We start from the raw sequence: 54,792 nt of genomic DNA, 5'->3' as shown, positions 1-54,792 counted from the left end.
GAACGATCAGGGCGGCAAAGGCGCTCATTGCAGCTCCAGCCTGTGGGTCGGGGCGACGGGCAGCTGAAGATGCGTGGCGACGAGGATCGCCCCGCCGGAGGCGAGATGCTCCGCCATCATCCGCCCCAGGATAGCCTCGCCGTCCTTGTCGAGGCCGGAGGTCGGCTCGTCGAGCAGCCAGATCGGTCGCGGCGACAAGATAAGGCGCGCCAGCCCCGCCCGCCTTCGCTGGCCGGTGGAAAGCGCCCGCGCCGCCAGATGCATGGCATGGCCGAGCCCCACCTCCTCCAGCGCCTCGTGCATGGCATCGTCATCGGCCGCACCCCCGTAAAGCCGCGACCACAGGCGCAGGTTCTCCTTCACGGTGAAGACGTTCCTAAGCCCGTCGCCATAGGCGAGAAGATGCATCGCCGTCTCGCGCTCACCGTCGGTGTCAAGATCGACACGCCCCTCGCTCGGCGAAAGCAAGCCGGCGACGACGCGCAAAAGGCTCGACTTGCCCGCGCCGTTCGGCCCGACCACGGCGAGCATCTCACCGCCTGCGAGCGAAAAGCTGAGGCCGTGGAAAATCGGCCGCCCGCCGCGCTCGCAGGCGAGATCGTCGGCGGCCAGACGTACCGGCGGGAAGGCATCTTCTAGGGGCAAGTGCTCGCCTCTGGCGTCTTTGTCGTGCGTGCCGCGCGGGCGGCTGGCTTCCGCTTACAGAATATTCTATATGCCCGGCAACCGGCGGCGGCAGGCGCTCCTCTCCGCCGGCCTCCAGACATGCCACGCCGGAACCGCGTCGTATGAGCCGCATTGGCCGTCCATGGCCCGCGCTCTGCCGGCGGTGATAGAGGGAGCCATTACGTGACCAAATCCTTAGACAGCTTCAAGGCCCGCAAAGACATTAAGGTGGATGGGCGCAGCTACGCCTATTTCTCCCTGCCGGAGGCAGAAAAGAACGGCCTTGAGGGCATTTCCCGCCTGCCTTTCTCGCTGAAGGTACTCCTGGAGAACCTCTTGCGCCACGAGGACGGACGCTCCGTCACCGCCGACGACATCAAGGCGGTCGCCGAATGGCTGGCGAAGCGCCGCTCCACGCGCGAGATCGCCTACCGGCCGGCGCGCGTCTTGATGCAGGACTTCACCGGCGTTCCCGCCGTCGTCGATCTTGCCGCCATGCGCGACGCCACGACGCAGCTCGGCGGCGACCCCAAGGTCATCAATCCGCTCGTGCCGGTCGATCTCGTCATCGACCATTCCGTCATGGTCGATTTTTTCGGCACGCCCGATTCCTTCGAGAAGAACGTGGAGATGGAATACCAGCGCAACGGCGAGCGCTACACCTTCCTGCGCTGGGGCCAGGAAGCCTTCCAGAACTTCCGCGTCGTGCCGCCGGGGACCGGCATCTGCCATCAGGTCAACCTGGAATATCTCGCCCAGACGGTCTGGACGCGCGAGGAGGCCGAGGACGGCGCAACCGTCACCTACGCCTTCCCCGACACGCTGGTGGGGACCGACAGCCACACCACCATGGTCAACGGCCTCTCCGTTCTGGGCTGGGGCGTCGGCGGCATTGAGGCTGAGGCGGCCATGCTCGGCCAACCGATCTCCATGCTCATCCCGGAAGTCATCGGCTTCGGCCTGACCGGTCGCCTGCCGGAGGGCACCACGGCGACCGACCTCGTGCTCACCGTCACGCAGATGCTCCGCCAGAAGGGCGTCGTCGGCAAGTTCGTGGAGTTCTTCGGCGAGGGCCTTTCCGGCCTCTCCCTGGAGGATCAGGCGACGATCGCCAACATGGCGCCGGAATACGGCGCCACCTGCGGCTTCTTCCCCATCGACAACGACACGCTGAAATATCTTCGCGCCACCGGCCGCGATCCGCACCGCGTCAAGCTGGTGGAGGAATACGCCAAGGCGCAGGGCATGTTCCGCTTCGACGACACGCCCGACCCGCTTTTCACCGACACTTTGAGCCTCGACCTTTCCACCGTCGTGCCTTCGCTCGCCGGACCGAAGCGGCCGCAGGACCGAGTGGCGCTCACCGACGCCTCGCGCGCCTTCGAGGAAGCGCTGCACGACTTGCAAGGCGGCGCCAGGAATTCCAGCGAAGTCCCGACAAGCCTCGGCGAGTCGCGCTATGTCGACGAGGGCGCGGAAGGCATCATGGATCCGGTGCCGAGCTACCCGGTCAATGGTCACGATTTCCATTTGAGCGACGGCGATATCGTCATCGCCGCCATCACCTCGTGCACCAACACCTCCAATCCGAGCGTCCTCATCGCCGCCGGCCTCGTCGCCAAGAAGGCACGCGAGAAGGGGCTTTCCGTGCCGCCCTGGGTGAAGACCTCGCTCGCCCCCGGCTCGCAGGTGGTGACCGACTATCTGGATAAATCCGGCCTGCAGGACGATCTTGACGCCCTCGGCTTCGATCTCGTCGGCTATGGCTGCACCACCTGCATCGGCAATTCCGGCCCGCTGCCGGAGGCAATCTCCGCGACCATCTCGGAGAACGATCTCGTGGCCTGCTCGGTGCTTTCCGGCAACCGCAACTTCGAAGGCCGCGTCAACCCGGATGTGCGCGCGAACTATCTCGCCTCGCCGCCGCTCGTCGTCGCCTATGCGATCGCCGGCTCCATGCGCAAGGACATCGCCAAGGATCCGCTCGGCAAGGACAAGGACGGCAATCCGGTCTACCTGAAGGACATCTGGCCGAGCACCAAGGAAGTCGCAGATATCGTCCGCGAGGTTATCTCCGAGGAGATGTTCCGCACCCGCTACGGCGACGTCTTCAAGGGCGACGAGCATTGGCGTCAGATCAAGGTGGAGGGCGGCATGACTTACGAATGGCCGCCCACCTCAACCTATGTGCAGAACCCGCCCTTCTTTGAGGGTATGGACCGGGCGCCGAAGCCGGTGGAGGATATTAGGGAGGCGCGCATCCTCGGCCTCTTCCTCGATTCCATCACCACCGACCACATCTCGCCTGCCGGCGCCATCAAGCGTGACAGCCCCGCCGGCGAGTACCTCGTCTCGCACCAGGTGCGCCCGCTCGACTTCAACTCCTACGGCTCGCGCCGCGGCAATCATGAGGTGATGATGCGCGGCACCTTCGCCAATATACGCATCAAGAACCAGATGCTGGACGGCGTGGAGGGCGGCGTCACCCGCCATTATCCCTCCGGCGAGGAACTGGCGATGTACGATGCCGCCATGCGCTACGAGGAAGAGGGCGTGCCGCTCGTCGTCTTCGCCGGCAAGGAATATGGCACCGGCTCCTCGCGCGACTGGGCGGCCAAGGGCACGCGGCTTCTCGGTGTCAGGGCCGTCATCGCCGAGAGCTTTGAGCGCATTCACCGCTCCAACCTCATCGGCATGGGCGTTCTGCCGCTCGTCTTCAAGGATGGGACGAACTGGAAGAGCCTTGGCATGACCGGCGAGGAGAAGGTTTCTATCGCCGGGCTGAAGGACATTCGTCCGCAGGGCGAGGTGACGGCGAAGATCGCCTTCGCCGACGGCCGCACCGAAGAGGTGCCGCTCGACGTGCGCATCGATACGGAGGATGAGCTGGACTATTACCGCCACGGCGGCATCCTGCATTACGTCCTGCGCAACCTCGTGGGCGAGAAGCAGGCGGCCTGACGGGCGAATAAAGGCCTCCGACGCATCGGCGCCGGAGGCCGAATTCACCCCGGCTCACAAGGGTGTCACTTCACCCGCTTGTGAGTCGCGCCTTGAAGCGGGAAGACGATACTGCGCATCGCCATGCAACGACCCTTCTTGCGCTTCGCGCTCCCGCACGCCGCCAAGCTCCGCTTCGCCTTTCTGCCCGGCCTCGGCCTTCTCCTGGCGCTCGGCCTTGCCCCGGCCGCCTTGGCGGGCGAGGCCAAGGCGCCCAAGGCGGTCGTGGAGCTTTTCACCAGCCAGGGCTGCTCTTCCTGCCCGGAGGCGGATGCATTCCTCGCCGACCTTTCCAACCGCGAGGAGGTCATCGCCCTCTCCCTGCCGGTCGACTACTGGGATTATCTCGGCTGGAAGGACACGCTGGCGCGCCCGGAGAATTCGGAGCGCGAGCGCGCCTATGCCGCCGCCCGCGGCGACGGCAAGGTCTATACGCCGCAAATGGTCGTCAATGGCGGTGCCGCCTTCGTCGGCTCCGACCGGCAGGCGGTCGCAAAAGCCATCGCCGCGACCAAGCTGCCGGTGCCGATCCAAATTCGCAAATCGGGCGGGAAGCTGGAGATCGAAATCGGCGCCGGCGCCGCGCCGGAAGGCCGTTCGGTCGCCGTGCGCTTCGTCACCTTCCGCCAGAAGGCCACCGTGCCGATCCGCGGCGGCGAGAATAACGGCCGCACCGTCACCTATCGCAATGTGGTGAAGACGAGCCAGCCCATCGGCCTTTGGGACGGCGACCCGCTCACCCTTCTGCTTCCGGCCGACCAGATCATGGCCGGCGAGGACATCGGCTGCGCCGTGCTCCTCCAGGTTGAGGAGGAAAAGGGCCCAGGCGCCATCCTCGGCGCCGCCACCGTCGTGGCAAGCGCGGCGGGCTGAAGCTCAGCCGTCCGCTGTCTCGCCTTTTCGCGCCCGCTCGATCAGCTCCTTCACCTTCGGCAGGATGCCGTCCACGATCACCTCCACGCCCTCGGCCGTCGGATGGATGCCATCCGGTTGGTTGAGCGAGGCCTCGGTGGCGACGCCGTCCAGGAAGAAGGGATAGAGCAGCGCTCCGGTCGTCTCGGCGAGATCGGGATAGATGGCATTGAACTCCGCCTCGTATTGCGGGCCGAGGTTCGGCGGGGCGAGCATGCCGGCCAAAAGCACCGCCTGACCGCGGGCCTGCAGCTTTTCCACGATCTGCGTCAGCGCCCGGCGCGTCACCTCAGGATCGACGCCGCGCAGGGCGTCGTTGGCGCCAAGTTCCACAATCACCGCGTCGGCATCCTCCGGCACCGACCATTCCAGCCGCGAAAGGCCGCCGGAGGCGGTATCGCCGGAGACCCCGGCATCGATGACTTCCGCCGCGATCCCCTCCTCGCCGAGCCGCGCCTGAAGCCGGTCGACGAAGCTCTCACCGGGGGCAAGGCCGTATCCGGCCGTCAGACTGTCGCCAAGGGCGACGATCCTTACCTTCTCGCTGGCGGCGGCAGAAGCCGCCATGCCGGCGAAGGCGGCGATCACGAGGCCGAGCGCGAATGCCGGCAAAGCTTTGAATGTCGTCATGGCTGCACCATATCCGCGGCTGGACTGGACGGGGCGGATATAGGGCTTGGACCAATTGCGTGAACCGGCGATCTTCATCGACAAGGCTGAGCTGACGCTCGGCAGCGGACGCTCGCGCGTGCATGTGCTGCGCGGCGCGAGCCTTTCCATCCCGGCCGGAGAGGTGGTCGGGCTCGTCGGGCCTTCCGGTTCGGGAAAATCGACGCTGCTCATGGTCGTCGCCGGGCTGGAGCGCGTCGACACCGGCCGCGTCGTCATCGCCGGCCGCGACTATGCCGGCATGAACGAGGACGCGCTTGCCGCCTTCCGCGGCAGCGAGATCGGCTTCGTCTTTCAGGCCTTCCATCTCATGCAGACCATGACGGCGCTGGAGAATGTCGCCGTGCCGCTGGAGCTCTCTGGAGAGACGGACGCCTTCTCCCGCGCCGAGGCCATGCTCGCCCGCGTCGGTCTCGGCCAGCGCCTGACGCATTACCCGGCAGCGCTTTCCGGCGGCGAGCAGCAGCGCGTCGCCATCGCCCGCGCCCTGGTGACGCGGCCGGCGATCCTGATCGCCGACGAACCGACCGGCAATCTGGACGGCGACACCGGCCGAGAGATCGCCGATCTCTTGTTTGAGACCTCGCGCGAGCATGGGGCGACGCTGCTTCTCGTCACCCATGACCGCGAGCTTGCCGCCCGTTGCGACCGCACCGTGCGCATCTCCGCCGGTCATATCGAGCCGGAGGCCGCAGCGCCGCGGCAGCCTTTGCGCGCCGTCGCCGAAACCTCCGCATGAGCGCCTTGCCGACGCCCTTGCGCTTTGCCCTGCGCGAATTGCGCGGCGGCCTTTCCGGATTTTATGTCTTCCTCGCCTGCATCGCCCTCGGCGTCGCGGCGATCGCCGGCGTCAACTCCGTCTCGCGCGCCCTGACCGAAGGTATCGCCGCGGAGGGTCGCACCATTCTGGGCGGCGACCTCAGCTTCTCCCTCATCCACCGCGAAGCGAGCGCAGAGGAGCGCGCCTTCCTCACCAAGATGGCCGGCGGCGAGCCCTCGCTGGTCGCCAATATGCGGGCGATGGCCCGGCTGCCGGACGGCGCCGACCAAGCGCTGGTGGAACTGAAATCCGTCGGGCCGGACTATCCGGCGCTCGGCGAGTTCCGCCTTCGCGGCGGCGGGGCGCTCTCCGAGGCGCTCGCCGCCGAGAACGACATCGGCGGCGCCGTCGCGGCGCCGGAGCTGATGGACCGCCTCGGCCTTACCCCGGGGGAGCGCATCACCCTCGGCGGCACCGAGGTGGAAATCCGCGACGTCATCGCCTACGAGCCGGACCGGCTTTCCGATGGCATCGGCTTCGGCCCGCGGCTTCTGGTTTCGCGTGAAACCCTCCGTGAAACCGGTCTCGTACGCCCCGGCAGCCTCGTCACTTACGAGTACCGCCTCGTCCTGCCGGAGGCTTCCGACGAACAACTGCGCCAAATCCGCGAAGCGGCCGAGACGCGTTTTCCCGATTCCGGCTGGCGCATCCGTGCTCGCGACAACGCTTCGCCGCGTCTGTCGGAGAATATCCGCCGCTTCGCCCAGTTCCTGACGCTCGTCGGTCTCACCGCCCTCGTCGTCGGTGGCGTCGGCGTCGCCAATGCCGTGGCGAGCTTCGTCGACTTGAAGCGGCCGGCGATTGCTACCTTGAAATGCCTGGGCGCCTCGCGGCGCTTCGTCTTCGCCACCTATCTTCTGCAGATCCTCATCCTGGCCGGCTTCGGCATCCTCGTCGGTCTCATGATCGGCGCCGCGCTGCCCTTCGCGGCCATTGCCGGGCTGAAGAACATCCTGCCGGTCGCCGCCGCGCCGACCTTCTATCCACGCGAATTGCTGCTCGCCGCCCTTTACGGCCTTCTTGTTGCGCTTGCCTTCTCGCTCTGGCCGCTCGGACGGGCACGCGATCTGCCGGCTGCGAGCCTTTTCGCCGACCGCGCCGCGCATTTCAGCGCCGGCCCGTCCTGGTCGATCCGCCTCGCCCAGCTTGCGCTGCTTGTCGCTCTCGGGGCCATTGCCGTTCTGCTTGCCGTCGACCGGGAAGTGGCGCTCTATTTCATTCTCGGCGTCGTCGCCGCCTTTCTCGTCTTGCGCCTCATCGCCGTCGCCATCATCGCCGCCGCCCGCAATGCCGGCACCATCCGCTCGACCTCACTGCGCCTTGCCATCCGCAACATCCAGCGTCCCGGCGCGCTGACGGCAAGCGTCGTCCTCTCCCTCGGGCTTGGCCTGACGCTGCTCGTCACGCTCGCCCTCATCGACACCAACCTTCGCACCCAGCTCACCGGCCGCGTCGCCGAGAAGGCGCCCGATTTCTTCTTCGTCGACATTCAGGGCAGCGAGCGCGAGGCCTTCCTCACGCTTCTCCGCGACACGGCACCGGAAGGCCGCATCCAGACCGAGCCGATGCTGCGAGGACGTATCGTGGGGCTGAACGAGGTGCCGGCCGGCGAGGTCGAGGCGGAGGAGAGCGCGCGCTGGGTCCTGCGCGGCGACCGCGGCATCACCTATTCTGAGACAATGCCGCGCAACTCTGAGATCGAGGAGGGGGAATGGTGGCAGGCAGGCTACGAGGGCGAGCCGCTTGTCTCCTTCGACGGCGAGCTTGGCCGCGGTCTCGGTCTTGATCTCGGCGACACGGTGACGGTCAACGTCCTTGGCCGCAACGTCACGGCGCGGGTCGCCAATTTCCGCTCCGTGGAGTGGGAATCGCTCGCCATCAACTTCGTCATGGTGTTTTCGCCGAACACATTTTCGCGAGCGCCGCACACGCATCTGGCCACCCTCGCCTTGCCGGAGGGGAGCGAGGAGGCGCTTTCCGGCACCGTGCTCGGAGCCGTGACCGAGGCCTTTCCGGGGGTCACCTCCGTGCGGGTGAAGGATGCCATCGAGGCGGTCAACGCCATCGTCCGCCAGCTGGCGCTCGCCGTACGGGTAGCCGCCTCCCTGGCGCTTATCGTATCCATGCTGGTGCTCGCCGGAGCGCTCGCCGCCGGCCATCGCCAACGCCGCCAGGATGCCGTGATTTTGAAGGCGCTTGGCGCCACGCGCCGGCGTTTACTGGGCGCTTTCGCGCTCGAATATGGCCTTCTCGGGCTCGCCACCGGCATCTTCGCGCTGCTTGCCGGCGCCGGCGCCGCCTTCTTCGTCGTCTCCGGCCTGATGGAGCTCGACTTCACCTTGTTCCCCTGGATCGCCGCCGCGGCGGCAGCCGTGGCGCTCCTCGTCACCGTCGGTCTCGGCCTTGCAGGCACCTGGCGTATCCTTTCAGTGCGCCCGGCGCCATTCCTGCGCAATCTCTAGGACCTTTCATCGCCGGACGAGCTTGCACAATCTTAACGTTTCCCACGCCATCAGCCCTTGTGGGGCGAGGGAAGCATTGCCATATTCGCGCCGACGCTCCATCTGTGAGTGAAGCGGAATACCCCAAGAGGAGGAATTCTTCGATGGCTGAATACGACCGGCAGTATCAGACTGTCGATCGCACGAGCACCGTATCCCGTGCCGGGATCGATGAGGGTCTGCGCGCCTTCATGCTCGGCATCTACAACAACATGGCTCTCGGCCTTGCCATTACCGGTGTGGCGGCCTTTTCGACCTTCTACTTCGCGGTTGACCAGACGGCCGGCGGCGCGGCGCTGACGCCGTTCGGCCAGGCGATCTATGCGAGCCCGCTGAAGTGGCTCGTCATGTTCGCCCCGCTTCTGTTCGTCTTCGGCTTCTCCGCCGGCATCAACCGCATGCGGCCGGCCACTGCGCGCGTGGTCTTCTTCGCCTTCGCCGCGGTGATGGGCCTTTCCCTGTCGACGATCTTCCTGGTCTTCACCGGCCAGAGCATCGTGCAGACCTTCTTTATCACGGCGGCCGCCTTCGGCGGGCTCAGCCTGTGGGGCTACACCACGAAGAAGGATCTCTCGGGCTGGGGCTCGTTCCTGATGATGGGCCTCATCGGCATCATCATCGCCATGATCGTCAACATCTTCCTGGCCTCTTCGGCGCTGCAATTCGCCGTTTCGGTCCTCGGTGTGCTGCTCTTCGCGGGCCTGACCGCCTACGACACGCAGCGGCTGAAGAACACCTACGACTATGTGGCCGGGGATACCGTGGCCGCGGGCCGCGCCTCCATCATGGGCGCCCTGCAGCTCTATCTCGACTTCATCAACCTCTTCATGTTCCTCCTGCAGTTCCTCGGCAACCGAGAGTAAGGTTCCGGGCGTAGGGAGAAGAAGAGGTACCCTCGGAAACGGCGCCTTCGGGCGCCGTTTTTCTTTGCCGCACCTCTGCCCGGATTTGAGGCATCCACGCCTATCGACCGGTGGACGCCCCTGCGCTATCGAAGCCGTGATGCACGGGGCAGACCACATCCTTGTCCGCGCGGCGCGCGAGAGCGACATCGACGCCATCACGGCCATCTATGCCGACGCGGTGCTGACCGGCGCGGCGAGCTACGAGCTTGAGCCGCCGGACGGAGCGGAGATGCTGGCGCGGCTGCGCGCCGTCACCGCCGGCGGCCACCCCTATTTGGTGGCCGAGAAGGATGGGCGCATCCTCGGCTACGCCTATGCCGGCCCGTTCCGGGCGCGGCCTGCCTATCGCTATTTGGTGGAGGACGCCGTCTATATCGACCGCACCGCCCATCGCCGGGGCGTCGGCCGCCTTCTCCTCGCCGCCCTCATTGAGGAGGCCGAACGCCGCGGCTTCCGGCAGATGCTGGCTGTCATCGGCGACGGTGCCAACCATGCCGCCTCCATCGGCCTGCATGAAGCGCTCGGCTTTTCCCATGCCGGCAACATCAAGGGCTCCGGCTTTAAGTTCGGCCGCTGGCTCGATACCGTCCTGATGCAGAAGGCGCTCGGAAAGGGCGACACGACGAGCCCCGACAGGGAGCCTGGTGCGCCGCTCTGACCCGGCGCCGCCTTAGCCCGCCACCAATCGCAGCTTCGGCTTGTCGAGGATGCGCAGCACCTGCGCAATGTCGTGACCGCGCTTGAGGATGGTGCCGCCCGGCGCCACCACCCGGTAGGCGCCTTGCTTGCGCGCCAGCGCCGGTACTTTCTCCACCCTGTAGAGCGGCATCTCGCTGGTGCGGCGGAAGATGGAGAAGATCGCCCTGTCGGCGAGATGATCGATGGCATAATCGCGCCATTCGCCCTCGGCGACGCGCTTGCCGTAAATGCGGAGGATGGCGTCAAGCTCCGTCCGATGGAAGGCGACGGCGCCTTTGAAAGAGCTTGCGCGCGCTGCGGTCTGTCCCCGCAGCGCGGCCCTAGACCAGTCTTCTGTCTCGCTCAAAGCGAACCTCCTGCGCGGCATGCCATTTAAGCGGCAAGTCAAGCTGCAAGGCAAGGAGAGAGTGGCAAAGCGTGCGCCCGCACCCGGCTGTCGAGGGCTGGTCTTCATGCCTCACGGGAGCGATGGATGGGCGAGACAGAAATCATATTGTCGCCGGATTTCAGCCTTTGGCGCGCCATCCTCCTTCGTATGATCAGTATTGCCTCATATTCCGACAAGGCGGGGAAGGAATGCCCCCAGCCTCGTTCCTCGCCACGTCGGCATTGTTCCGCGTATGGTTCAATCCCCCAGAGGTACACCTTGAAAGGCCGGTACGTCCGGCCTTTTTTCTGCGCCCCCTTCTTTCCGACGTGTCTGTGCCCTTACAATGGGTTCGCGCTTCGCTGGCCGGTGATTCGCGCATCGGCGCCATCCGCAGGGCCTGGCGGCGACGACAGAGGAGACCCGTCATGCCTCGTCTCTTCACCGCTCTGGAGCTTCCCGCCGACATCGCTTTCTCCCTTTCGCTCCTGCGTGGCGGCCTGCCGGGCGCGCGCTGGATCGATCCAGAGAACTACCATATGACGCTGCGCTTCATCGGCGATGTCGACCACAACATCGCCCATGAAGTTGCCGGCACCCTGGCCAGGGTGAGCCGCCCCTCCTTCAAGCTGGCGCTCGCCGGGCTCGGCTCCTTCGGTTCCAGGAAGCCGCATTCCCTGTGGGCCGGCGTCGCGCCCTCGCAGGAACTGAAGGAACTGCAGGCGGATCTGGAGCGCCGTCTCCAACGCCTCGGCCTTGAGCCCGACCGGCGCAAATTCACCCCCCATGTCACGCTCGCCCGGCTGAAGACGGCAAGTCAGGCGGAGGTGGCCGCCTATCTGACGCTGCGCGGCGATTTTCGCACTCCGCCGTTCAAGGTCGGCCGCTTCGTGTTGCTTTCCTCACGCGCCTCCAAGGGCGGAGGACCTTATATCGTCGAAGAGGCCTACCCTCTCGCGGCCTGAACCGGCTCAATCGCGCATCGGGTCGCGCCGACGAGGCGCGCGCCCGTCGATGAGGCCGAGATCGCGCTTTCTGCCCTCGTTCGTCTCGTCCAGATCAAGCTGCGCCGGAGCGGTGCCCGGCTGGACCGGCCAAGGCCATTTGAGCCATTGAATTATTCTATGGACGAACGGCGATGGCCGCCCGCCGATGCGCAGGTCGAGGGTCATAAGAACGCTTCAATTAGAGACATGACTGCCCCAATCTGCGCTTGAAGCCGCTGGCGATCCAACGAATAATCTGGATCGTAACATAAGGTGTCTTAATGGCTTCAGCGCTTCCGCCGCTTTCCACGATCCGCGTCTTCGAGGCGGCCGCCCGGCACCTCAACTTCACCGCGGCGGGGGAGGAACTCGCCATGACCCAGGCCGCCGTGAGCTATCAGATCCGGCTTCTGGAGGAATGGGCCGAAACACGGCTTTTCACCCGACAGGCACGCGGCGTGGAACTGACGGAGGCGGGCGCCCGCTTGGCGCCCTTCACCGCCCGCGCGCTCGCAGAGCTGCGCGAGGGCTTTGCGACCCTCAAGGAAAGCCAGGAGGAGATCCTCTCGATTAGCGCCGTCGCCACCTTCGCCACGACCTGGCTGGTGCCACGCCTCGGTTTCTTCCAGCTTGCGCATCCTCAGATCGCCGTCCGGCTTGAGACGACTAACCGTGCCGTCGATTTTCCGCGCGAGGCGATCGATCTCGGCATCCGCGCCGGGCACGGCAACTGGCCGGGGCTTGCCCAGCACAAGCTGCGCGACATGGTCTTTGCGCCGATGCTGAGCCCTTCCCTCGCCGCAAGGCTCGGGCCGGACCCCTCCCCTGCCGACCTTCTGAAGCTGCCCCTTATCGAACCGGTCGACCCCTGGTGGCAGGATTGGTTCGCCGCCGCGGGCATCGATGCCGGCGACCTTGCCGAAAAGCCCGGCCTGCAGCTTCTCACCCAGTATCTGGCGGCTCGCGCGGCCATGGCGGGTCAGGGCGTCGCCATCCTGGAGCCGGCCTTCTTCGCCGAGGAGATCGCATCCGGGCGCCTCGTCCAGCCCTTCGCGCTCACCGCCTCCTCCGGATGGAGCTACTTCCTGGTCTATCCGCAAACGCCCCCGCCACCGCGCAAGGTGAGGCTTTTTGAGGCCTGGCTGAAGGAACGGCTTTCCGAAGAGGCCAAAACCGCCCGCCTCAACGCTGCCGCCCCAGCCATTCCTGGCGGGTGATCTCCCAAACCTCGGTCGCCAGCCGCCCGCTCACATAGTCGCGCTCCACGATCCCAACGAAGCGCATGCCCTGGCGCACGGAAATACGCCGCGAGCCCTCATTGCCGACCGCCTTGAAGACGCGCATGACGGGGCGCCCCAGCACCTTGAACCAATAATCGGTCGCCGCGTCCGCCGCTTCCCGCATCAGGCCCTTTCCCTGCCATTGCGGCGCCAGCCAAAAGCCGCGCTGATCCTCCTCGCTATCCTTCAGCCCGATGACGCCGATGATCTCCCCGGGCCGATCCTTGAGCCGCAGCGTCCACAGCCATTCGCGCCCCTGCGCCATCGCCGGCAGGGCCGCATCGCGGATATAGGTGAGCGCCCCATCCTCAGGATACGGCCAGGGCACCACCGCGTTGAGGTAGCGCACCACTTCCCAGCGCGGAAAAAGCCGCTGGATCTGCGGCGCATCGTCGAGCGAGAGCGGCCGCAGGACGAGCCGCCGCGTCTGAAGCTCCGGCACCTTCGCCATCTCGCCTCACCCTGAGCCTAGCCCGGACGCGTCGTCAGAATGCGCAGGGCGAAGGCGCCGAAGATGGTGGCGCAGGCGTAATCGACCCCGCGCGAGATCATCGGGGAGCGCCTCAGCGCCGCGGAGAATTGCGAGGCGGCGAGGATCATCGCCCCGCAGGAGGGAATGGCAAGCGCGATGAAGTAAAAGCCGAGAAAGGCGAGCTTGCCGCCGGCATGCGGGTCGGAGGCGGAGACGAATTGCGGCAGGAAGGTCACGAAGAAGAGCACGATCTTCGGGTTGAGAAGGTTGATGCCGAGCCCCGCCGCCCAGCTCCTCCACAGCGATTGCCGGCCCCGAAGGCTCGTCTCCAGCGTCAGCGCCGAGCCGTGGCGGAGCGCCTGATAGGCGAGGAAGAGAAGATAGAGGGCGCCCGCCGCCTTGACGAGGAAGAAGCCCTGCGGCGAGGCCGCGAGCAGGGCCGAGAGGCCGAAGGCGGCGAGCATCGTATGCACGACAATGCCGGAAAGGGCGCCGAACATGGCGGCGAGCCCGGCCGCCCTGCCCTGGGTGAGGGCGCGCGAGAGAAACAGCGTCATGTCCGGGCCGGGCGTGACGATGAGGACGGCCGCCGCCAGCGTGAAGGCGGCCAGCACGCCGAGCGATGGTATGAAGTCCATGGGCATCCTCCGATCCTGCCTTATGCCGCTTTCACTGAAGCGCGACCACCCGGAACGTGTTCAGGCTCTTCAGCCCAGGAGAGCGCTTCCTTCACAAGAGACAGGGCGCAACCACAGCAACGCGCCCACACCGCCCACGAGGTGCCGAAAGCCTCAATCAGCGCTCAAAATCCGCGAAGGTTCCCTCGGTGCCGCCCGTCGTGTCGGTCCTCGGGCCAGAAGGCTGCATGTTGCCGTTTTGCACGCTGCCGGGGCGCGTGGTCTTGACCTGAGGCGGGCACGGCGCGCCCTGGCAGGAAGACGTGCCGGAGGCTTCCTGCGCCGCAATGTTCGGCTTTTCATCGTCGGCCCGGGCGCCTGCGGCACAAACCATCGCCAACGGCACGGCAAGAGCGAGCGGAACGACAAGCGGCGCTGCGCGGAAGGTTGCTGCGTTGCTATTGCTCATGGGGTCTCCTCCCGAAATCTGAGGGTTGTCCATCGCCAATCGGCTCTCACCCGAAGCTGGCATCGCCAGCGAAGAACTTGAACGCGTCATCGCGGAGCCGGAAGCGCAAAGTGGGCAGGTGCGTCAGGTGCGGGCTTGTGCCTCATGTCTCGCTTAAGATCGACGGCGCCCCCCGTCCAACGAGCTGGCAGTCTCAGATGAGCCCCGATGCCGGTTAAGCAACACCGCTTGACCAGGCAAGGCCGTCTGGCGCATTTCGCCGCATGCAATTCGGACGCTCCGCCATCCGTCTGCCTCGGCAGCTATCGAGCTTCGCCCGCTGGACGAAGCGCAGGCCCATGCTCGCCGCCCTCGCCGCGCTCTTTGCCGCCACGCTTCTTTTTGCTCTCTTCCCCGCGCTCGACCTTGCCGCCTCGCGCGCCTTCTGGACGGGCGACAGCTTTACCGGGACGAGCTCCGGCTTCGCTCTCTTCGTTCGCGATTTCGCGCGCGGCGTGGAGATCCTGGTGGCGCTCGTCGTCGGCCTGCCCCTGCTTCTCAAGTTCGTCTGGCCCGAGAGCCGGCTTCTCATCGCCCCGCGCGTGCCGCTCTATCTCTATCTCGTCTTCGCCATCGGCCCCGGCCTCATCGTCAACGGCATCCTGAAAGAGCATTCGGGAAGGCCGCGGCCGCGTCATCTGACCGAATTCGGCGGCGAGGATATCTTCGCCCGCGTCGGCGATTTCGCCGGCTCCTGCCTTTCCAACTGCTCCTTCGTCTCCGGCGAGGCCGCCTCTGCCTTCTGGCTGGTGGCGCTCGTCTTCCTCGTGCCGAAGGCGATGAAGGCGCCGGTACTCCTTGCCACGCTCGCCCTCGCCGCCGCCGCGTCCTGGAGCCGGGTCGCCATGGGCGGGCATTTCCTCAGCGACGTCCTCATCGCCTGGCTGATCACGCTTCTTGTCATGCTGCTTCTGAAGGAGCCCATCCTGAGGCGCTTCCAGCCCGGTCTCGACGAAAGGCTGGAGGCGGGCATCGCCCGCCTCGGGCGCTCGGCACGGTCGCTTGCGGCTCGCCTGCGGGCCCGGTGGGCGAAGCGCCGCCACGCTTGAGAAAGCGACCGCTCCAGCGGCTTTTTCCACGCCTTGCGCGCCGCTCGCCCCTGCCTATAGTGCGCGCCCGACACGCAACCCTCTTCCCGAGCTTTTCATGTCCGACGTCAAGAAAGTGGTGCTTGCCTATTCCGGCGGCCTCGACACCTCCATCATCCTCAAATGGCTGAAGGTCACCTATGGCTGCGAGGTGGTCACCTTCACCGCCGATCTCGGCCAGGGCGAGGAGCTGGAGCCGGCCCGAAAGAAGGCCGAGATGCTCGGCATCAAGGAAATCTACGTGGAGGATCTGCGCGAGGAATTCGTGCGCGACTTCGTCTTCCCGATGTTCCGCATGAACGCGCTCTATGAAGGCGTCTATCTTCTCGGCACCTCCATCGCCCGTCCGCTCATCGCCAAGCGACTGGTGGAGATCGCCCATGAGACCGGTGCCGACGCGATTGCGCACGGTGCGACCGGCAAGGGCAACGACCAGGTGCGCTTCGAGCTGACGGCCTATGCGCTCGATCCCGACATCAAGGTGATCGCGCCCTGGCGGGAATGGGAGTTCGCCTCGCGCACCGACCTCATCGACTTCGCCGAGAAGAACCAGATCCCGGTGCCGAAGGACAAGCGCGGCGAGGCGCCCTTCTCCGTCGACGCCAACCTCCTGCACTCCTCCTCGGAGGGCAAGGTGCTGGAGGACCCGAACGAGGAGCCGCCCGCCTATGTCTTCCAGCGCTCCGTCTCGCCCGAAGAGGCGCCGGACGAGGCGACCATCATCGAGATCGGCTTCGACAAGGGCGATCCGGTTTCGCTCGACGGCAAGGCACTGAAGCCGCACGAGCTTCTCGCCGCCCTCAACGATTTCGGCCGCGACAACGGCATCGGCCGCGTGGATCTGGTGGAGAACCGCTTCGTCGGCATGAAGAGCCGCGGCATCTACGAGACGCCGGGCGGCACCATCCTTCTTGCCGCCCATCGGGCGATGGAATCGCTCACCCTCGACCGCGGCGCCGCGCATTTGAAGGACGAGCTGATGCCGCGCTATGCCGAGCTCGTCTATAACGGCTTCTGGTATGCGCCCGAACGCGAGATGATCCAGGCGCTCGCCGATAAGAGCCAGGAGAAGGTAGCCGGCACGGTGCGCCTCAAACTCTACAAGGGCAACGTCATCGTCGTCGGCCGCGCCAGCGCCCATTCGCTCTACGACGACAGGCTGGTGACGTTCGAGGACGATCGCGGCGCCTACGACCAGCGCGACGCCGAGGGTTTCATCCGCCTCAACGCCCTGCGCCTCAGGACGCTGGCCATGCGCGACCGCGTGAAAGGCTAAGAAAGGGTAGCGCGCCCTGCCCGCGCGGCGGTGCGCCCCTTTGCATCTGGCGCGCCGCGCGCCATCTAGACGCCATGTCCTGGTCCTTCCCCATCGGCCGCCTTTTCGGCTCCGAGATCCGCATCCACGTCACCTTCTTCCTGCTCTTGGCGTGGATCGGCATCGCCCATTACCAGATGGGCGGCACCGCCGCGGCCATCGACGGCATTCTCTTCATCCTGGCGATCTTCGCCTGCGTCGTGGCGCATGAGTTCGGCCACGCGCTCGTCGCCCGCCGCTACGGCATCAAGACGCCCGACATCACCCTGTTGCCGATCGGCGGCCTCGCCCGGCTGGAGCGCATGCCGGAAAAGCCGGGCGAGGAGATTCTCGTCGCCCTCGCCGGCCCGGCGGTCAACATCGTCTTCGCCTTCATCCTCATCGTCTTCCTGGGCGCCGCCGTCGATCCGCAGGCGCTGGCGGAGCTGGAGGATCCGAGCGTCAGCTTCCTCGCCCGCCTTGCCGCGGTGAACCTCTTCATCGCCATCTTCAACCTCATCCCGGCCTTCCCGATGGATGGCGGGCGGGTGCTGCGCGCCATCCTCGCCACGCGCATGAACCGGGTGAAGGCGACGGAGACGGCGGCGCGCATCGGCCAGGCGCTCGCCTTCGGCTTCGGCTTCCTCGGCCTCTTCGGCAATCCGATCCTGCTCTTCATCGCCATCTTCATCTATCTCGCCGCCACCGCCGAGGCGCAGTCGGTCGGCATCCAGGACGTGGCCCGCGGCGTGCGGGTGCGCGATGCGATGATCACGCAATTTGAGGCGCTGTCGCCGAACGCCTCCATCGGCGAGGCCGCCGATCTGCTTTTGAAGACGACGCAGCACGAATTTCCCGTCGTCGATGGCGGTGGGCGCCTGCGCGGCGTCCTCACCCGCAAGGCGCTGATCGAGGCGCTCGGCAAGGAGGGGCGCGAAGCACCGGTGGTGGAGGCGATGGCCCGCAACATTCCGGCCGTGCCCTCGCATGCCTGGCTGAGCGATGCCCTGAAGCGCCTGCAGGACGGCTCCGTCCCCGCCGTCGGCGTCAACGAAGGCGGCGTGACCGTCGCCGGCATGACCGAGGGCGGCCGCTTCGTCGGCTATGTCACGGCGGAGAATATCGGCGAGTTGATGATGATCCGCTCCGCCACCGGCGAGCCCGCGGCCGCTCCGGCGGGCGGGCGCGGCCCTCTCTTGCCACAATAGCGGCGGCGCGCCGCCGGGCTTAGCGGCTGACGCGCAGGTTCGACAGGGAATCGCCGATTTCGCGGAAAGCTTCCGAAAGATCCGCCGAGGACGGCGAATCGAAGAAGAAGTCGTTCTGCGAGGCGCAGCGGCGCATCATCGCCTTGGTGGAATTGCCCGGATTGCCGAAGGCGATGGTGTAGACGATGATGCCGACATTCTTCATCGACGTGCAGACCTCCTCCAGCCGGTCGTCCATCTCGCCTTCCGCCGCATTGCCGTTCGTCGTGCCGAGCCGCCCCTCCGGCAAGGTTCCGTAAGCCGTGTAAGTCCAGACATCGTCTGCCATCCGACCGGGCATCGTGTTGTCGCCGTCGGTCATGATGATGGCGGCCTTGTCCATGAGGTCGTTGTTGTAGTCGAGGGGAAGATTGTTGGTGTCCATCTCGCCGCCCCACAGGCCGCGCCAGTTCGGCGACAGCATGCGCCACCCCCAAACCGCTCCCATGGGAATGTGGGTATACCAGTCACTCTCAACCTTCATGGCGTCGATCGCATTGCTGATCGCCGACTTGCTCGCAGTCAGCGGCGTGACCGCCTGAAGACAGCTCTTGTTGGGCCCGAAAGTGTCGGAGAAGGGCGTGTTGTAGGTCCGCTCCTCACCATCCTCGACCCAGACGTTCTCGTAGCGCCAGCACCTCCCCCAGAAATACAAGGTGCATTGCCGCTCGTAGTGGCCGGTCGCTTCCGTGCTGGCCCAGTTATTGTAAGATTGATCGCTGTACCCGGATGAAAGATCATCTGGATCGCGCCAGTAAAAAGGTGAAAAACTCTCTGTCGAGGGCGGATCATCCGTGACATCGCGACCACTCAATGTCCGCGCTTCCACGCATCCGTTCCATTCATAACCTTCCGATTGTGCATAATCGATCGCACTCTGGTCGGTCACATCGACATTGAGCCAGCTCTTTTTGCCCGAACCGATATTCACGGTCTGGGCGAACGGAACGAGCCCCATATAGAGATGGTCGGGACTGTCATCGCCGAAGAGGATATCGACCAGCTCGTTGGCCGCGCTCTTCAGCGCCGTCAGCTTATAGCCGCGCATCGAGCCGGTATTGTCCAGCACCATCACCACCTCCAGACCGCCGGTCTCGCGCGTGATCTCGGAGGTGGCGCGCACGTCGAGCGTATCGATGCCGAAGAGCTGCATGAAGGTGGTCGGCATTTGCGCGACCGCCGAGACGTTGATCGTCGTCTCGGAGGCATTCACCGTCGCGGTGACGCTCGTGACCTGCGAGCTGGCGTATCCGGTCGGGAAATTCGCCCTTACATAAGTGTCGACATCGTCCTGCACGGAGGAGGAATTGAGCTTGGCGCCGGCGGCGAGACCGCCCGCATCGGCCGCGTTCAAGAGCTTGGCGTGGACGAGCTGCGCCCGCCCGATATCGATGGCCAGCCCCACCGTGCCGATGAGCGCCACGGAGGCAAGGCCGATGAGCGGCAACAGGGCGCCATCCTCCGAACGGAGGTAGCGCCGGACCAGTCGTTTCAAGGCAAAGTTCCACATCTCAGCACCCCGCCGCAGAGGTGAGCTGCCCTAGCCGGGGCCGGAACAGCGCGTATTTGTACAAGTCGCGATTACCCATGAAAAAGCCTGAGATCACAGGGTCGTAGCGGTAGAAGACCTCCGCCACGATCACCATGTCGCCCTCATCGAGGCTCAACCCGCCCGGCAGGCTCGCCACCTCGTTCACCTGACCGATCTGGCTATCCTCCGCGAGCGTTCCCCCGCCCTCGCATTGCCAGTCGACGGTGGCGTTCGCCTCGCCCTCGTCGCGGCCGACCGCACTCAGGACGACAAGGCCGTTATCGTCGAAGGACATCGGCCGCATCAGCTCGCCGGTCGCGCGGAAGATCTGGTTGGCGATGCCGGCGGTGATCATCTCGTTGCGCGAGACGACGTCGGCGACGGTGAAGGCCATCTTCTCCACCTTCTGTTGCGCCAAGAGGAAGTGGCTCATCTGGAAGCCGCCGAGCCCGAGCAAGAGCAGCATCGGCGTCACCAGGGCGAATTCCACCGCCGCGATGCCGCTCTCCTGCCGGCGCAGCGACCGCCAGCGCCCTGCAAGCCGATGGAGGATGGTGGTGGCGTTCGTTCCCATCGTCAGCCTCAGAATGGCTCGTTCTGCACGATCGCGCGGGCGCTCAGCGTGATCGTCCCGTTCTCGGCGAAGATCGAGCCGATCACCGGCGTGAAGAACGTCCAGGGATAGGTGACGGTGTAGACGACGATCTCCCTGGAGGCGCCATATCCGGCGACGCCCTTGTCGGCGTCCCACTGGCCGTTGCCGTTGATGTCGGTGTAATTCTCGCCATCGTCGCGCACGCCGTTGCCGTTGGCATCGACAAAGGGCTCCGGATCGCCGATATCGTCGAAGTTTTGATACGCCTTGCTTGAGATGTTGAGCTTGGCCGGGTCGAGGAGAACGCTGGCCTTCTGGCGCAGCATATCCTTCACCGTCTCGTCGCGGGTGCTTTCGTCTTCCACGAACCCGGTGCGGCCGAGCCTCGTGGCGACGTAGGTGGAATGCTCCAGGACGCTCTCGGCGGCATAGAGCATGCCCATCTCCACCGCCCCCATCATCATCATGATGAAAGCCGGCCCGACCACGGCCATTTCCAGAGCCGTCGCCCCGCTCTCGTCGCGGCGGAGCCTTCGCAGCCTTATGCGCAGCCCACTATGCATGTTCATGTCCGACGCCTTGTTTGAGCGGCATCCTGGGACGGAAAACGCAGAAATTGCTTAAAATGGCAGGCTTCCGTAGTGAAAGCTGCGGGCAGGCTGAACGGAGGGTAAAGCCAATCGCTAAAATTGAGGGCAAGCCGTCGCGCCAGGCCCTCGCGTGCGCCGCTTGGCGACAGATCGCACTGTTGTCGAGCCACGGAATGGAGTAAGGCACACTCCCAACGAACGGCTCCCATGACCTCTGATCTTCGCAACATCGCCATCATCGCGCATGTCGATCATGGCAAGACGACCCTCATCGACGTGCTCCTGAAGGCCACCGGCGCCTTCCGCGAGGGCGCCCGCATCGCCGAGCGCGTGATGGATTCCAACGCGCTGGAGCGCGAGCGCGGCATCACCATCCTCGCCAAGGTGACCTCGCTCCTGTGGCAGGATGCGCGCATCAACATCGTCGACACGCCCGGCCATGCCGATTTCGGCGGCGAGGTGGAACGCATCCTCAACATGGTGGATGGCGCGCTCCTGCTCGTCGACGCTTCCGAAGGCCCGATGCCGCAGACGAAATTCGTCCTCACCAAGGCGCTTGCCGTCGGCCTGAAGCCCATCGTCGTCATCAACAAGGTCGACAAGACCGATGCGCGTCCCGACGAGGTGCTGAACGAGGTCTTCGATCTCTTCGCCGCGCTCGGCGCCTCCGACGAGCAGCTCGACTTTCCCGTTCTCTACGGCTCGGCCAAGCAAGGCTGGATGGCCGATACCCCCGACGGACGCCACAAAGGCATAGACGCGCTTCTCGATCTCGTCCTGACGCATGTGCCGGCGCCGGTGGTGGAGGAGGCTCCGTTCCGCATGCTGGCGACGACCTTGGAGGCCGACCCTTTTCTCGGCCGGCTTCTGACCGGGCGCATCCGCTCCGGCAGCGTCAAGGCAGGTCAGAGCCTGCGCGCCCTCAGCCGCGAGGGCGAACCGGTGGAGACCTTCCGCGTCTCCAAGGTGCTCGCCTTCCGCGGCCTGGAGCGTCAGCCCATCGAGGCGGGCGAGGCGGGCGATATCGTCGCCCTTGCCGGCATGAGCGAGGCGACCGTCGCCGACACGCTTGCCGATCCGTCGCTCGCCGAACCGATCTTCGCCCAGCCGATCGACCCGCCGACGCTGGCCATGTCCTTCCGCATCAACGACGGCCCGCTCGCCGGCCGCGAGGGCGACAAGGTGCAAAGCCGCGTCATCCGCGAGCGCCTGCTGCGCGAGGCGGAAGGCAATGTGGCGCTGAAGGTGAGCGAGGCGGCCGAGAAGGACGCCTTTGAGGTGGCCGGCCGCGGCGAACTGCAGCTCGCCATCCTCATCGAGACGATGCGCCGTGAGGGCTTCGAACTCACCATCGGCAAGCCGCGCGTGGTCACGCAAGTGGGCGAGACCGGCGAGACGCTGGAGCCGGTGGAGGAGGTGACCATCGATGTCGACGACGAGCATTCCGGCGTCGTCATCGAGAAGCTGTCGACGCGCCGGGGCGAGATGGCGGAGATGCGCCCCTCCGGTGGCGGGCGCACGCGCCTCGTCTTCCACGTGCCGACGCGCGGCCTCATCGGCTATCTCTCCGAGCTCCTCTCCGATACGCGCGGCACCGCGATCATGAACCGGGTCTTCCACGGCTTCATGCCCTGGCGCGGCGAGATTCCGACGCGCCATACCGGTGTCCTCATTTCCAACGGCACCGGCGCCGCCGTGCCCTACGCGCTGTTCAACCTGCAGGAGCGCGGCGCCATGATGGTGGGCCCGGGCGATGCGGTCTATCCGGGCATGATCGTCGGCGAGCACAGCCGCGGCAACGACCTTGAGGTCAACGTCCTGAAGGGCAAGCAGCTTTCCAACGTGCGCGCCGCCGGCAAGGACGACAACGTGCTCCTCACCCCGCCCATGCGGCTTTCCCTGGAACAGGCGCTCTCCTATATCGCCGACGACGAGCTGGTGGAGGTGACGCCGCGCTCCATCCGCCTGCGCAAGGCGATCCTCGACCCGCATGAACGCAAGCGCGCCGAGAGGGCCAAAAAAGATGCAGCCTGAGACGCTGTAAGCGATTGCCCGGCGGGGCTGAACCGTCATAGGCTCGCCCTTATGGGCGCCCTCGTCATCGACATTCGCTACGCTCTGCATTCCGACGCCGCCGCCATCGCGGAGGTGCATGAGCGCTCGTGGAGCGAGGCCTATGCCGGCATTCTGCCGGCGGTGGCGCTGCGCCAGATGATCGCCCGCCACGGCCCTGCGCATTGGGTGGAGGTGATCGGCCGGCGGCGCAACGTCCTCGTCCTGGAAATCGGCGGCCTCATCGTCGGCTATTCCACGTTCGGCCTGGCGCGCCAGCGCTCGCATGCCCGCACGGCCGAGATCTACGAGCTCTATCTTCTGCCCGAATACCAAGGGATCGGCGGCGGCCGGCTACTCTTTGAGGAGACCTGCCGCACCTTGAAGGAGCGCGGCTTCACGCGCCTTCTCGTCCGCGCCCTGACAGAGAACGCCCGGGCGCTGGAATTCTACGAGCGCCGCGGCGGGCGTGTGCGCTCCATGGCGCAGACGCTCTTCGGCGATCGGCGCATGCCCGTGGCGGTCTTCTCCTTCCGGCTCTGAAGACCAGAGAGCTGAAAGCCTCAGCCGAGCTTCGTCAGTTTCTCCGTCAGCTCCTTCGGCTCGCCCGCCACAAGCACCGTCTTCAGGCGCGATGTCTGCCCGCTTTCCACGCTGACGGCGCTCTTCGCAAGGCCGAGGGCCTTCGCCAGGAGTGCTTCCAGCGCCTTGTTGGCGGCGCCCTTTTCCGGCACCGCACGCACCCGCGCTTTCAGGACGACGCGGCCGTCGGCGAGCGCTTCGGCCCCTTCCAACGTGTCCTTCGCCGCCTTCGGCGTCAGCCGCACGCTGACCAGCATTCCCTGCGGCGTGGCGCGCCAGAAGCCGGCTTGGCTCAAATGACCACGGGATAGAGGTAGTAGACGATGATCCGCTGCAACAGGAAGATCGCCAGGATGGCGATGATCGGCGAGATATCGAGCCCGCCGAAGGCCGGTATGAAGCGCCGGATGGGCCGCAGCACCGGCTCCGTCAGCTGGTAGAGCGCCCGCCCGATGACTTCCACCACCTGGTTGCGCGGATTGATGACGTTGAAAGCGTAGAGCCAGGAAAAGATGGCGCTGGCGATGATCACCCAAGTATAGAGATTGAGGACCAGAAGGACGACGTCGAGAATGGCGCGCATGGGATCCTGGGCTGGCTTGAGTTCAACGCCGCCCATGTAGCCGTCGTCTCGCCGCCCTGCAAGGCGCCATCGGCCGCGCATGCGCTTTGCGTCTTCGCGCACGCCTGGTCTTGCCACGCCGACAAAAGCTTCCAAATGCCGCTATGACGAGCTCATTCGACCTTCTCGGCGCCCGTGCAGGAAAAGCCCCTTCAAGACAATCAGGTGCTCACCACGCTCTTGGAGCGCGCCGGCCGGCGCGACCGGGTGGCCTTCGAGGCGCTTTACCGGACCGTGGCGGGGAAACTCTTTGCCGTTCAGCTTCGTATCTTGGACGATAGGAGCCTGGCGGAGGAGACGCTGCAGGAAGCGTTCCTGAAAATCTGGGAACGGGCCTCGAGCTATGAGCGCAGCGCCGGCGCGCCGCTTGCGTGGATGATCGCCATCGCCCGCAACACCGCCATCGACCGTCTGCGCTCCAAGGAGGAGCGGCTTGGCAAAAAGAGCATCACGGAGACGAAGACGGGCGAGGACATCCTGCAATTCCTGGCCGACGGTGCCCGCGGTGCCGACCCTCTGGAAGCGAAGGCCTTGCGGCATTGCCTCGACGGGCTGGAGACGCAGGCCCGCGAGACGGTGGTGCTCGCCTATTGCTATGGCTTCTCGCGCGAGGAACTGGCGCAGCGCTATGCTCGCCCCATCGGCACGATCAAGACCTGGCTGCACCGCAGTCTGAAGACGCTGTTTCAATGCCTGGAAGGCGGATGATGGACGAAGCGACGCGCATGGCGGCGGCGGAATATGTCCTCGGCACCCTGCCGGCCGAGGAGCGGGAGCACTTTGCCGAGCGCATGGTCCGCGAGCCGAACCTCGCCGCCGCCGTCGCCGCCATGGAAACGCGCCTCGCCCCGCTCGCCGCCTCGCTGCCGGAGGAGGCACCGCCACCGGAACTGTGGCGCAAGCTCGCCGCCAGCCTCGACGAAGGGGGCGCCTCCGCCATTCCCGCCGCGCCGGCCTCGCCGTCCTCTGGCAAAGGCCCCGCCGGCGGGGCGCAAGGTGCCGAAATCGTCTCTCTGCGCCGGCGGCTCGCCATCTGGCGAGGCTCCGCGCTCGCCACCGGCGCGCTTGCCGCAGGTCTGGCCCTCGCCGTCATCCTGAGGCCCGATTTCTTCGTCCCGCCCCCCACACAAGGCGAGGAGACCGACCGCTATGTCGCCGTGGTCGATGCGGAGGGCCGCCAGCCAGCCATGGTGGTGACGGTCGACACCGCAGCCGGCACGGTGAGCGTGCGATCACTGTCGGCACAGGTGCCGGACGATCACAGCCTGGAGCTCTGGTATGTCGGCGGCGGCGGCGCACCGCGCTCTATCGGCGTTCTGGAAGAGAGGGAAGAGGCCAAGACGCTGCGCGTCGGCGCCTCCGAGCTTGCCACCATCGCCGATGCGGCGATCGCGGTCAGCGTGGAGCCGCCGGGCGGCTCGCCGACCGGCACCGCCACCGGTCCCGTCATCTATCAGGGCAAGCTCGTGCCCGAACCGAGATAGGCGAACACCGGGCAAAAAGAGAGGCGGTCCGGGGGGCTTGGACCGCCTCTCGATCGCCGGACGGCAGCGTGCCGTCCGGACGAACCTCGTTCGACCGTTTAGCCGGCCGGCAGAAGCACCATGTCGATGACGTGCACCACGCCGTTCGACTGCATGACGTCAGCCTGCGTGACGGTAGCGCCGTTGCCGCTCTCGTCGATGATCACGAGCTTGTCGCCATCCATCTTCAAGGTCAGGGTATCGCCCGAAACCGTGGTGACATTGTGCTCGCCACCATCGTCCTTGACCATCTTGATGGCGGCATCCGACGTCGCCTTGGCGGCGACCACATGATAGGTGAGGATCTGCTGCAGCTTCTCCTTGTTCTCCGGCTTCAGCAGCGTCTCCACCGTGCCTTCCGGCAGCTTCTCGAAGGCGGCGTTGGTGGGCGCGAAGACGGTGAAGGGCCCCTCGCCGCTCAGCGTCTCGGCAAGGCCGGCGGCCTTCACCGCGGCGACGAGCGTGCTCAGGCTGTCGGCGGCCGCCGCATTCTCCACGATCGTCTTGTCGGGATACATCGTCGCCCCGCCGACCTTGCTCGGCGACATCGCCACGGCTGGCGCCGCGACAAGGGCGAGGAAAGCCACACCGGCAAGAGCAAAGCGCATCGTTCTCGTCTTGGACATGTCTGAAAACTCCCTTGGATTGGGCCGGGCAACTCTCCTGAAGGCCGGCCATGACCGCCCTTACGGAGCAAAGCTTGGAAAGGTTTCAGACTGGGCGATGCAATTTTTCCGGGGGCCGAGTTCCCGGGGCCGAGTTCCCGGGGGCCGCCGTTCCAGGCGGCCGCGTTCCAGGCGGCTGTCCCAAGGCCCGATCCTTCCGCACCGGTTTTCAGGCCGCGGTTTTCAGGCCCCAGTTTTCAGGCCCCAGTCTTCAGGCCCCAGTCTTCAGGCCCCAGTCTTCAGGCCCCAGTCTTCAGGCCCCAGTCTTCAGGCCCCAGTCTTCAGGCAACGAGCTGGCAGAGGCGGCGCACCTCGCGTGCCCCGGCCTCGCCGGCCGTCAGCCCCACCTCGCTGGCGATCCGGTCGACATCGCGCTGCACGTCGCAGCGGCGCCGCAAGGCCCGCACCAGCGCCTGCGCCGCCATGCGGCGCGCCGGATCGCCGGGGCCGTAGATTTCGCGCATCAACAGGACGAGTCTGGCGTCATCGCTCATGGCTGGTCTCCTTCGCCGCGCCAACGCCAATTAGCTCAAACTTGTTTCAACTTGTCGGCAAATCTTGGTTTCCATGCTTAGCGCGAGGTTAAACCCGCCGGGGACGGGTATCGCCTTGCCGCCTGGTGGGCCTTTCAGGCGAGCCAGCGCTTGCGGCGCTTGTAATGCTTGACCTCGCGGAAGCTCTTGCGTCCCTCGCCGCCGATGCCGAGGTAGAATTCCTTGACGTCCTCGTTCTCGCGCAGCGCCTTCGCCTCGCCGTCGAGGACGATACGCCCCGATTCCAGAATATAGCCGTAGGTGGCGTATTTCAGCGCCACATTGGTGTTCTGCTCCGCCAGCAGGAAAGCCACCTCTTCGTTGGTGTTGAGCTCCTTGACGATCTCGAAGATCTCTTCGACCAGCTGCGGGGCGAGCCCCATGGATGGTTCGTCGAGCAGGATCATCTTCGGGCGCGCCATCATCGCCCGGCCGATCGCCGTCATCTGCTGCTCGCCGCCCGACGTATATCCGGCCTGGCTGCCGCGCCGCTCCTTCAGCCTCGGGAAATAGCTATAGACGAGCTCAAGGTCGCGGCGGATGGCGGCCCAGCCGTCCTTGCGCGTATAGGCGCCGGTGAGAAGGTTCTCCTCCACCGTCAGGTGGCCGAAGCAGTGCCGTCCCTCCATCACCTGGATGCAGCCGCGGTTGACGAGGGCGTTCGGCGTCAGCTTTTCCACCCGCTCGCCGCGGAACTCGATGGCACCCTTGGTCACCTCGCCGCGCTCGGCCCTGAGGAGATTGGAGATCGCCTTCAGCGTCGTCGTCTTGCCGGCGCCGTTGGCGCCGAGCAGCGCGACGATCCCGCGCTGCGGCACGGTCAGCGACACGCCCTTCAGGACCAGGATGACGTGGTCGTAGATGACCTCCACATTGGTGACCCTGAGGATCGGGTCTGAGACCTTCTCGGCGAGAGCGTCGCCGGCCGAGCTTTCCAGTGCAACCATCGCGGTCTTTCCTTGACGCCGCGGCAGGCTGCAACGTCCCGTCAGCCCGCCAAAGTCTCAAAATTGCGCACACGTCCCGCGGCCACCGGCCACGCGGGGGGTGGCCGGCGTGTTGCCGACCACCGCAAGCACGGCGCCTCAGCTACCGGAGGCGCATTCCACCTGCCGCTCCGGCCAGGGGGCGTTGCTCTTGACGTATTCCTCCGCCGCCGCCTCCAAGAGCGGGGAGACGACATCGGTCATCGGCGAGAACCAGTCGGAGGCCGGCACCCATGTCTGGCCGTCCCATTCCTGGACATAGACCTCGTGATGGCCCGAATGGTCCTCGCAGCTCACCTTGACCGGGCGCATGAAGCCTTCCAGCCCCATCTCCTTGATCCGCTCTTCGGTGATGTCGAGGTTCTCCAGCCCGGCGCGCATGTCCTCGGCGTTGATGACGTCCTTGCCGGTCATCTCCTGGGCGGTGCGGATCGCCTCGGCGATGAGCACGGAGTTGTAGACGCCGCGATTGTAGAGGTTTTCGCCGAACTTATCGCCTTCAACCTGGCTCTTGCCGGCATCGACGACATGCTCCTTGATGTCGGCGAGCGCCGGATAGTCGGCGCCGGTGCCGTGGAAGTTCAAGGTGCGGTAGCCATTGGCCTGGGCGCCGCCGGCCCTGGCATCGTCGTCGCCGCCCGACCACCAGACGCCGTAGAACTTGTCCATCGGATAGCGGATCTTGGTGGCTTCCTTCACCGCCGTCGGGTTCATCGCGCCCCAGCCCCACATGATCATGTAGTCCGGGTTGTCGCGGCGCACGTTCAGCCATTGCGAGGACTGGTTCTGCATCTCCTTGCCGGGCACCGGATACTGGGTGACCTCAAAGCCGTAATTCTCCGCGAGCTGCTCCAGAAGCGGGATAGGCTCGCGGCCGTAGCCGGCGTCGAGGAAGATGTAGCCGATCTTCTTGCCCTGAAGGTTGTCAAGGCCGCCCTCGCGCTCGCCGATATCCTTGATGATGGCCGAAAGCCCGTCCCAGTAGGTCGCCGGCGGGTTGAACACCCACGGGAAGGTGTCGCCCTCGGCGGCGGCGGAGAGCCCATAGGCCATGGAAAGGATCGGCACCTTGTCGACCGAGGCCTTGGGGATGAGCTGCAGGGTGATGCCGGTCGAATAGGGATTGTAGACCAGCGCGCCGTTGCCCTTGGTGCCTTCGTAGCATTCGACGCCCTTCTGGGTGTCGTAGCCGGTCTCGCATTCCTCGATGGTCAGCTTGACGCCGCCGATGCCCCCGTCGCGCTCGTTCAGCATGGTGAGATAGTCGGACATGCCGTTGGCGATGGGGATGCCGGAGCCGGCGAAGGGGCCGGTGCGGTAGGTCAAAAGCGGGATATAGAGCGATTCCTGCGCGAAGGCTTCGGCCGCCATCCCTGTCATGGCGACAAAAGCCGCGCCCAAGGCGAGCTTTTTCAACATCATCGTTTCCCTCCCAGTTCGGGTCTTTGCCCGCGTTCTCCTGGACCTTTCTCCCATTGTTCGGGCCCGGTCCGTGGCCCGATGGTAGCTTGCCCCACGTTGCGGTCAAACGAGGATTGCAAGATCTTTCCCTCCTCTACCCGTAGGGGAAGGGCCAGACGCGCAGCTTCTCCTTGCCGATCTGCCACAGCCGGGCGAGGCCGTGCGGCTCGGCGATGAGGAAGAAGATGATCAGCGCGCCGGTGATCATGAAGGTGAGGTGCTGCACCGTCTCAGCCCCGATATCGATGCCGAGCCCGGGCAGGGTGAAGCGCAACAGCACCGGCAGGATCCACAGGAAGGCGGCGCCGAAATAGGAGCCCATCAGCGAGCCGAGCCCGCCCAGGATCGCCATGAACAGGATCTGGAAGGAGAGCGAGATGGAGAAGGCCGAGGGCTCCGCCGCGCCCAGCCAGAAGAACACCATCATCGCCCCGGCGACGCCGCAGATATAGGAGGAGACGGCGAAGGCGGAGAGCTTGGCGTAAAGCGGGCGAATGCCGATGAGCTCGGCGGCGATATCCATATCGCGGATCATCATCCAGGAGCGGCCGATATGGCCGCGGATGACGTTCTTCATCAGGAACGTGATGGCGAGGGTGACGCACAGCACGATGAAGTAGCGCGTCAGCGGGTCCGCCGCCGGGCCGCAGGCGATGACGCCGAAGGCCTCGCGCTGCGGCACCTCGATGGCGCCGGAGGCGTTGTAATTGTAGAGCCAGGGAATGCGGATGAAGCACCATTCCAGGAAGAACTGCGCCGCCAGCGTCGTCACCGCGAGATAGAGCCCCTTGATCCTGAGCGAGGGCAGGCCGAAGACGATGCCGATCCCGGCGGAAAAGACGCCCGACACGACGACCAGGAGGATGATGTTCGCTTCGGGGAAGAAGGTGGTCAGCTTGTAGGCCGCATAGGCTCCCACCCCCATGAAGGCGCCGGTGCCGAGCGAAAGCTGGCCGGCATAGCCCGTCAGGATATTCAGCCCGATCGTCGCGCAGGCGAAGATGAGGAACGGGATCATGATGGAGGCGAGGAAGAAATCGTTGGCGAAGACGGGCACGACGATGAAGGCGACGAGCAGCGTCAGGACAAGGCCCACCCGGTCCTCGCGCAGCGGAAACACGGCCTGGTCGGCCGCATAGGACGTCTTGAACTGGCCGGCTTCCCTGTACAGCATTAGGCGTCCTTCTCGACATTGGCTTCCGGCGGGAACCAGGCGGTGGCCGCCTCGGCGAAATGGCGGCGCTGCGGGCCGACGACGCAGAAGCGGTGCCCGGTCGGCGCCTCCATGACGACCCATTCCTTGATCGCGGCGACCTTCCTGGCGCCGAGGGCCTCCAGCCTGGCGACTTCGGCGCCCTCGTCGTCGGTCTCCATATCCAGATGCACGCGGCTGTCGTGATCCACCGCCTGCAGGATGATCTTCGGCTCATCGCCCGGCACGGCGAGGCCGACATAGTTCGGGTCGTCCTCGTCGTAGATCGCCTCGTAGCCGAAGGCGGCCGACCAGAAGCGCGCCGCCTCGCCAAGGTCGTCGGTGCGGCAGTCGATGACGAGCGCCCCGAGCCGGCTTTTGTGCATGGCAACGCTCATCTCACACCCGCTCGATGATCCGCTCGCCGAAGAGGCCCTGCGGTCTGAAGAGGAGGAAGATGAGGGCGATCACATAGGCGAGCCAGCTCTCGATGCCGCCGCCGACCAGCGGGCCCCAATAGATTTCGCCGAGCTTTTCGCCGATGCCGATGATGAGCCCGCCGACGATGGCGCCGGGAATAGAGGTGAAGCCGCCGAGGATGAGGACGGGCAGGGCCTTCAAGGCGACGATTTCCAGCGCAAAGGAGACGTCGGAACGCGCCCCCCACATGATGCCGGTGGCGAGCGCCACGATGCCGGCGGCGAACCAGACGATCGCCCAGATCTGGTTGAGCGAAATGCCCACCGACAGCGCCGCCTGATGGTCGTCGGCGACGGCGCGGAGCGCCCTGCCGATGCGCGTCTTGTTGAAGAAGATGCCGAGCACCGTCACCATGACGACGGCGATGACGGCGGCGGCGATGTCGATATGCTGCAGGATGATGAGGCCCGGCCCGCCCTCGCGCCCGAGCCCCGGCGGCTCCAGGACGGTGGAGCCGGTCGGCAGGCCGAGCTCTTCCGTCACCATCACCTTCGGCTCGCCGCCGAAGATGAACTCGCCGAAGCCGATGAGGAAATAGGTGAGCCCGATCGTCGACATGAGGAGGATGATCTCGGGCTGGTTGACGAGATGGCGCATGACGAGGCCTTCGACGGCGAGCGCCAGGACCCCCATGATGGCGATGGCGAGGATCAGCGCCAGCCAGGCCGGCACGCCGGCCTCGTAGAGGCCGACCAGCGACAGCGCGGCGAAGACGACCATGATGCCTTGGGCGAAGTTGAAGACGCCGGAGGCCTTGAAGATGAGCACGAAGCCGAGCGCGATGAGGGCGTAGAGGATGCCGGCGACGGAGCCCTCCCACAGAACCTGCAGGAAGAAATCCGGCTGCGCGCCCATCTGCACGAAGGGATCGACGAAGACAGTGTAAAGCGCGTTCATCGATGCCACTCCACCTCGCGCTTTGCGCCCGCGCCTTGGTCACGGGGCCGCGATCTGAGATCCGCCGGCGCGCCCTGCGCCCCACACTCCCCCTGAGGCGCCCCGCGAGAGTATCGTTCGCGCCGTAGGCGCGGGGTGGGGTGTGCTGAATCTGCCGCTTTTTCGGAAGGGGCCCGAAGCCTAGGGCGCCTCCCCCCCTCCCGCCGTCCCTCGCTGTCGCTCGAGCCGGCGACCTCCCCCCTCAAGGGGGAGGAGGGAGCGTGTGGGAAGCGCGTTACACGATCTCGCCGCCCCAACAGAGCCGGCTCGGCGTTCGTCGCACCGTGCAGAGCCGCATAGATGGTGTCGAGAACAGAGCCTATCTCGCGCAGGATATCGCCGTTCCAGAAGCGCAGAACGCGATAGCCTTCGCCTTCAAGGAAGTGGTCGCGACGCTGATCAGAAGGCCTGTGCGGGTTCCGGCCATGCTGCTCACCATCCACCTCGACGACGAGGCGTGCGCCGAGGCAAGCGAAGTCGGCGATGCAGGGACCGATCGGCACCTGCCTGCGAAAATGTGTGCCCGGCGTTTCAATATCCTTCAGGCGCGCCCACAGCTTCGCTTCGGCCGGTGTCATCTCCGCTCGCAACCGGCGGGCCCGCGCGCGCTTCAAGACGCTGAGACTCCCTTTATTGCTCATGAGCTCACCGCAATCTGCCACCCTCCCCTGGAGGGGGAGGGTCGGCCCGCAGGGCCGGGGTGGGGTGGAGCCAAGAGTGCCGAAGAGGAGGCCGTCACCCCCTCCCGCCGTCCCTCGCTGTCGCTCGAGCCGGCGACCTCCCCCCTCAAGGGGGAGGAGGGTGCCAAACGAAGAGCTGCGACACGCACGCCCATCAATGCGCCACTCCCAGATAGGCGTCGATGACCTTCTGGTTGCCGCGCACCTCCTCGGGCGTGCCGTCGGCGATCTTGGAGCCGTAATCGAGGACGACGACGCGGTCCGAAAGGTCCATGACGACGCCCATATCGTGCTCGATGAGGGCGATGGTGGTGCCGAACTGGTCGGAGACGTCGAGGATGAAGCGGCTCATATCCTCCTTCTCCTCCAGGTTCATGCCGGCCATCGGCTCGTCGAGGAGAAGAAGCTCCGGCTCCATGGCGAGCGCCCTGCCGAGCTCCACCCGCTTCTGCAGCCCGTAGGGCAATTTGCCGACCGGCGTCTTGCGGATGTGCTGGATCTCCAGGAAGTCGATGATCTCCTCCACGCGGCGGCGATGGGCGATCTCCTCGCGCTGCGCCGGCCCGACCCAAAGAAGCTGCCAGAAGAAATTGCGGTGCATCTTCAGGGAGCGGCCCGACATGATGTTGTCGAGCGTCGACATGCCCTTGAACAGGGCGACGTTCTGGAAGGTGCGGGCAATCCCCTGGCTCGCCGCCTCGTGCGGGCGCATCTTGCGCCGCGTGGCGCCCTTGAAGGTGATGGTGCCTTCCTGCGGATGATAGAAGCCGTTGATGACGTTGAGCATCGATGTCTTGCCGGCGCCATTGGGGCCGATGATGGCGCGGATCTCGCCCTTTCTGATGTCGAAGGAGACATGCGAAATCGCCTTCACCCCGCCGAAGGAGAGCGACACGTCGTCGACGGCGAGCAGCACCTCGCCGTTCTGGCGCGCCGCTTCCTTGCGCGGCGCCGAGCCCGGCCCGCCATTTTGCGGATCAACGCGCATCGCTCGCCCCAGAGGCAAACAAAGGCCGCAGAAGCCCTTCAGCGCTCCGCGAGCGCCAGGCACCCCGCCCTCCCCTCGAGGGGGAGGGTCGCGCCGGAGGCGCGCGGTGGGGTGAAGCCAAGAGCGCCGTAGCGGAGGCTGTCACCCCCTGCCACCGCACTCGCTTCGCTCGGCGGTGACCTCCCCCCTCGAGGGGGAGGTGGGAGCGTGCTGCAGCCCTGTTGAATGAAGGCTGGTCCCGAACCTGGTTCAGGAACGAAGCGTCGGCTCCGATGCAAAGCTTCAAGCCCACCCTCACTCCGCGGCCTCCGCCAGCTTCGGCTCCGCGCCCTTGGCCGGCGCGTGGACCTTCATGTCGATGATCTTCACATCCGCCGCGATCATGCCCTTGCGCCCGTCCTCGAAGGTCACCTCGGTGCGCGCATGCACCTCGCTCGAACCGTCGTAGAGCGCCTCGATAAGCTCGCCGTAGCGTTCCGCGATGAAGGAGCGGCGGACCTTCTGGGTGCGGGTCAACTCGCCGTCGTCGGCGTCGAGCTCCTTGTGCAGGATGAGGAAGCGATGGATCTGCGCCCCGGCCATCATCGGCTCGCCGGCAAGATCGCGGTTCACCTGGTCGACATGCCCGGTGATCGCCTCGATCACCTGCGGATGCTGCGACAGCTCCTGGTAGCTGGCATAGGAGATGTTGTTGCGCTCCGCCCAGCTGCCGACGGCCGTGAGATCGATATTGATGAAGCAGGCGACCATGTCGCGCTGGTCGCCGAAGGCCACGGCCTCCTTGATGTTGGGATAGAATTTGAGCTTGTTCTCCACGTATTTGGGCGGGAACAGCGCACCGTCGGTCAGCTTGCCGACATCCTTGGCGCGATCGATGATCTTCAGGTGCCCGCTCTTGTCGAAGAAGCCGGCATCGCCGGTATGCACCCAGCCGTCCTCGGTCTTGGTCGCCCGCGTCGCCTCCTCCTGCCTGTAATAGCCGAGAAAGACGCCCGGCGAGCGGTAGAGCACCTCGCCGCTCTCGGCGATCTTGATCTCCACATCGGGCGCCGGCGTGCCGACCGTGTCGGCATGGATCTCCCCGTCCGGCTGCATGGTGATGTAGACGGAGGCTTCCGTCTGGCCGTAGAGCTGCTTCAGGTTGATGCCGAGCGCCCGGTAGAAGCGGAAGATTTCCGGCCCGATGGCCTCGCCGGCCGTGTAGCCGACCTTAAGGCGCGAGAAGCCGAGCCGGTTCTTCACCGGCCCGTAGACGAGGAAGTCGCCGAGCCGGTAGAGGAGCCGGTCCGTCAAGGACACCTTCTCGCCGTTGAGGAGCTTCTCGCCGACGCGGCGGGCGAGCCCCAGGAAGGCGTGGAAGGTCTTGTATTTCGCCCGCCCGGCATCCTCCATACGCACCATGATCATGGTGAGAAGGTTCTCAAACACGCGCGGCGGGGCGAAGAAATAGGTGGGGCCGAGCTCGCGCCGGTCCTGGATCACCGTTTCCGGGCTTTCCGGGCAGGCGACGCAGTAGCCGGCGCAATAGGACTGGGCATAGGAGAAGATGTGATCGCCCACCCAGGCCATGGGCAGATAGGCGACGACCTCCTCGCTTTCATCCAGATGATCGAAGCGGTTGCCGTTCTGGGCGGAGATGACGAGGTTGTCGAAGGAGAGCATCACCCCCTTCGGGCGGCCGGTGGTGCCGGAGGTATAGAGAAGGATGGCAAGGTCAGAGCCCTTGCCCTCCGCGATCAGGGCCTCCCACTCGCCCTTGGCCTCAGGCGAGGCGGCAAGGCGCTCGCGTCCCTTCTCGCGGACCCATTCGAAGGCATGCAGATGCTCCGGGTCGTAATCCCTCAGCCCGCGCGGATCGTCGTAGACGATGGTCGTGAGGCTCGGCACCTCGGAGGCGACGGAAAGAAGCTTGTCGACCTGCTCCTGGTCCTCCACCACCGCCGCCGCCACCTCCGCATGGGCGAGCACATAGGCCATCTCCTCGGCGACGGAATCGGCATAGAGCGGCACCGGCACGGCGCCGAGCGCCTGGGCGGCGCACATCGACCAGTAAAGCCTCGGCCGATTCTGGCCTATAATGGCTATCTTGTCTCCACGCTTCAGGCCGAGACCGGCAAGACCGATGGAAAAGGCGCGGATTTCGTCAAGGACATCCTTCCAGCTCCAGGTCTGCCAGATGCCCAAATCCTTCTCGCGCATCGCCGGCCGCTCGCCGCGCATGTCGGCATTGCGCAACAATAGTTTGGGAAAAGTATCGTGACGGGCGATCGCCGCGGCAACGCCATCCGCCATCAAGCTATTTCCTCACCCTCGGACGGCGCTTGTTGTCGCGCTCGTTCCTTTCAACTTGCCGGCACTGTAGCCGTGGCAGACGGCAAATCAAGCACCTAGCGCATATCTCGGCCTCCTCCTTTGGTGCTATAGGAGCCGGGCTCGGGCGCCGCGCCCACAAACGCGGCTTTCGCCGGCAAGCGGAAGACGCCAAAGCGGCGAGCCCGGAAGAGCCCGCCGCCTTGCTTGTGCTTCAAGGCCGTCCGCGCCCGTCCGGGCCTCAGCGGCCGGCGGCAAGACGCCGCGGCATGGCCGCAAGTGCCCTGTCGGCCTGCGGCAGGCCGGAGCCGAAACGCTCGTCGCGTCCAGGCTCGCCGAGATCGACGGCCGCGCTCGCCAGCGCCGCCACCGCTTCCTCCCCGCTCATCTGCGGCTGGCGCTCCAGCATCAGGGCGATGAGCCCGCTGACATGGGCGGCGGCGAGCGAGGTGCCGCTGGCCACCTGGTAGGAGGCCTCTGGCGCCGGGGCGAGGATGTCGACGCCGGGCGCGGCAAGCGCGATATGCGCGCCGGCATTGGCTTGCCTGAAGGCGCTGTCGTCGGCGCCGGTCGCCGTCACCGCGATGACGCCCTCATAGGCGGCCGGGTAGAGCGGCGGCGAGGCGGCGCCCGCATTGCCGGCGGCCGCGACCAGGATCATCTTCCTGGCGAGCGCCGCCTTCACCATGTCGGCAAGCAGCGGGTCGGCGGGCCCGGCGAAGCTCATATTGACGAGCCGCGCGCCCGTCTCGTGGGCGAAATCGAGGCCGCGGGCGATATCGAAGCTGGAGCCCCTCGTCCTGCCGGCCTCGTCTTCCCGGAAGGCCGCGACGGCGACGATCTGGCTGTCGGGCGCCGCGCCGCGCAGCGTTCCGCGCGCCGCGATGACGCCGGCGATGCCGGTGCCGTGCGCATCGGCCGTGTCGCCTTCCGCCTCAAGCGCGCTGAAGCTTTCCACGATGGCGCCGTTGAGCTCCGGATGGGCCGCGTCGACGGGCGAATCGATGACCGCCACGCGCACCTGTCGGCCGCGCGCCAGGCCATGCGCCTCATCCAGACGCAGCTTGTGCAGCGCATATTGCATGGCCGACATATCGTCCTTCGGGCGCGCCGCGGGCAGCGCCTGAAGCTGCATCTCCTGCAGGCTGTAGAGATAGTTCGGCTGAACGAAGGCGACCCTTGGGTCGACCTCCAGGGCCGCGATCGCCTGGCGCACCGAGCGGCCGCCGAGAATGCGGTAGCGATAGACGCTGGTCGCGGCCAAATCGAATTCCCGGCGGTCGATTTCCTCCAGCCGCACCCAGCCGGCGATATCGCGGATCGCGCCCTCGCCGGTGCCGGCGCGGTAGCGCACCACCACCTCGTCCTCCATGAAGCGGTTCTCGCCGACCGGCGGGATGCCGGAGACGCGGCTCGGCCCGCGCACGGGCTGGCGCGGCGCCGCGCGCTGCGGCCTCGCCTGCGGCTGGGCGCGCGCCTTGCGCACCGCCGGCTTGTGCCGCGCGGCCGGGGCGATGTGCACCGGCCTTGGCCGGCTCACGCGCTCCGGCCGATAGACCCGCACGGGAGGCGGAGCCGTGTGGAGGACGGGGGGAGGCGGACGAAAGACGACCGGCGGCGGCATGAAGCCGAAGCCGATGCCGATGCCGGCACCGCCGAAGCCTCTGGAGCCCCCGGAGCCCCCGGAGCCTTGCCCGCGCGGAACATGCGTCGGCTTGGCGCCGAAGGCGATGTTCTCTTGGGCGCTGGCGGGCGAGCCGGGCAGCGCCAAGCCGGCAAGCAAAAGGCTGGCCGCAAGGCCGAAAGCGGATGTGAAGCGCATCGTTTCCTCCCGAAAAGACGAGGCGTCGGCGCGGCACCTTTCCGCGCCTTGCGCAATCTTCCAGCTTGCGCCGCCCGCATCTGTGCGATGGCGCACAGGTCGAGGCTCGGCGCCGGCGTCAGTTCGCCGGCAGGACGGTGCGCACCAGCCGGCTCTCCGCCTTCAGGAGGTCAAGGATCTCCTCCGCGCTCTCGCCCTCGCCCGCTTCCACCTCGACCCGGTAAAGGCCGCCGGCGAGCGGGCCTTCCACGATGCGCGCGCCGCGTTCGGCGAGAAAGGCGGAGACCTCGGCCATGGAGGCCCGCGGCTGGAAGGCGAGAAGGAAGGCCGGCCCCGCCGCTCCTGCCGGGCCCTCGCCGGAGGCGGTCTCGTAGATGGCGCCCTCCTCGCCCGCCATCTGGGTGCTGATGACCACCGCCTGGCCGATGACGACGGCAACGAGGAAGATCGCGGCGAAGGCGACCTGACCGGGCGACAGCGACTGGAAGAAGCCGCCGAAGCGAGCGATCCATCCCGGCGCGGCACCGCCGGCGCTTTTTTGCGCGGCAAGCCGCTCCTCGGCCTCAAGCCGCGCCATGAAGCGCTCCGCCGCGCCCGGCGAGGGCAGCGGCAGGGCCTCGCCGGCGGCAAGGGCGGCGAGGCGGTCCTCCTCGATGAGGGCGAGCTGGCGGGCAAGGTCGGCGTCGGTCTCCAACAGCCGGGCGATCTTCCTCGCCTCGCCCTCGTCGAGACGCGCGGCGGCGTACCAGGGCAGCAGCGCCTCCGCCTCCTCGCGGTCCATCGCCTTGTCGTCGCTCGTCATGGCCAACCTCGATCGATCCCGGCCTCGGCCATCAGCTCCGAAAGCCGCTTGCGGGCGTGAAACATGCGCGTCTTGACGGTGTTGTCGGGGATGCCGAGAAGCGCGGCGATCTCCTTGATGGAGAGCTCCTGGTAGTAGACGAGATCGACGATCTCGCGATGCACCTCGGAGAGCCTGCCGATGCAGGCCGTAAGCTGCCCGGCCTTGCTTGCCTTCTGGGCGCTGAGCTCGGGCGTGTCGGCGCTGTCCGCCACCGAGGCGATCTCCTCCTCCTCGGCGCTGTCCTCGCGCCGCTTGCGCCGCGCCGCCAGCGCCTTGAAGCGGGCAATGCCGAGGATCCAGGTGGTGACGCGCGAACGGAACTGGAAACGATCCGCCTGGCGCCAGATATCGAGAAAGGTGTCACTGGTGATGTCCTCCGCAAGGGCCTCATCGCGCACCATCTGGAAGACGAAGCGGAACACCCTCACCTGATGGCGCGCAAACAGCGTCTGCATGGCGGCCCGCTCGCCATCTGCGATCTTGCGGAGAAGATCCTCGTCGCTATCGCCCTCACGGGCGCGTTCGGAGGCAAGCGGGCTCATGAGGCTTGGTGTCCCGACCGGCCGGAAAGGTTCATCGCGCCCTCCAAAATCCGGCAGCCAAGATCAGGTGGAGGCCGAGGCGACAAATTGCGCGTCGATGGGCACGCCGAGCCCGTCGACCAGCCGGTTGGTCTCGTTGGCCATCCCGACGACGGCAAGAAGCTCGCCGAACATCTCCTCGCTCATGCCGGCCTTCCTCGCCGCCGCGCCATGGCTCGCCGTGCAATAGGCGCAGCCATTGGTGATGGAGACGGCAAGGTAGAGCATCTCCTTCACCATCGGATCGAGCGCGCCCGGCGCCATCACTTGCTTGAGGCTTTCCCAGGTGCGGGAAAGCAGCGCCGGATGGTTCGCCAGCGCCTTCCAGAAATTGTTGACGTCGGGAACGCCCCGCACCCGCTTGATGTCGTCGAAGACGGCGCGCACCTGCGCGCTCGCCTCGCCGTATTCGATGAGCCTTGCCGGCATCGCCGCCTCCCGCTTTTTGCGGCAAGTGTAGCGGAATTCGGCGCGGCGGGTGAGGCGGTCCGGCCTTTAAAGCGTGTCATGCCTTGCTGGATGCGTTCTGCCGCGGGGATTTTGCGGCAAGGCCCTTGGGGGATCGGCGCCCTTGGAGGACCGGCGCCCTTGGGAATCGGCGCCCTTGGAGATTGGCGAGGCCGTAGCGGGGCTACGGGCGAGCCGAGCGCCGAAGGATCGGGCGCAAGAGCCCCCGGCCTTTCAGGTCTTGTTTCGGCGGGCGCTCGCCGCGTCGAGCCGCTCGCCCGATGCCCCGCATCGCGCTGCGCGTCTCTCCTGTCGCGCGCCTCCCCGAAACCAAAACAGGACCGCTTCCAGCAAGGTATGACGCGCTCTAGCGCTGCGACACCCGCCAGTCGGCGGAGATCACCGGCTCAAGATTCGCGCGCGGCAGCGGCGTCTTGCCGAGGATGTGGTCGGCCGCCTTCTCGCCGACCATGATGGAGGGGGCGTTGAGATTGCCGTTGGTGATCTGCGGGAAGATGGCCGAATCGACCACCCTGAGGCCCTCCACCCCGATCACCCGGCATTCGGGATCGACGACGGCCTGTTGGTCGGCCGCCTCGCCCATGCGGCAGGTGCCGCAGGGATGATAGGCGCTCTCCACCTCGCGGCGCACGAATTCGTCGAGTGCCTCATCGCTCTCCGCCCCCTCGCCCGGCGCGAGCTCCGGCCCGGCAAAAGGCTGGAAGGCGGGCTGGCGGAAGATCTCGCGAACCAGCCGGATGGCGGCGCGGAAATCGGCCCAATCCTTGTCGTGGCTCATATAGTTGAAGCGGATTATCGGTGCCGCCGCCGGATCGCGCGAGGCAAGGCTGACAGACCCCCGCGAGGGCGAGCGCATCGGCCCGATATGGATCTGGTAGCCGTGCCCCTTGGCCGCGGCCCTGCCGTCGTAGCGCACCGCCGCCGGCAGGAAATGCATCTGCAGGTCGGGATATTCCACCCCCGGCGCGGAGCGGATGAAGGCGCAGGCCTCGAAATGGTTGGAGGCGCCGAGCCCGGCGCGCGTCAGGAGCCATCTGAGGCCGATCCGGCCTTTGCCGAGGAGCGACAAATGCGCGTTGAGCGAGACCGGCTGCGTGCATTCCTGCTGCACATAGACTTCCAGATGGTCCTGCAGGTTGGCGCCGACGCCCGGCCGGTCGGCGAGCACCTCAATGCCGGCCTCTTTCAGATGCGCCGCCGGGCCGATGCCGGAGAGCATCAACAGCTTCGGCGAGTTGATGGCCGAGGCCGACAGGATCACCTCGCGGCGCGCCCGCAGCGTCTGGCGCCTTCCCGCCCGCACCACCTTCACCCCGACGGCGCGCCTTCCCTCAAAGACGATTTCCTCCACCAGGGTGCGATCCATCAGCCTCAGGTTGGCCCGCTTCAGGGCCGGGCGCAGATAGGCGTTCGCCGCCGACCAGCGTCGCCCGCCCCAGACGGTCATCTCCATCGCCCCGAAGCCTTCCTGGGCGGCGCCGTTGTAATCTTCCGTCAGCCGATAGCCGGCCTGCGCCCCGGCCCTGACGAAGGCGCCGTAGAGCGGGTTTTTCATCGCCCCGCGGGTGACATGCACCGGGCCCTCGCGCCCGCGCCAGGGCGCCTCGCCGACATGGCTCGTCTCCAGGCGCTTGAAATAGGGAAGCACGTCGGCAAAGCCCCAGCCCCGCGCCCCCATCGCCTCCCAGGCATCGAAATCGCGCCCATGGCCGCGCACGAAGACCATGCCGTTGATGGAGGAGGAGCCGCCGATGACCTTGCCGCGCGGGCAGGCGAGCCGGCGCCCGCCGAGATGGGGCTCCGGCTCGGTGCGGTAGCCCCAATCGTAGCGGGCGGTGTTCATGGGGATGGAAAGGGCCGCCGGCATCTGGATGAAGGGCGAGGCGTCGCTGCCGCCGAACTCCACCACCAGCACGTCGTTTCTGCCATCCTCCGACAGCCGCGCGGCGAGGGCGCAGCCGGCCGAGCCGGCGCCGACGATAATGAAGTCCGCCTCCGCCATCCTCAGGCCTCCGGCCGCCCGTCGCCGGCGAGCGCCGCTTCCACCGCCCGCTCCACCAGGGCGACGGCGCCGGCCGGATCCGGCTCGCCGGGCGCCAGGGAGCGGCGGATCCACAGCCCGTCGATGAGCGCGGCAATCGTCTCGGCAAGAAGCATCGCCCGTTCCCGCTCGCCCGTCAGCTCCTGCAGGGCGTGGACGAGGTTGCTTTCAAGGCGCCTCGTATAGACGCGCAAGAGGCGGCGCGCCTCCGGCTGCGTCTCCGCCGCGGCGTAGAAGGCGAGCCAGGCGGAGATCACCGCGGGACGGAACTGGCCGGGGGCGAAATTGCCGGCGACGATGGCGCCGACGCGCTGACGCGGCGTTGCCGCCCGCCTCAGCCGCGCCTCCACCTCCTCGCCGAGCTCGGCCAGAAGATGGCGCATGGTGGCCAGAAGCAGCTTGTCCTTGCCGCCGAAATAGTGATGCGCCAACCCCGCCGAGACGCCGGCGCGGCGGGCTATCGCGCCCATGGTGACATGCGCCATGCCGTCCTGGTGGATGGCGTCGATGGCCGCGTCGATCAGCGCCTTGCGGCGTACCGGCTCCATTCCGATGCGGGGCATCTTCCTCCTCCGGCGATGCTGCCTGCCCCTTGCGCGCTTGCCGCAAGCCTTCGGCCTGCCCGGCGAGCTTTCGGCTTTTCCGTAAGGCCGCCCTGCGGCGCGGCGGGGCACGCCTTTCTCCTGCGGGTTTTTGATTGAACAGTCAATCAAGATAACATTGCCATCGCCCGGCAATGATGGTTCGATGCGCGCGGCAAACGATCCAAGAAAGACAGGACGGGAGACCTCTTCATGACGCCTATCAAACGCCACCTTCTGGCCGCTGTCGGCGGCGGCTTCCTGGCGCTCTCGCTCGCCGGCGCAGCGCAGGCGCAGGGCGAGCCGGAGAGCTGCAAGGAGGTGCGCTTCTCCGATGTCGGCTGGACCGACATCACCGCCACCACGGCGCTCGCCTCCGTGGTCTTGGAAGGCCTCGGCTACGAGCCGGAGGTGAAGGTTCTGTCGGTGCCCGTCACCTATGCATCCTTGAAGAACAACGACATCGACGTCTTTCTCGGCAATTGGATGCCGACCATGGAGGGCGACATCGCGCCCTATCGCGCCGACGGCACGGTGGAAACCATCGAGCCGGCCAATCTGGAAGGCGCCAAATACACCCTAGCCGTGCCGGCCTATACCTACGAGGCGGGGCTGAAGGATTTCGCCGACATCGCCGCGTTCCAGGAGGAGCTGGACGGCAAGATCTACGGCATCGAGCCGGGCAATGACGGCAACCGGCTGATCCTCGACATGATCGAGAACGACGCCTTCGGCCTGTCCGGCTTTGAGCTGGTGGAATCCTCCGAGCAGGGCATGCTCGCCCAGGTGCGCCGGGCCGTGGACCGCGAGGAGCCGATCGTCTTCCTCGGCTGGGAGCCGCATCCCATGAACGCCAATTTCGAGCTTGAGTACCTTGCCGGCGGCGATGACGTCTTCGGCCCGAATTACGGCGGCGCCACGGTCTTCACCAATGTGCGCAAGGGCTATCTGGAGGAATGTCCGAACGTCGGCCAGCTCCTGAAGAACCTGCGCTTCACCCTGGCCATGGAGAACGAGATCATGGGCGCCATCCTCAACGACAACGAGGAGGCGCGGGCCGCCGCCAAGGAATGGCTCGCCGCCCATCCCGATACGCTCGATGCCTGGCTGGAGGGCGTGACGACGCTCTCCGGCGAGGAGGGTCTTGCCGCGGTGAAGGCGCATTTGGAGGAATAGCCGCCTCCTGCCGCGCCCGTCCGCGCCGGCACCGGAAACGTTCGCGGACGGGCTTGGCTCCGATCGGTCAGCTCGCAACCAGTGCGCCTCTCGCTCGTTGACGCGGGAAAGGTGACGACGAGGTCGTCGCCACCTTAAGCCGCATGTGAGCATGAGCGAGATCGACAGCCCATCCCCCGACAAATCCGCGCTCGCCGCGCTGATGAAGGAAAACCGCGCGCTTCGCGCACGCCTTGCCGAGCTTGAGGCCGGCCAGGAGGCACCCGCCGGCAAGGGAGCGGCGGCGGCGAGCCTGCTTCGCCGGGAGGAGCAGCAGCGCGTCGTCGCCGAGCTCGGCAACACGGCTTTGGCCGGAACGGCGCTGAGCCAGCTCTTCGCCACCGCCGCCCGGCAGACCGCCCAGGCACTCGGCTGCGATTACTGCAAGGTTCTGCAGCTTCAGCCGGATGGCGAGGGCCTTGTTCTCGTCGCCGGCGAGGGATGGAACGAACGGCTGATCGGCCGCGCCTATGTGGAGAGCGGCGAGAGCTCGCAGGCCGGCTTCACGCTGATGAGCGGCTCCGCCGTCGTCATCCACGACCTTGCCACGGAGACGCGCTTCCGCGCCTCGCCCCTCTTTGCCGAGCACGACGTGAAAAGCGGCGTCAGCGTCCTCATCGGCGAGCCGGAAAGGCCCTGGGGCGTTCTCGGCGTGCATGCCTGTCAGAGCGATCGCTTCAGCGAGGATGATATCGGCTTCGTTCAGGCGGTCGCCAACATCCTCGCCGTCGCCATCGAGCGCCAGGGGAGCGAACGGCGCCTGGAGGAGCAGGAGGAGCGCTACCGCCTGTCGCTGCGCGCCGTCACCGGTCTCGTCTATGAGCAGGACATGGAAAGCGGCGAGGTCCACACCAACGAAGGCTTCGCGGGCCTGGTCGGCATGCCCGAGCCGGCCGGCACCGACCGGGTGGAATGGTGGACCTCGCTCATCCATCCCGACGACCTTCCCGGATTGCTCGCCATACGCCAAGAGCTGAAGCACGGCCTGCGCGAGAGTTTCGGGGTCACCTATCGCGTGCGTCACGCGCAGGGGCGCTGGATCGATATTTGGGACCGCGCCTATCTGACTTTCGGGCCCGACGGCGAGCCGCAGCGGCTGTTCGGCTTCGCCTCCGATATCAGCGAGGTGGTGAGCGTGCAGCGCCGCCAGGCGCAGCTCCTCGCCGAGCTCGACCATCGCGTCAAGAACATGCTGGCGAATTTGAGCGCCATCGCCGCACAGAGCCGTTCCGGCACCCATACGATCCAATCCTACATCCGCACGCTGCGCGGGCGCATCGACACCATGGCCCAGATCCACGACCTTCTCAGCCGTTCCGGCTGGGCGGGCGCCGGTCTTCGCGCGCTGGTCGCGCGCATCGTGGAGCCCTATGCCTCGCAGGACCCCGGCAAGCTGCACATCGAAGGGCCGGAGACGATGCTGGAGCCGCGGCTTGCCCAGAGCATCGGCCTTGTCCTGCACGAACTGGCCAGCAACGCCGCCCGCCACGGCGCCCTGGCGAGCGAGCAAGGTCGCCTGCATATCTCCTGGCAGCCGCCGTCGAACGGGGAGGCGCTTCGATTTCTCTGGCGCGAAAGCGGCGCCAAGCCCGCCGAGCGCCAGCCGGACGGCTTCGGCATGTTCGTCATCCGCTCCATGCTGAAGGCGGAATTGAAAGGCGAGCCGGAGCTGGAGTTCCTCGCCGATGGCTTTAGCTGCAGCTTTCCTCTCACCCTCGCCGAGCCGCAGATGGCGCGCCCGCAGGAGACACAGCGCGAGACGGCGCTCGCCGAAGCGCCGCCCGGCCCCGTCGACGCCGCGCCGGGCGTGCTGATCGTGGAGGATTCGCCGCTGCTTTCCTCCATCATGCAGGAGGCGGTGGAGGCGGCCGGCTGGCCCGTCGTCGGCATCGCCGGCGAGGTCGCCGAGGCGCGGCGGATGGTGGCGGAGGAGAATTTCGGCGTCGCGCTTCTCGACCTCAATCTCGGCGACGAGATCGCCGGCGATGTCGCCCGCGATCTGAAGGAAAGGGGCATCCCCTACCTGATCGCCAGCGCCCACGCCCCGTCGGACGTCCTGGAGCCCGACCTTGCCGATGCGCCCTTTTTGCCCAAACCCATCGATCAGCGGGCGCTGGTGGAGCTTCTGCGCCTGATCGCGCCGCCCAACTGAGCCCGATCAGGCCGCCGCGACCATCCCGGCCAGCTTGCGCACGGCCGCCTCCACGGCGTCGCGCTCGAAAGGCTTGGCGACGATCAACGATTCGCGCTCGCCCTGACTGCTTAGAACCTCGGAAGGGAAGGCGGTCAGGAAGGCGACCCGCGGCGCGTGGAAGCGGCGGATGGTGTTAACGGCGCTGAGCCCGCTGCCCTGCGACAGGCGGACATCGGCGAGAATGAGGCCCGGCCGCGTTTCCGCCGCCTTGAAGACGGCCTCCTTCTCGCTGTGGGCCGTGCCGACGACACGGATGCCGAGACCGGAGACGATCACCGAGATGTCCTCGGCAAGAAGCGGCTCGTCCTCGATGATCAGCGCCGACATCTTCGGCTCGCGCAGAACCCGGTAGCCGTCGGCGATGCGCGCGCGCACTTCCCTCTCGGAAAGATCGAGAACCTGCGCCACCTCCGCCAGTGAGAAATCGCAGACCTCGCTGAGGATCAGCGCCTGCCGCTGCGGCAAGGGCAGGCGCAGCAGGCTGCCATGCAGCGCTTCCTCATCGAGCGAGCGACCGTTGCTCAGCCATTGCGGCACCGATTTGCCGGCGCGATCGGCGTGAAAGCTGCGGAACAACCCTAGAAGGGCGTCCGGACCGTCCTGAAGGCGATCCAGATCGACGCGCCGAAGGCATTCCTCCACCGCGGCATCGCCCTGCGCGAGAGAGCCGTAGAGGCAGAAGGCGTAGCGGCGCAGCCGGGCGACCGCCAGCTTCACGTTCGAAGAGATGCCTGCCATTTTGGTCCTCCCGGCCTTCTTGGGGCGCCCACGGCGCAGGACGCTCATTTGTGTAAATTCTGCGGGAATCCACGGTCCGCCAAGTCGCGGTGCAGGGTAGCACGCACCCGACAGGACATCAGCCGCATGCGCGAACTTTGCGCATAGCCAACTAACGACCTTCGACGTTCAACCTATGCTGCGAATGTGCCACAAAGATGATGCAGGTCCGCGCGAGGGCGTGAACGAACCGTGACGGGGAGATGCTGGAGAGGGAACCGACCGCCGATACGCGACGCGAAATCGAGGCGCTGATCCCGCATCTGCGCCGCTTCGCGCGATACCTGGTCCAGGACGCCGAATGGGCCGACGACCTTGTGCAGGAATGTCTGGTGCGGGCCGTTGCCTCGCTGGATCGGTTTCAACCGGGCACCAATTTGAAAGCCTGGCTCTTCACCATCCTGCGCAACATCTACAAGAACGATCTGCGCAAGAGCGCCAATCGCCGCCGCGTGGAGGCCGACCTTACCCACGAGCCGCTCACCCATAGCGAGCCGGGCCAGGAATCGGCAGTGGAGCTCGGCGAGGTGGGCGAGGCCTTCGGCCTGCTTTCTGCGGAGCATCGCGAGATTCTGCTTCTGACGGCGGTGGAGGGCGTGCCCTACGAGGAGGCGGCACGGCTGCTCGACGTCCCGATCGGCACGGTGCGCTCGCGGGTATCGCGCGCTCGCGCCCGGCTCCTGCAGCTGATGCAACCGCATGCTCAGAAAGAGGCGGGCGACACGCCCTAGGGCCGGCGTCCCGGCGCCGGAACGGGCGGTCGGCCCAGCAGGCTGCTAAGTCGCGGGATCGTCCCCGTCCTCGTCGCCGTCCTCGCGCCCGACCGGATCGGGCTGGCCAGACGTCGCCGTCGCCTCGCTCTCGGCGGCGGGTGGCGCCTCGCCGATCAACGCCTTCAAAAGGCGATCCGGCACCTCTTCCGCCAGCACCTCTTCGCCGAGGCGGGCGAGCTGTTCCTTCAAATCGTCATCCTTCGCGTCGGACGATATGTGAGGTGAAGCCATGACGGAGCCGGATATGCTCGGCCGCGCTCTGATCATCTTTTTCCCCTTGCGGACGGCACATCCGGGACTGTGCTCAAATCACGGCCGCCCTGTCAAAGGGCGCTTTCGCGCACGGAAACCGGGACAGCGCCGGCATGGCCGCCGTGCCCGTGCTGGCGCGGCGCGCGTGCCCGGCTCGTCTCCTTGCCATAGGCCTTCCAGCGGCCGGCCCTGCGGTAAAGCACGCTCTCCAGATCGCAGAGCGTTTCTCCCAGAAAGGCACGCGCGGAGGGCGAGACGCCCTGCATGGCCTCTTCGTCGGCCCTGCGCCAGAGCTCTTCCAGCTCCGCCACCTTCTCCTCGCCCTTCTCGGTGAGATCGATCATGCATTTGCGCTGATCCTGGGGAGAGCTGCGCCGCAAGATATAGCCGGCCCGTTCCAGCCGCACCGTCATTTTCGTCACCGTCGGCGGCTGGATGGCCAGAAGCAGGCCGAGATCGGAAAGGCAGACGGAGCCCTTCTCCTTGATCAGCATCAGGACCGAATCCTGTCCCGGATGCAGCCCTACCTCCCTGAGCTTCGTTGCGATGAACACCCGTTGCGCCTTGCCGGCCTGGGCGAGCTGATAAAGCAATGTGTCCTGGACCAATCTAAAACCTCCGTGTCATCGGCCGAGCCCGGCGGGCCCGCACCGGTGATTTTGCAGGCACCAACACACGCACGCGCACCCAGTTCCCCGTCACGGTGCAGGAGAAAAGCGAAAGCGCCGCCGCATCATAGCGCGGGCGCGCGCGACAAGCGGCAGGCGCGCGCGACAAGCGGCAGGCGCACGCCGGGCTCAGCCCGCCGGTGGCATGAAGGGCGCCGGCCGCCCGCGCAGCGCGGCGAGGAAGCCCGCCACGCGCCGCCATTGCCGGCGTGCCCGCCCCCAGCGGCCGAAAAGCAGGTAGGCCGGGATCTTGCCCGCCATCGCGGCAAGCACCGCGCCCCGGCTGCCACGTCCGTGCCGGCCCATCACATAGGCGAGCGACCAGCCGAAGGAGACATCCTTCAGCCGGCTCGTCCCTCTATCCGGCTGGGAAGAGCCGTCGCGCAGATGCAGGATGCCGGCTTCGGGCACGTAGATGATCGGCCGCCGCGCCGCCCGGTAGCGGAAGCACAGCTCGTCCTCCTCGAAATAGAGGAAGATATTCGGATCGAAACCGCCGAAGGCGCGAAACGGCGCCACCCTGACCAGCATCGCCGCCCCGGAGATGACCGGCACGCAGGCATCCCCCTGCGGCGGCTCGCGGTGCCGCTGGCGCGGCTCAAAGCAGGTCTCGCAGCGAAAGAAGACGGCGCCCTCCTCGTCGACGATCCGCGGCACGAAGAGGTCGCATTCCGGGTAGCGCCGCGCCGCCTCGAGGAGCGCGGCGACGGCGGCGGCATCGGCGGCGGCATCCGGGTTGACGATGAGGGCGAACTCGCTCTCAACCTCGGCGAGACCTGCCATGACAGCCCGCCCGAAGCCGATATTGGCCGGCAGGGCGAGGGTCCGAAGGCCGAGCCGGCGCGCCCGCGCCAGCGTGTCGTCGGCGCTGGCATTGTCGACCAGCAGCGTCGGCAGGGGCGCCGAATTCGCCGTCTGCCAGGCGAGCGCCTCGGCCGAATTGTAGGCGACGACGAGACGCGTCACCTCACCTTCCGTGGCCTGCCCGCCTTGCATGGCGCTCATCGACGGCCGGCCACGACGATGAACTGCTTGGCGAGCAGCTTGTCGGCGCGCCCGCCCGTCGCCGCCGCCAGCCAGCGGCGGATCTCCAAGGGCCCGTAGCGCGTGGCATTGCGGCAGGTGATGAGCTCCAGGCCGCCGGCCGTGGCGAGTTCGGTCGCCGTCTCGTAGGTGAAGAAGCGCAGATGCGTGGCGTCCAGAAGCCCCGCCTCGCGGTAACGGAAATCGCCCTTGGTCAGAAGCCGCCAGATGAACTTCCAATGGCGGATGTTCGGCACCGAGACGATGAGCCGGCCGCCGGGGCCGAGGAGCGGCGAGAGCCGTCGCACCTGTGCCCAGGGATCGACGAGATGCTCCAGGATGTCGAGACACAAGATGAGATCGAGGCTGCCGGGCGAGACGACCTCTTCAAGGCGCGCCTCTTCCAGCCGGCCCTCTTCCACATGGTCAAGGCGGGTGCGGGCGATCGCCGCGGCCTTCGGGTCGAGCTCCACGCCGCCCGCCCATTCCACCTCCCGCACGCCGCGGATCGCCGCCACGGTGGCGCCGGCTCCGCAGCCAAGGTCGAGGAGGCGCGCCGAGCGTTCCGGCAGGAAGGGCAGGACCTCCCGGCGGGCATGGCTGTAATAATCGGCGACCGCCGCCTCCTCCATCGCCTCAGCCCAGCCTGCGCCTAACGGCGATGCGGCGGCGGCCGCTCCGGCACAGGGCGGTCGAAAGACAGTTGAGGCGGCGTTGATGTCTCATGCAAGGGCGGGATGCTGGCGCAGGCAAGAGGAGGAACCTCGAACCGGGGCGAGCGCGATGGGTTGGCGGGCGGCATCGCCCACCCGAAAACTGGTGGAGCCGAGGGGAATCGAACCCCTGACCTCTGCAGTGCGATTGCAGCGCTCTCCCATCTGAGCTACGGCCCCGCCGCGACCAATGCGGCGCATTGGCGAGCGAGGCGCATTTAGGGTCTGGCCTTGAAGGGTGTCAAGGCGGACGATTGCGGACGCGGCGACCGGCGTGAAATTGCGCCGCCGGAAAGGGAAGGCGAGGACGATGAGCGATCATTTCGATGTCTTGGAAACGCGGCCCCGGCAGGAGCGCGAGCGGGACTTCTTCTCCCGCCTCGTGCCCTTCCTCACCCAGGCCCTCCTCGACGCGCCGGGCCTTCAGCGCCATCTCGCCGGCATCGAGCCGCGCAGCCTCACCTCGCGCGAGGCGCTGGCGCGCCTGCCCATTCTGAGAAAGGCGCAGCTGATGGAGATGCAGGCCGAGGACCCGCCCTTCGGCGGCTTCGTCCCGGCCAAGGCTTTGAGGGGCGGACGTGTCTTCATGTCGCCGGGCCCGATCTGGGAGCCGCAGCCGCCCGAAAGCGATCCCTGGCACGCCGCCCGGGCCCTGCACGCGGCCGGTTTCCGCCCGCGCGACATGGTGATCAATTGCTTCGGCTATCAGATGACGCCGGGCGGCTTCATCCTGGACGAGGGCGCGCGCGCCATCGGCTGCACGGTCTATCCGGCCGGGCCGGGCAATTCAGAGGCCCATGCCGGCGCCATAGCCGCGCTGAAGGCCACCGCCTATCTCGGTACGCCGGATTTCCTCAAAGTCATCCTCGACAAGGCGGCGGAGAACGGCACGGACGTCTCCTCCCTGAACAAGGCGCTCGTCTCCGGGGGCGCCCTGTTCCCGAGCCTGCGCGAGGAATACCAGGAACGCGGCATCGCCGTCATGCAGGCCTATGCCACCGCCGATATCGGCCTCATCGCCTATGAGGGCCGCGCCGACGACGGCAGCGTCTGCCCCGGCATGGTGGTGAACGAGACGGTGCTGGTGGAGATCGTCCGGCCGGGAACGGGCGATCCGGTGCCCGACGGCGAGGTCGGCGAGGTCGTCGTCACCACCTTGAACCCGGCCTATCCGCTGGTGCGCTTCGCCACCGGCGACCTATCGGCGGTGCTGGAGGGGGAAAGCCCCTGCGGGCGCACCAATATGCGCCTCAAGGGCTGGCTCGGCCGCGCCGACCAGCGCACCAAGGTGAAGGGCATGTTCGTCGATCCGGCGCAGATCGCCGAGCTCCTGAAGCGCCGGCCGGAAGTCTCCAGGGCCCGCCTCCTCGTCCTGCGCGAGGGCGAGCAGGACAAGATGCTCTTGATGGTGGAGGGCTCGCGCGAGGGCGACATCCGCTCCACGGAGGCGATCGCGGAGGCGCTCCGCGACATCACCCATCTGCGCGGCGAGGTGGAGGAAGTGGCGCCCGGCTCGCTGCCCAATGACGGCAAGGTCATCTCCGACGAGCGCAAATACGACTAGGCGAAACCTCAGAACCGGCGCCAGGCTCCCTCCTCCCCTCGAGGGGGGAGGTCGTCGCTCCGGCGCGAGCCGGCAGCGGCGGGACGGGGTGATCGATCCGCCGCAGAGCTTGTGGCTTCACCCCACCCCGGGCCTCCGGCCCGACCCTCCCCCTTCAAGGGGAGGGCGGGGAGTACACGGCCGGCGCGGTACGCTCTGGCTAGCCCCTCACCCTGATACGCCCCTCCGGCCTCGGCGCCACCTCGCCGGCGGCGCGGATATAGGCCATGACGTCGCTCGCCATCAGCCTGCCGTCGCGTTCGCCGAGGATCGGCGTCGCCGCCGCGAAGGCCTCGTAGCCGTCGCCGCCGCGCGCCATGAAATCGTTGGTGGCGAGCGTATAGGTCTTGGCAGGCCGAAGCTTCTGGCCGCCGATCGTCACGGCGATAACCCGGCTTCCCACCGGTTTTGAAAGGTCCACCTCAACCTGCATGCCGGAAACCTGCGGGAAGCGGCCGGCCCCTTCCTCCACGCCGGAAAAGCCGTGCTCCAGCGCCTCCAGGATGCCCGCCCCGGTGATCTCGAGCTTCACCGTGCGGTTGCCGAAGGGCAGCTCTTCCAGGATGTCGCGACGGCTGAGCTCGGTGCCGGCATCGTAGATGCGATTGCCGCGGATGCCGCCGCCATTGGTGATGGCGACATCGGCCTTGACGCCGGCGCGCATGGCGTCTGCGACGAGATTGCCGATCGCCGCTTCGCCGGAACGCACCGTCGCCCGGCGGCTGTCGAGCTCGGTAGCCGTGGTGCCGACGGCCACGTCGAGCTCCTTGGTGAGGTCGGCCTGAAACTCCTCGATCTTCGCCTGAACCTGCGGATCGGGCACGACCAAGGCGGTGTCGATGGGGCGGAAGGCCGGCCACCAATCGACATCTCGCCGCTCTTCCTCCTGCGCGATGTTGAGCGTGATGTCGACCGCCATGACGAATTCGCCCTGCTCCTTGGCCTCCACCATGGCGGTCCGGCCGTCGAAGAAGACCATCAGATCGTGGTCGTCGCCCGACAGGATGAGATCGAAGGCCCGGCTCTGGAAGAGTTCGCGGTCGACGGCGCGGCCGGCATGGGCGACGGCGACGACGAAATCGGCGCCGGCCTGGCGCAGCGCCTCCGCCTCGCGCTTGCCGGCCTCAAGGCTCGGCGTGATCTTCAGCGCGCCGGGGCTGGCTTTGACGTAGGAATCCTCCGCCGTGAGGCCGAGAATGCCGATCTTCGCAGGCCCGACTTCGACGATCCTGGAGCTTCGGAAGCCCGGCAGCGGCTTGCCCTCCGCATCGGCGAGGTTTGCCGCCAGGAGCGGGAAATTCGCCTCGGCCATGCGCCGGCGGAAAATCTCCTCGCCGAAATCGAATTCGTGGTTGCCCGGCACGAAGGCATCGAGCTGCAAGAGGTTGAGAAGCGTGACGATATGGGCGCCGTTATCGAAGCCGGACATCAGCGAGGGCGAGATGGCATCGCCCGCATGCACGAGCAAAACCGTGCCCCCCTTGGCCCGCTCCGCCTGCGCGGCGGCGGCGATGCGCGCATAGCCGCCGCGGCTGTCGCTGGAGCCGGCCATCTGGTCGGCGTCGTTGACGAGCAAGAATGTCACCTGCGCCGTCTCCGCCGCCACGGCCGAAACGGCGATAAGACCGGCAAGCGCCAGCGCGGCAAACCACCGCAGGGAACGAAACATCGCCTTGACCCCTCCTTTTTCTTCCCAGGTTACACCATTTCCAGACCGGCGAGCCGGATCAATGCGCACGGCTGCGCTTTGTGCTACCAAGACCTTCACACAATCCGGTGACATCCACCGCCAAGGACAGTCCAGATCGCATAAGATGAGTGCATTTCGCCGCCTGAACGCCAAGACGCGGGATGCCGCCCTGACGGAGCGGCCATATTTCGATTCCGGCTCCACCTCCCGCCGCGACGACATGAAGGAGCGGGTCCTGCCCGCCGATCACCCGCCGGTGCGTTCCGGGCGGATCGGCGTGCTGCTCATCAATCTGGGCACGCCCGACGGCACCGATTACTGGCCGATGCGCCGCTATTTGAAGGAGTTCCTCTCCGACCGCCGCGTCATCGAGACGCCGCGGCTTCTGTGGTGGCCGATCCTCAACGGCGTCGTGCTGTCCAAGCGGCCGCAAAAGAGCGGCGAGGCCTATGCCACGATCTGGAACAAGGAGCTGAACGAATCGCCGCTCAGAACCTTCACCCGCAGCCAGTCGGACAAGCTCGCCGCCGATTTCGCCGCCGAAGAGCGGCTGCAGGTCGACTGGGCGATGCGTTACGGCAATCCCACCATCGCGGAAAAGCTGACCGCGCTTCAGGAAAAGGGCTGCGAGAAGGTTCTCATCGTGCCGCTTTATCCGCAATACAGCGCCACCACGACGGCGACGGTGAACGACAAGGCCTTCGACGCGCTGAAGCTGATGCGCTGGCAGCCGGCCATCCGCACCGCCCCGCCCTGGCATGACGAGCCGGCCTATATCGACGCCCTCGCCCAGTCGGTGGAGGAGCACTACCAGACGCTGGACTTCACGCCGGACGTGCTGGTGGCCTCCTATCACGGCCTGCCGAGATCCTATTTCGAGAAGGGCGACCCCTATCACTGCCATTGCCAGAAGACCTCGCGGCTTCTGGCCGAGCGCCTCGGCATGCCGCAGGAGAAGCTGATCACCACCTTCCAGTCCCGGTTCGGCCCGGAGGAATGGCTGCAGCCCTATACCGACGAGACGGTGGCGCGCCTTGCCGAGGAGGGCGTCAAATCGGTCGCGGTGATGAATCCGGGCTTCGTCTCCGATTGCCTGGAAACGCTGGAGGAGATCGCCATCGGCGTCGGCGAGATTTTCGAGGAGCATGGCGGCGAGAACTTCACCCACATCCCCTGCCTCAACGACAGCGCCGCCGGCATGCATGTCCTCAAGACGGTGGTGATGCGCGAGCTCCAGGGCTGGCTTTAGCCTCGTCGCCTGCGCCCGCTTGTCGCCTTCCTCGCCCGTCGTCTTCCTCGCCCGTCATCTTCCTCGCCCGTCATCTTCCTCGGCTGTCATCTTCCTCGGCTGTCGTCATTGCCGGGCCTGACCCGGCAATCCATCCCGCAGCCTCTCAACGTAGCGAAAGCCCGTGGAATGCCCCGGGAATAGATGCCATGGTCAAGCCCACGGCTGTCCGGTTTAATTTCACGCCCATTGCAGGAGCATTTGGTTGGGGTCCTTGGACGGCTCTGGGGGTGGCTCGATCAGGCGGTCGATGCGCTTTTTGTGCATGAGGTTGGCGCGCACGAGCCTGGCGAAGGCGAGCGGGCTTTGAATGGCGTTCTGGGCGGCCTGGGCGAGGCGCAGGATGAGGAAGGCGATGAGCGCCACGGCGATCTGGATGCGCACGGCGTTCTCGCCGCGCCCGAGAAAATGCCTGATCTTGAGCGTCTGCTTGACCCACCGGAAGAACAGCTCGATGGCCCAGCGCCTTTTGTAGAGGTCGGCGATCTCGCGCGCCGGGGCG

Annotated in this window: 56 protein-coding genes and 1 tRNA gene (1 of these 57 only partly in view); 20 read left to right on the top strand and 37 right to left on the bottom strand. The window is 66.6% G+C overall.

The annotated features are described in order from the left end of the window. On the bottom strand, window positions 1-28 hold the 5' end (the start) of the coding sequence (gene ccmB, locus Q331_RS0106005) for a heme exporter protein CcmB (protein ID WP_026379932.1). It extends 641 nt beyond the left edge of the window; 28 of the gene's 669 nt are visible here — the first part of the coding sequence; it begins with the start codon at window positions 26-28; its stop codon lies beyond the left edge, outside the window. Continuing rightward, window positions 25-645, bottom strand: coding sequence for a heme ABC exporter ATP-binding protein CcmA (ccmA, locus tag Q331_RS0106000; RefSeq protein WP_026379931.1), 621 nt, complete (start codon window positions 643-645; stop codon window positions 25-27). Before ccmA ends, ccmB begins: the two co-directional genes overlap by 4 nt. Window positions 646-849: 204 nt before the next feature. Here ccmA and acnA point away from each other — a divergent pair, with 204 nt between their 5' ends. Both acnA and Q331_RS0105990 read left to right on the top strand, forming a co-directional pair. Further along, window positions 850-3,627, top strand: a complete 2,778-nt coding sequence (acnA, locus tag Q331_RS0105995) for an aconitate hydratase AcnA (protein ID WP_026379930.1) — start codon at window positions 850-852, stop codon at window positions 3,625-3,627. Window positions 3,628-3,750: 123 nt separating this feature from the next. After that, entirely contained in the window at window positions 3,751-4,539 is a 789-nt protein-coding gene (locus tag Q331_RS0105990) for a DUF1223 domain-containing protein (RefSeq protein WP_084174820.1), read from the top strand. A gap of 3 nt (window positions 4,540-4,542) precedes the next feature. Here the strand turns inward: Q331_RS0105990 and Q331_RS20260 are convergent, their stop codons facing one another. Then, on the bottom strand, window positions 4,543-5,208 hold the full coding sequence (locus Q331_RS20260; RefSeq protein ID WP_051630693.1) for an arylesterase: 666 nt from the start codon (window positions 5,206-5,208) through the stop codon (window positions 4,543-4,545). 55 nt (window positions 5,209-5,263) lie between these two features. On the opposite strand from Q331_RS20260, the gene Q331_RS0105980 reads away from it, so the two are divergent. From Q331_RS0105980 to Q331_RS0105965, 4 genes are all read left to right on the top strand, one after another. Beyond that, window positions 5,264-5,986 (top strand): ABC transporter ATP-binding protein, encoded by a 723-nt coding sequence (locus Q331_RS0105980; RefSeq protein ID WP_026379928.1) that lies wholly within the window; start codon window positions 5,264-5,266, stop codon window positions 5,984-5,986. Further along, entirely contained in the window at window positions 5,983-8,529 is a 2,547-nt protein-coding gene (locus Q331_RS0105975; RefSeq protein ID WP_026379927.1) for an ABC transporter permease, read from the top strand. Before Q331_RS0105980 ends, Q331_RS0105975 begins: the two co-directional genes overlap by 4 nt. A 143-nt stretch (window positions 8,530-8,672) precedes the next feature. Further along, complete coding sequence (locus tag Q331_RS0105970; RefSeq protein WP_026379926.1) at window positions 8,673-9,431, top strand: Bax inhibitor-1/YccA family protein; 759 nt, start codon at window positions 8,673-8,675, stop codon at window positions 9,429-9,431. 139 nt (window positions 9,432-9,570) lie between these two features. Continuing rightward, window positions 9,571-10,131 (top strand): GNAT family N-acetyltransferase, encoded by a 561-nt coding sequence (locus Q331_RS0105965; protein ID WP_026379925.1) that lies wholly within the window; start codon window positions 9,571-9,573, stop codon window positions 10,129-10,131. 12 nt (window positions 10,132-10,143) lie between these two features. Here Q331_RS0105965 and Q331_RS0105960 read toward each other — a convergent pair whose 3' ends face one another. Beyond that, window positions 10,144-10,518, bottom strand: a complete 375-nt coding sequence (locus Q331_RS0105960) for a DUF2794 domain-containing protein (protein WP_026379924.1) — start codon at window positions 10,516-10,518, stop codon at window positions 10,144-10,146. Between the two features lie 449 nt (window positions 10,519-10,967). Between Q331_RS0105960 and thpR the strand changes: the two genes are divergently transcribed. Continuing rightward, window positions 10,968-11,504 (top strand): RNA 2',3'-cyclic phosphodiesterase, encoded by a 537-nt coding sequence (gene thpR / locus Q331_RS20255; protein WP_051630691.1) that lies wholly within the window; start codon window positions 10,968-10,970, stop codon window positions 11,502-11,504. Between the two features lie 6 nt (window positions 11,505-11,510). On the opposite strand, the gene Q331_RS0105950 is transcribed toward thpR, so the two are convergent. After that, a complete protein-coding gene (locus Q331_RS0105950; protein ID WP_026379923.1) occupies window positions 11,511-11,711 on the bottom strand; it encodes a hypothetical protein in 201 nt (66 codons plus the stop codon). Window positions 11,712-11,806: 95 nt separating this feature from the next. Between Q331_RS0105950 and Q331_RS20250 the strand changes: the two genes are divergently transcribed. After that, a complete protein-coding gene (locus Q331_RS20250) occupies window positions 11,807-12,742 on the top strand; it encodes a LysR substrate-binding domain-containing protein (RefSeq protein WP_051630689.1) in 936 nt (311 codons plus the stop codon). Here Q331_RS20250 and Q331_RS0105940 read toward each other — a convergent pair. The 3 genes from Q331_RS0105940 to Q331_RS0105930 all read right to left on the bottom strand — a co-directional run bounded on the left by Q331_RS0105940 (window position 12,708) and on the right by Q331_RS0105930 (window position 14,363). Next, entirely contained in the window at window positions 12,708-13,256 is a 549-nt protein-coding gene (locus tag Q331_RS0105940) for a GNAT family N-acetyltransferase (RefSeq protein ID WP_026379922.1), read from the bottom strand. The two genes, Q331_RS20250 and Q331_RS0105940, sit on opposite strands and share 35 nt — an antisense overlap. 17 nt (window positions 13,257-13,273) lie before the next feature. Beyond that, on the bottom strand, window positions 13,274-13,915 hold the full coding sequence (locus Q331_RS0105935; RefSeq protein ID WP_026379921.1) for a LysE family translocator: 642 nt from the start codon (window positions 13,913-13,915) through the stop codon (window positions 13,274-13,276). A gap of 157 nt (window positions 13,916-14,072) precedes the next feature. After that, complete coding sequence (locus Q331_RS0105930) at window positions 14,073-14,363, bottom strand: hypothetical protein (protein ID WP_026379920.1); 291 nt, start codon at window positions 14,361-14,363, stop codon at window positions 14,073-14,075. Between the two features lie 338 nt (window positions 14,364-14,701). Between Q331_RS0105930 and Q331_RS20245 the strand changes: the two genes are divergently transcribed. The 3 genes from Q331_RS20245 (at window position 14,702) to Q331_RS0105915 (ending at window position 17,992) form a co-directional block, all read left to right on the top strand. Continuing rightward, entirely contained in the window at window positions 14,702-15,451 is a 750-nt protein-coding gene (locus Q331_RS20245) for a phosphatase PAP2 family protein (RefSeq protein WP_051630687.1), read from the top strand. Window positions 15,452-15,548: 97 nt separating this feature from the next. Then, a complete protein-coding gene (locus tag Q331_RS0105920; RefSeq protein WP_026379919.1) occupies window positions 15,549-16,766 on the top strand; it encodes an argininosuccinate synthase in 1,218 nt (405 codons plus the stop codon). Between the two features lie 74 nt (window positions 16,767-16,840). After that, the gene (locus Q331_RS0105915; RefSeq protein ID WP_026379918.1) at window positions 16,841-17,992 is read left to right on the top strand and encodes a site-2 protease family protein; all 1,152 of its coding nucleotides are present in this window, start codon (window positions 16,841-16,843) and stop codon (window positions 17,990-17,992) included. A gap of 19 nt (window positions 17,993-18,011) precedes the next feature. Here Q331_RS0105915 and Q331_RS0105910 read toward each other — a convergent pair whose 3' ends face one another. From Q331_RS0105910 to Q331_RS0105900, 3 genes are read right to left on the bottom strand one after another with little or no spacing between them, the layout of a single operon-like run. Next, the gene (locus tag Q331_RS0105910) at window positions 18,012-19,526 is read right to left on the bottom strand and encodes a TadE/TadG family type IV pilus assembly protein (protein WP_169738471.1); all 1,515 of its coding nucleotides are present in this window, start codon (window positions 19,524-19,526) and stop codon (window positions 18,012-18,014) included. 16 nt (window positions 19,527-19,542) lie between these two features. Next, complete coding sequence (locus Q331_RS20240) at window positions 19,543-20,136, bottom strand: TadE/TadG family type IV pilus assembly protein (RefSeq protein ID WP_051630683.1); 594 nt, start codon at window positions 20,134-20,136, stop codon at window positions 19,543-19,545. An 8-nt stretch (window positions 20,137-20,144) separates the two neighbouring features. After that, the gene (locus Q331_RS0105900) at window positions 20,145-20,726 is read right to left on the bottom strand and encodes a TadE/TadG family type IV pilus assembly protein (protein ID WP_245615518.1); all 582 of its coding nucleotides are present in this window, start codon (window positions 20,724-20,726) and stop codon (window positions 20,145-20,147) included. Window positions 20,727-20,954: 228 nt separating this feature from the next. Between Q331_RS0105900 and typA the strand changes: the two genes are divergently transcribed. Then, complete coding sequence (typA, locus tag Q331_RS0105895; RefSeq protein ID WP_026379915.1) at window positions 20,955-22,781, top strand: translational GTPase TypA; 1,827 nt, start codon at window positions 20,955-20,957, stop codon at window positions 22,779-22,781. Between the two features lie 51 nt (window positions 22,782-22,832). Beyond that, window positions 22,833-23,342, top strand: coding sequence for a GNAT family N-acetyltransferase (locus tag Q331_RS20235; protein ID WP_051630681.1), 510 nt, complete (start codon window positions 22,833-22,835; stop codon window positions 23,340-23,342). Window positions 23,343-23,362: 20 nt separating this feature from the next. Here the strand turns inward: Q331_RS20235 and Q331_RS0105885 are convergent, their stop codons facing one another. Both Q331_RS0105885 and Q331_RS0105880 read right to left on the bottom strand, forming a co-directional pair. Continuing rightward, on the bottom strand, window positions 23,363-23,677 hold the full coding sequence (locus Q331_RS0105885) for a DUF167 family protein (RefSeq protein WP_026379914.1): 315 nt from the start codon (window positions 23,675-23,677) through the stop codon (window positions 23,363-23,365). Continuing rightward, window positions 23,674-23,964, bottom strand: coding sequence for a YggT family protein (locus Q331_RS0105880; protein ID WP_026379913.1), 291 nt, complete (start codon window positions 23,962-23,964; stop codon window positions 23,674-23,676). The genes Q331_RS0105885 and Q331_RS0105880 overlap by 4 nt, the downstream gene beginning before the upstream one ends. 204 nt (window positions 23,965-24,168) lie before the next feature. Here Q331_RS0105880 and Q331_RS0105875 point away from each other — a divergent pair, with 204 nt between their 5' ends. Together Q331_RS0105875 and Q331_RS0105870 are read left to right on the top strand one after the other, a co-directional pair. Beyond that, on the top strand, window positions 24,169-24,711 hold the full coding sequence (locus Q331_RS0105875; protein WP_034491274.1) for a sigma-70 family RNA polymerase sigma factor: 543 nt from the start codon (window positions 24,169-24,171) through the stop codon (window positions 24,709-24,711). Continuing rightward, on the top strand, window positions 24,711-25,487 hold the full coding sequence (locus tag Q331_RS0105870; protein ID WP_026379911.1) for an anti-sigma factor: 777 nt from the start codon (window positions 24,711-24,713) through the stop codon (window positions 25,485-25,487). The genes Q331_RS0105875 and Q331_RS0105870 overlap by 1 nt, the downstream gene beginning before the upstream one ends. A 98-nt stretch (window positions 25,488-25,585) precedes the next feature. On the opposite strand, the gene Q331_RS0105865 is transcribed toward Q331_RS0105870, so the two are convergent. The 16 genes from Q331_RS0105865 to betI all read right to left on the bottom strand — a co-directional run bounded on the left by Q331_RS0105865 (window position 25,586) and on the right by betI (window position 42,076). Beyond that, the gene (locus Q331_RS0105865) at window positions 25,586-26,152 is read right to left on the bottom strand and encodes a fasciclin domain-containing protein (protein WP_026379910.1); all 567 of its coding nucleotides are present in this window, start codon (window positions 26,150-26,152) and stop codon (window positions 25,586-25,588) included. 320 nt (window positions 26,153-26,472) lie between these two features. Next, window positions 26,473-26,685: a hypothetical protein gene (locus tag Q331_RS0105860; RefSeq protein WP_026379909.1), complete on the bottom strand. Its 213-nt coding sequence runs from the start codon at window positions 26,683-26,685 to the stop codon at window positions 26,473-26,475. 134 nt (window positions 26,686-26,819) lie between these two features. After that, complete coding sequence (locus tag Q331_RS0105855; RefSeq protein WP_034491233.1) at window positions 26,820-27,671, bottom strand: ABC transporter ATP-binding protein; 852 nt, start codon at window positions 27,669-27,671, stop codon at window positions 26,820-26,822. Window positions 27,672-27,809: 138 nt separating this feature from the next. Next, on the bottom strand, window positions 27,810-29,132 hold the full coding sequence (locus Q331_RS0105850; RefSeq protein WP_026379907.1) for an ABC transporter substrate-binding protein: 1,323 nt from the start codon (window positions 29,130-29,132) through the stop codon (window positions 27,810-27,812). A 133-nt stretch (window positions 29,133-29,265) separates the two neighbouring features. Next, window positions 29,266-30,345, bottom strand: a complete 1,080-nt coding sequence (locus Q331_RS0105845; RefSeq protein ID WP_026379906.1) for a branched-chain amino acid ABC transporter permease — start codon at window positions 30,343-30,345, stop codon at window positions 29,266-29,268. After that, complete coding sequence (locus Q331_RS20230; RefSeq protein ID WP_210164917.1) at window positions 30,345-30,761, bottom strand: VOC family protein; 417 nt, start codon at window positions 30,759-30,761, stop codon at window positions 30,345-30,347. The genes Q331_RS0105845 and Q331_RS20230 overlap by 1 nt, the downstream gene beginning before the upstream one ends. Before the next feature lies 1 nt (window position 30,762). Next, on the bottom strand, window positions 30,763-31,740 hold the full coding sequence (locus Q331_RS0105835; RefSeq protein ID WP_026379905.1) for a branched-chain amino acid ABC transporter permease: 978 nt from the start codon (window positions 31,738-31,740) through the stop codon (window positions 30,763-30,765). After that, on the bottom strand, window positions 31,737-32,420 hold the full coding sequence (locus tag Q331_RS24385) for an endonuclease domain-containing protein (protein WP_084174814.1): 684 nt from the start codon (window positions 32,418-32,420) through the stop codon (window positions 31,737-31,739). Before Q331_RS24385 ends, Q331_RS0105835 begins: the two co-directional genes overlap by 4 nt. Window positions 32,421-32,613: 193 nt before the next feature. After that, entirely contained in the window at window positions 32,614-33,447 is an 834-nt protein-coding gene (locus tag Q331_RS20225; protein ID WP_084174812.1) for an ABC transporter ATP-binding protein, read from the bottom strand. 294 nt (window positions 33,448-33,741) lie between these two features. Beyond that, a complete protein-coding gene (locus Q331_RS0105825; protein WP_034491231.1) occupies window positions 33,742-35,739 on the bottom strand; it encodes an AMP-binding protein in 1,998 nt (665 codons plus the stop codon). A gap of 259 nt (window positions 35,740-35,998) precedes the next feature. After that, on the bottom strand, window positions 35,999-37,579 hold the full coding sequence (locus tag Q331_RS20220) for a S8 family serine peptidase (protein WP_051630678.1): 1,581 nt from the start codon (window positions 37,577-37,579) through the stop codon (window positions 35,999-36,001). Between the two features lie 118 nt (window positions 37,580-37,697). Further along, entirely contained in the window at window positions 37,698-38,381 is a 684-nt protein-coding gene (locus Q331_RS22915) for an anti-sigma factor (RefSeq protein ID WP_051630677.1), read from the bottom strand. Then, window positions 38,378-38,965, bottom strand: a complete 588-nt coding sequence (locus Q331_RS0105810) for a sigma-70 family RNA polymerase sigma factor (protein WP_026379902.1) — start codon at window positions 38,963-38,965, stop codon at window positions 38,378-38,380. The genes Q331_RS22915 and Q331_RS0105810 overlap by 4 nt, the downstream gene beginning before the upstream one ends. A gap of 63 nt (window positions 38,966-39,028) precedes the next feature. Then, entirely contained in the window at window positions 39,029-39,433 is a 405-nt protein-coding gene (locus Q331_RS0105805) for a carboxymuconolactone decarboxylase family protein (RefSeq protein WP_026379901.1), read from the bottom strand. A gap of 385 nt (window positions 39,434-39,818) precedes the next feature. Then, window positions 39,819-41,474 carry a choline dehydrogenase gene (gene betA / locus Q331_RS0105800; protein WP_026379900.1) on the bottom strand — a complete coding sequence of 552 codons (1,656 nt, stop codon included), beginning with the start codon at window positions 41,472-41,474 and terminating at the stop codon, window positions 39,819-39,821. A 2-nt stretch (window positions 41,475-41,476) separates the two neighbouring features. Continuing rightward, the gene (gene betI / locus Q331_RS0105795) at window positions 41,477-42,076 is read right to left on the bottom strand and encodes a choline-binding transcriptional repressor BetI (RefSeq protein WP_026379899.1); all 600 of its coding nucleotides are present in this window, start codon (window positions 42,074-42,076) and stop codon (window positions 41,477-41,479) included. Between the two features lie 231 nt (window positions 42,077-42,307). Between betI and Q331_RS0105790 the strand changes: the two genes are divergently transcribed. After that, window positions 42,308-43,270, top strand: coding sequence for a choline ABC transporter substrate-binding protein (locus tag Q331_RS0105790; RefSeq protein ID WP_026379898.1), 963 nt, complete (start codon window positions 42,308-42,310; stop codon window positions 43,268-43,270). A 151-nt stretch (window positions 43,271-43,421) separates the two neighbouring features. Further along, window positions 43,422-45,461 (top strand): HWE histidine kinase domain-containing protein, encoded by a 2,040-nt coding sequence (locus Q331_RS0105785; RefSeq protein ID WP_026379897.1) that lies wholly within the window; start codon window positions 43,422-43,424, stop codon window positions 45,459-45,461. Window positions 45,462-45,467: 6 nt separating this feature from the next. On the opposite strand, the gene Q331_RS0105780 is transcribed toward Q331_RS0105785, so the two are convergent. Then, a complete protein-coding gene (locus Q331_RS0105780) occupies window positions 45,468-46,241 on the bottom strand; it encodes a response regulator (protein WP_034491228.1) in 774 nt (257 codons plus the stop codon). Window positions 46,242-46,483: 242 nt separating this feature from the next. On the opposite strand from Q331_RS0105780, the gene Q331_RS20210 reads away from it, so the two are divergent. Then, complete coding sequence (locus Q331_RS20210; protein ID WP_051630675.1) at window positions 46,484-47,011, top strand: sigma-70 family RNA polymerase sigma factor; 528 nt, start codon at window positions 46,484-46,486, stop codon at window positions 47,009-47,011. Between the two features lie 45 nt (window positions 47,012-47,056). Here Q331_RS20210 and Q331_RS0105770 read toward each other — a convergent pair whose 3' ends face one another. The 5 genes from Q331_RS0105770 to Q331_RS0105750 form a co-directional block, all read right to left on the bottom strand. Next, entirely contained in the window at window positions 47,057-47,242 is a 186-nt protein-coding gene (locus Q331_RS0105770; protein WP_026379895.1) for a hypothetical protein, read from the bottom strand. 134 nt (window positions 47,243-47,376) lie between these two features. Continuing rightward, window positions 47,377-47,913 (bottom strand): MarR family winged helix-turn-helix transcriptional regulator, encoded by a 537-nt coding sequence (locus Q331_RS22910; RefSeq protein ID WP_156953269.1) that lies wholly within the window; start codon window positions 47,911-47,913, stop codon window positions 47,377-47,379. Between the two features lie 189 nt (window positions 47,914-48,102). Beyond that, window positions 48,103-48,978, bottom strand: a complete 876-nt coding sequence (locus Q331_RS20200; RefSeq protein ID WP_051630671.1) for a glycosyltransferase — start codon at window positions 48,976-48,978, stop codon at window positions 48,103-48,105. Beyond that, window positions 48,975-49,628, bottom strand: coding sequence for a class I SAM-dependent methyltransferase (locus Q331_RS20195; RefSeq protein WP_051630669.1), 654 nt, complete (start codon window positions 49,626-49,628; stop codon window positions 48,975-48,977). The genes Q331_RS20200 and Q331_RS20195 overlap by 4 nt, the downstream gene beginning before the upstream one ends. Window positions 49,629-49,813: 185 nt before the next feature. Continuing rightward, window positions 49,814-49,889 (bottom strand) — tRNA-Ala (locus tag Q331_RS0105750). A 130-nt stretch (window positions 49,890-50,019) separates the two neighbouring features. Here Q331_RS0105750 and Q331_RS0105745 point away from each other — a divergent pair. After that, window positions 50,020-51,273 (top strand): phenylacetate--CoA ligase family protein, encoded by a 1,254-nt coding sequence (locus tag Q331_RS0105745; protein ID WP_026379894.1) that lies wholly within the window; start codon window positions 50,020-50,022, stop codon window positions 51,271-51,273. 199 nt (window positions 51,274-51,472) lie between these two features. Here Q331_RS0105745 and Q331_RS0105740 read toward each other — a convergent pair whose 3' ends face one another. Continuing rightward, window positions 51,473-52,981 carry a bifunctional metallophosphatase/5'-nucleotidase gene (locus Q331_RS0105740; protein ID WP_034491225.1) on the bottom strand — a complete coding sequence of 503 codons (1,509 nt, stop codon included), beginning with the start codon at window positions 52,979-52,981 and terminating at the stop codon, window positions 51,473-51,475. Window positions 52,982-53,222: 241 nt separating this feature from the next. On the opposite strand from Q331_RS0105740, the gene hemH reads away from it, so the two are divergent. Beyond that, window positions 53,223-54,251 carry a ferrochelatase gene (hemH, locus tag Q331_RS0105735; protein ID WP_026379892.1) on the top strand — a complete coding sequence of 343 codons (1,029 nt, stop codon included), beginning with the start codon at window positions 53,223-53,225 and terminating at the stop codon, window positions 54,249-54,251. Between the two features lie 219 nt (window positions 54,252-54,470). Here the strand turns inward: hemH and Q331_RS20190 are convergent. Next, a partial coding sequence (locus Q331_RS20190; RefSeq protein WP_034491222.1) for an IS4 family transposase occupies window positions 54,471-54,792 on the bottom strand: 322 nt, incomplete at its 5' end.

The organism is Afifella pfennigii DSM 17143, assembly GCF_000688515.1.
GTDB classification, from domain to species: Bacteria; Pseudomonadota; Alphaproteobacteria; order Rhizobiales; family Afifellaceae; genus Afifella; species Afifella pfennigii.
The sequence above is the reverse complement of the archived record's forward strand: the minus strand, read 5'-3'. Positions and strand labels throughout refer to the sequence as shown.

What these genes read in the sequence shown, in the direction of transcription:
- Q331_RS0105920 (WP_026379919.1), top strand. Translation starts at nt 15,549, where the DNA reads ATGTCCGACGTCAAGAAAGTGGTGCTTGCCTATTCCGGCGGCCTCGAC.
- Q331_RS0105850 (WP_026379907.1), bottom strand. Translation starts at nt 29,132, where the DNA reads ATGATGTTGAAAAAGCTCGCCTTGGGCGCGGCTTTTGTCGCCATGACA.
- betA (WP_026379900.1), bottom strand. Translation starts at nt 41,474, where the DNA reads ATGGCGGAGGCGGACTTCATTATCGTCGGCGCCGGCTCGGCCGGCTGC.
- Q331_RS0105870 (WP_026379911.1), top strand. Translation starts at nt 24,711, where the DNA reads ATGGACGAAGCGACGCGCATGGCGGCGGCGGAATATGTCCTCGGCACC.
- Q331_RS0105965 (WP_026379925.1), top strand. Translation starts at nt 9,571, where the DNA reads ATGCACGGGGCAGACCACATCCTTGTCCGCGCGGCGCGCGAGAGCGAC.
- Q331_RS0105915 (WP_026379918.1), top strand. Translation starts at nt 16,841, where the DNA reads ATGTCCTGGTCCTTCCCCATCGGCCGCCTTTTCGGCTCCGAGATCCGC.
- Q331_RS0105975 (WP_026379927.1), top strand. Translation starts at nt 5,983, where the DNA reads ATGAGCGCCTTGCCGACGCCCTTGCGCTTTGCCCTGCGCGAATTGCGC.
- Q331_RS20195 (WP_051630669.1), bottom strand. Translation starts at nt 49,628, where the DNA reads ATGGAGGAGGCGGCGGTCGCCGATTATTACAGCCATGCCCGCCGGGAG.
- Q331_RS0105835 (WP_026379905.1), bottom strand. Translation starts at nt 31,740, where the DNA reads ATGAACGCGCTTTACACTGTCTTCGTCGATCCCTTCGTGCAGATGGGC.
- Q331_RS0105865 (WP_026379910.1), bottom strand. Translation starts at nt 26,152, where the DNA reads ATGTCCAAGACGAGAACGATGCGCTTTGCTCTTGCCGGTGTGGCTTTC.
- Q331_RS20235 (WP_051630681.1), top strand. Translation starts at nt 22,833, where the DNA reads ATGGGCGCCCTCGTCATCGACATTCGCTACGCTCTGCATTCCGACGCC.
- Q331_RS20200 (WP_051630671.1), bottom strand. Translation starts at nt 48,978, where the DNA reads ATGAGCGCCATGCAAGGCGGGCAGGCCACGGAAGGTGAGGTGACGCGT.
- Q331_RS0105740 (WP_034491225.1), bottom strand. Translation starts at nt 52,981, where the DNA reads ATGTTTCGTTCCCTGCGGTGGTTTGCCGCGCTGGCGCTTGCCGGTCTT.
- Q331_RS0105930 (WP_026379920.1), bottom strand. Translation starts at nt 14,363, where the DNA reads ATGAGCAATAGCAACGCAGCAACCTTCCGCGCAGCGCCGCTTGTCGTT.
- Q331_RS0105950 (WP_026379923.1), bottom strand. Translation starts at nt 11,711, where the DNA reads ATGACCCTCGACCTGCGCATCGGCGGGCGGCCATCGCCGTTCGTCCAT.
- Q331_RS0105970 (WP_026379926.1), top strand. Translation starts at nt 8,673, where the DNA reads ATGGCTGAATACGACCGGCAGTATCAGACTGTCGATCGCACGAGCACC.
- typA (WP_026379915.1), top strand. Translation starts at nt 20,955, where the DNA reads ATGACCTCTGATCTTCGCAACATCGCCATCATCGCGCATGTCGATCAT.
- Q331_RS0105880 (WP_026379913.1), bottom strand. Translation starts at nt 23,964, where the DNA reads ATGCGCGCCATTCTCGACGTCGTCCTTCTGGTCCTCAATCTCTATACT.
- hemH (WP_026379892.1), top strand. Translation starts at nt 53,223, where the DNA reads ATGAAGGAGCGGGTCCTGCCCGCCGATCACCCGCCGGTGCGTTCCGGG.
- Q331_RS20210 (WP_051630675.1), top strand. Translation starts at nt 46,484, where the DNA reads ATGCTGGAGAGGGAACCGACCGCCGATACGCGACGCGAAATCGAGGCG.
- Q331_RS0105780 (WP_034491228.1), bottom strand. Translation starts at nt 46,241, where the DNA reads ATGGCAGGCATCTCTTCGAACGTGAAGCTGGCGGTCGCCCGGCTGCGC.
- Q331_RS22915 (WP_051630677.1), bottom strand. Translation starts at nt 38,381, where the DNA reads ATGACGAGCGACGACAAGGCGATGGACCGCGAGGAGGCGGAGGCGCTG.
- Q331_RS0105790 (WP_026379898.1), top strand. Translation starts at nt 42,308, where the DNA reads ATGACGCCTATCAAACGCCACCTTCTGGCCGCTGTCGGCGGCGGCTTC.
- Q331_RS20245 (WP_051630687.1), top strand. Translation starts at nt 14,702, where the DNA reads ATGCTCGCCGCCCTCGCCGCGCTCTTTGCCGCCACGCTTCTTTTTGCT.
- Q331_RS20260 (WP_051630693.1), bottom strand. Translation starts at nt 5,208, where the DNA reads ATGACGACATTCAAAGCTTTGCCGGCATTCGCGCTCGGCCTCGTGATC.
- Q331_RS0105860 (WP_026379909.1), bottom strand. Translation starts at nt 26,685, where the DNA reads ATGAGCGATGACGCCAGACTCGTCCTGTTGATGCGCGAAATCTACGGC.
- Q331_RS20230 (WP_210164917.1), bottom strand. Translation starts at nt 30,761, where the DNA reads ATGAGCGTTGCCATGCACAAAAGCCGGCTCGGGGCGCTCGTCATCGAC.
- Q331_RS20220 (WP_051630678.1), bottom strand. Translation starts at nt 37,579, where the DNA reads ATGCGCTTCACATCCGCTTTCGGCCTTGCGGCCAGCCTTTTGCTTGCC.
- Q331_RS0105805 (WP_026379901.1), bottom strand. Translation starts at nt 39,433, where the DNA reads ATGCCGGCAAGGCTCATCGAATACGGCGAGGCGAGCGCGCAGGTGCGC.
- Q331_RS20225 (WP_084174812.1), bottom strand. Translation starts at nt 33,447, where the DNA reads ATGCGCGTTGATCCGCAAAATGGCGGGCCGGGCTCGGCGCCGCGCAAG.
- Q331_RS24385 (WP_084174814.1), bottom strand. Translation starts at nt 32,420, where the DNA reads ATGAGCAATAAAGGGAGTCTCAGCGTCTTGAAGCGCGCGCGGGCCCGC.
- Q331_RS0105935 (WP_026379921.1), bottom strand. Translation starts at nt 13,915, where the DNA reads ATGGACTTCATACCATCGCTCGGCGTGCTGGCCGCCTTCACGCTGGCG.
- Q331_RS20250 (WP_051630689.1), top strand. Translation starts at nt 11,807, where the DNA reads ATGGCTTCAGCGCTTCCGCCGCTTTCCACGATCCGCGTCTTCGAGGCG.
- thpR (WP_051630691.1), top strand. Translation starts at nt 10,968, where the DNA reads ATGCCTCGTCTCTTCACCGCTCTGGAGCTTCCCGCCGACATCGCTTTC.
- Q331_RS0105845 (WP_026379906.1), bottom strand. Translation starts at nt 30,345, where the DNA reads ATGCTGTACAGGGAAGCCGGCCAGTTCAAGACGTCCTATGCGGCCGAC.
- Q331_RS0105825 (WP_034491231.1), bottom strand. Translation starts at nt 35,739, where the DNA reads ATGGCGGATGGCGTTGCCGCGGCGATCGCCCGTCACGATACTTTTCCC.
- Q331_RS0105990 (WP_084174820.1), top strand. Translation starts at nt 3,751, where the DNA reads ATGCAACGACCCTTCTTGCGCTTCGCGCTCCCGCACGCCGCCAAGCTC.
- Q331_RS20240 (WP_051630683.1), bottom strand. Translation starts at nt 20,136, where the DNA reads ATGGGAACGAACGCCACCACCATCCTCCATCGGCTTGCAGGGCGCTGG.
- betI (WP_026379899.1), bottom strand. Translation starts at nt 42,076, where the DNA reads ATGCCCCGCATCGGAATGGAGCCGGTACGCCGCAAGGCGCTGATCGAC.
- Q331_RS0105855 (WP_034491233.1), bottom strand. Translation starts at nt 27,671, where the DNA reads ATGGTTGCACTGGAAAGCTCGGCCGGCGACGCTCTCGCCGAGAAGGTC.
- Q331_RS0105810 (WP_026379902.1), bottom strand. Translation starts at nt 38,965, where the DNA reads ATGAGCCCGCTTGCCTCCGAACGCGCCCGTGAGGGCGATAGCGACGAG.
- Q331_RS0105940 (WP_026379922.1), bottom strand. Translation starts at nt 13,256, where the DNA reads ATGGCGAAGGTGCCGGAGCTTCAGACGCGGCGGCTCGTCCTGCGGCCG.
- Q331_RS0105900 (WP_245615518.1), bottom strand. Translation starts at nt 20,726, where the DNA reads ATGAACATGCATAGTGGGCTGCGCATAAGGCTGCGAAGGCTCCGCCGC.
- Q331_RS0105785 (WP_026379897.1), top strand. Translation starts at nt 43,422, where the DNA reads ATGAGCGAGATCGACAGCCCATCCCCCGACAAATCCGCGCTCGCCGCG.
- Q331_RS0105745 (WP_026379894.1), top strand. Translation starts at nt 50,020, where the DNA reads ATGAGCGATCATTTCGATGTCTTGGAAACGCGGCCCCGGCAGGAGCGC.